Here is a 55,398-nt window from a genome sequence, read left to right on the forward strand (position 1 = left end):
TTCGCACCGTTCAGGAACGCTTCACCATCGACGGGCTGTACGACTTTCACCCGCAAAACGATTTTGAGGTGCGGCTAATGTTTGGGGCCCGGCTGACGCCTGAGCTGATTCCCAAGGTGGCGCGGCGCATCGACGGCGTGATCCGCTTCACGGACCACGCAAGCGCCGAGCCGACCTGGGACCAGCGCTACCGGCTGCCCAGCGTTCGGCTGAGCCCGGCGCTTTTGAAGGACCACGCCGACCCGATTGCGTTGCGCGACGCGGTGATGGCCTTTTTGCTGGCCGCCGACGCGGTGGCGCAAGGCACCAGTGAGGTTCACAGCGCCTTTTTCGAAACCCCACCGCCGCCCAAGCAGGTGAAGTCCTTTCTGGGGTTGTTCACCTACAAGGTTTAAAAAAACGACCGCCGGCTGGCGATCGTTTTTTGAGTGGCCTCACTGCACCTGTTGGACGGTGATTGGAACGCTGGCCGGCACCCGCGGCCGCAGCGTGTTGACCAGGGACTGCAGGTCGGTTTTGAAGGTGACCCGCACGGCGCGGTGAGCGGAGATGCCAAAGGCGGCGACCACCAGCTCGCGGCCATCCGGCAGGCTGACCGGGGTCAGCGAGATGCCGGTCAGCTTGGCGTAGGGGAACATGCGGTTGACGATGCCGGCGGCGACCACCCGGGTCTGGGTCAGGCCGGTGGTGCCGGCCATGACGGTCAGGGTGATGAACGCGGCGTAGAAAATGATTACGGACAGGCTGGCGGCCCCGGAGGTCAAAAACCAGACGATGAAGAACCCGGCCAAGATCAGCTGGAAGGTGGCGTAACCGCCGCGCAGGTCGATTTGGCCCTGCCAGTACAGGTTGTAGACGCCAAGGCTCAGCAAGGCGACGTCGAGTAAGACGATGAACAGACTCATTTTTTCACACTTTCTTGGTTGGGTTGCGGGGCCGGCCAGGGAACCGATTCCCCCGGCTCGGCGTACAGGCCGGAGACCTGCTGGTACCACTTGAACAGGCGAACCGCGATGATGCGCAGCACCGCAAAGCCGGGAATCCCCAGGATGACGCCGGCCAGGCCGAACATGTTGCCGGCGGTCAACAGCACTACCACGATGGTGATCGGGTGCATCTCGAGCTTGGAGCCCATGACGAACGGCGAGATCAGTTGGGTCTCAAGCAGCCACTCGCACAGGAACACGACGATCACCAGCAGGAACATTTTGGGGCTGGCCATCAGCCCGACAATCAGGGCCGGCACCATGGCCAATGCGGAGCCGAAGTACGGAATCAGGTTGAGCGGCCCGGCAATCAGGCCCAGCACCAAGGCGAAGCGCAGGCCGATCACCGAGTAGCCGATCATGAAAATGATCGCGACGGCCATGGCGACGGTCAGCTGGCCCTGCACGTAGGAGCCGACCTTCTCGTTCATCTCGTGGAGCATCTCGCCGACGCTTTTGCGCAGCTTGACCGGCACCACCGTCAGCAGGAGCTTTGGAAACTTGCGGCCGTCCTTGAGCATGAAAAACAGGATGATCGGCGCGGTGCCGACGGTGATCACGACGTTGCCGACCACCCCGACCAGGTTTTGAATCTGGGTGACGGTGCCGGTGACAATCAGCCCCTCGCGGCCGGAGACGGCGGCCTTGATTTCCTCGCCCAGCTGGTTCAGGTCGGCCTGAGAGATCAGGTCCTGCCGCTCGTTGAGCTCGGTCACCCACTGGTTGAAGGCGTTCCAGTAGGTCGGCCAGTCGTTGACCATGCTGGTGACCTGCCGCTCGATCGGCGGCACCAGCTTGACGATGGCCAAGACCAGCAGTGCCAACACGCCGAGAAACACTAGCCCGATGGCCAGATTGCGGTTGACCTTGTGGCGGTCCAGCCAGTTGACAATCGGGTTGAGCATGTAATACAGGATGCCGGCGAACACGAAAGGTGGGGCGACGATGCCGATGAAGTGGGTGATCGGCGTGAAGACCCAGCCAATTTTGGTGAAAAGCCACAGCACCAGCAGCACCAAGAGGACGTTGAAGGCCGCGATGGCGAACCTGTTGTCCAGGAAGTGGCGGTAAAACCAGGACGTTTTATTTTTCATAGGCGACCTCCGTAACCGTTTCACTTATAATGATACCGAACTTCAGGGGGGATTGCGAATCGGGCGCTGGACCGAGCTTGCTTTGTAAATTCGCACTGCGGAATCCCAGTTTAAAGGCTTGCTTTGTAAAAATATTGTAAATCCGGTCTTTACAAAAGGCGGCCGCTCGGTATACTAAAAGTAATTATTTGAGACGGAGGTGACCTTATGACGGTCTTGAAAGTTCTGCGCTGGGTGCTGCGAGCCCTGATCGTGCTGACGGTCGGCCTGCTGCTGTTCGACACCGCGGTCGGCATCGGCCTGATGGCGGTCGACATCCTGATCGGCGTGGTTTACGAAATGAAGCAAACCGCCTGCGATCGCCGCGAAATGAAGCACGTGCCGGTTACGCACCGGTTGTAGTGCCTTGCCCCCACCGCCCCGGTGGGGGTTTTGTTTGCGCTGAAAGGGTGGGGCGGCCTAGCATGACCGCCACTCGGTCCAAGCGCCTGCCCAGCGCTAGCCGACCGGCTAAACCCGCGCGACTTCGCCCTGGAACGTCGGGCTCCAGCCGGCAACGCGGGAGCGGCTAGCTACGCCACGCCGCTCGGACCCAAGCCCGGGGCCCAAGCGCCGTGGCTAGGCTACCCGTCCCGCTAACCCCGCTGGCTTCCGCCCTGGAACCAAAAAGGCTTCCCGCATTTTGGGAAGCCCTGTTGGTTAGCCGATGAACTTGAATTTGCTCCACGGCTTGATGAAGTCCAGCAGCATCACCTCATCCGGTGAGATGCTGCCGATCTTGTTTTTGCGCGGCTCAGCATGTGGCTCCAGGACAATCTGGAGCTCATTTTTGTAGATGCCGAAGCCGTCGTTGCCGACCAGCACGTCGCCCTTTTGGAAAATCTCGGTGTTGTCGTGCGGGGTGTTGGGGGCGTCCTTGTAGGTGACGCGCGGCATGGTCGAGCGAATCACCGTGCGGTTGATGTCGCCACGGCGGAAGTGCTGCGGGGTCAAGGCGACCGTTTTTTCAATCTCGTTGACGTCAGCCACGAAGTCCAGGTGGAACTGGATCTGGTAGCGGTCGATGGCCGCAAGCGCCGCGAGCTCTTCCTCGCTGGCGTAGGCGTTGCCGATGATCACGTCATCGATCAGGCCCCCGGCCCAAAGGTGCTTGGCCTGCACCTCGATCGGCAGGCGACGGTCGGCCTCAAGCGTCGGCAGGCCGTCGTTGACGTTCCACGGGCCCATGTTGCCGACCTGGCTAGCGACGAAGGCGGCCGAGTGGATGTTGTACTTGCGGAAGCGCTGTGAGCATTCGACGAAGAAGTCGTAAGGCAGGGCGGTGCCGACCTGCGGGTAGAAGTTGTGGCAGCCGTACAAGAAGCTGGTGTTGGCCTGGTAGCTGACGATATTGTTCAGGTAATCCACGTTGTTGCTCATGTTGAGCTCGATGATTAAGCCGTACGGGTTGTACGACAGCATCGCCTCGGTGGCGCCGTCGAAGCCTTGGTCCAGGCGAATGCCGGCGCAGTGCAGGTCGGCGAAGAACTTGAGGTCGGAGTACGAGACCCCGAGCTGGTCAAAAATGCGCGGTGCGACGTCCAAGATGGTCTGGTACCCGAGAGCGTTGCCGACGTCGATAATTTTTTGGTACTCGGCCTTGGTCTCTTCCACCGTGCCCTTCACTTCCAGCATGCTCATGAAGATGCGGGTGAAGCCGTACTTATGGCCGAGCTCCAAGTAGGCCTTGTTGGCTTCAAAATCGCTGTGATCCGGGTAAATCGATAACCCGAGTTGACGCATTGTCATTGCAGTTCCTCCTAATTAAGTTGTGTTTGCGGTGCAGTGGTCCTGCAAGCTGCCCCCTAGCAGTTGCAGCGCTACCATACTCCCATCATAGCGAACCCGGCAGGCTTGCGCAAACCCGCGGCCCTCGATTGCCCCTGACCGCGTTTTTTGCGGGCCAACGCGCCGCGCATCGAGGTGTTACGACCGCGGCAGCGGCCGGCGCGAGCCCGTCGGCACCGGCGGGTTAAACTTGCGGCTCGGCTTGACACGACCGCTCGGGCTGGGTAAAGTCGGGGGAGACAGACAAGCTGAGGAGGACAACATGACAAGTCAAGACGAACTGAAGAAGCAGGCGGCCACCCAGGCGGCCCAGATGGTTCAGCCCCACACCGTGCTAGGGGTCGGCACCGGCTCCACCGTCGCGTTTTTCATCGATGCGCTGGCCGCCCGGGAGCAGGCGCAGTCGCTCGAGCTGACCGCCATCGTCACCACCTCCAGTCGCAGTCAAAAGCAGCTGGAGCAAAATGGCTTCACCGTGTCTGAGCTGGCCGCAGTCGACCACGTCGACCTGTGCGTCGACGGCGCCGACCGGGTCGACCACCAGCTGGACGGCATCAAGGGCGGCGGCGCGGCGCTGACGCTTGAAAAAAACGTCGCGGTCAACGCGCGGCACAACGTCTGGATCGTCGACGAAAGCAAGGTTGCCGATCCGCTCGGCGGCTTCCCGCTGCCGGTCGAGGTGCTGCCGGTCAGCGCCGAACAAAACCTCCGCCGCTTCGCCAAGGCCGGGCTTGAGCCGCAGTTTCGACTGAACGCAGACGGCGGCCGGCTGAAGACGCATTACGGCAACTTCATCATCGACTTGGCCGTGTCGCCGCTGCCGATTCCGGCCGGCCTGGCCGATTACCTGGACCACACGGTTGGCGTGGTCGAGCATGGGTTGTTCCTGAACATGACCGACGAGGTGTTGATCGCCCAAAGCGACGGCACCATCGCCCATTGGGTGCGTTAGTCGCACTGACGCCCCAAAACGGCGCTGCCTAGCCTGGCAGCGCCGTTTTGGTGTCGATCACGAACATTTTGGAGCGGGTGCCGTCGGCCTCGGTGACCGTGGTCGCGTAACGCCAGCCGTAGCGCTCGTAAAAGCCCTGGAGGTCGGTGATTAGGTAGGCCTTGGGGATGCCGGCCGCGGCCAGGTCGGCCACCGCCATGTGCAGCAGCTTACCGGCCAGGCCGCGGTTGTGATAGGTCGGGGTCACGAACACGGCGCAGACGTTGGGCGTCAGGTCGAGACGGTCGTGGAAGTCGTTGGCGATCACGCCGAGGCCGCCGACGATGTGGTCACCGGCCACGGCCAGGTACCAGCTCGGCACCGGGCCGGCACCGCTCGCAAGACTTGCCGCCATGCTCGTTTGGTAGGCTGCACGTGGTACTCGCCACTGTTGGTGGAACCAGGCGGCCGCCGGTGCGGCCAGGGCCGGCCGCTCCCGCAGCCGGCACAGCTGCACCGCGGCGGGAGCGGTGAAAGAATCTTTCATTGAATGGGTCACCTCCGTCACCATCAGCATACCACGCGGTCACCGGGGCCGGCCAGCCGTCGCTACCGGTGGCCGGTAGCCGCGTCGACGCAGGTGTGGCCCCGAGGCCACTTGCAAGCCTTCTGATGTTCGGCTATGCTGAAAGAACTAAGTTTATATAAGGAGTACATATATGCGCGTATTGATACCATATGTTAAGCGGTACAAGTGGGACGCGATTTGGGCGATGGTCAGCATCGTTTTTCAAGTCTTCGCCACGCTGTGGCAGCCGCGGATGCTACAGACGGTGATGGAAGCCATCATGAAGCAGGACAAGACCACCGTATTCAACTACGGCATCGGCCTGATCTTGCTGGCGGTGGTCGGCATCATCGCCGGCATCATCAACACCGTGTACTCGGCCCGGTTGGCCCTGCACGTTGCCACCGACCTGCGAGCCGACCTGTACGACCACATCCAAAGCTTCGCCTACGCCGACATCGAGGACTTTTCTGCCTCCAACCTGGTGGTGCGGATGACCAACGACGTCAACCAGGTCCAGCAGGTGGTGATGGCCGCCTTCCAGCAGGTTACCCGCATTCCGCTGGTGTTCGCCGGTGCCTTGGCGCTGGCCCTGACCACGATGCCCGAGCAGTGGTGGGTGATCGCCGTGATGATGGTGATCATCGTTGGCGTCGGCCTGGTCACCTTCAAGACCATGAGCAAGTACTTCGCCCAGACTCAGCAGGACATCGAAGACGTCAACACCTTGGCGCGTGAGAACCTGATGGGCATTCGCGTGATCAAGTCCTTCGTTCAGGAGCAGGCGCAGATCACGGGTTTTGCCAAGACTTCCGATCGCCTGCGCGACGTGACGGCCAAAATCGGTGAGCTGTTCGCCGTGTTGATGCCGGCCTTTTTCCTCACCGCCAACATCGCGGTGGTGGTCAGCGTCTACATCGTCGGCCAAAACGTGACGGCGCATCCGACCTACCTGGCCGCCATCTCAAGCTTCACCAGCTACCTGATGCAGATTCTCTTCGCCGTGATCAACGCGTCGTTCATGATGACCTTCGCGTCGCGTGCGTTCATCTCGATGGGGCGGATTCGCGAGGTGCTGGATCACAAGCCGAGCATGCACTTCACCACCACCGGCCCGGCCACGGTGCCGGGGGACATCACCTTCGAGCACGTGACCTTCACCTACCCAGGGGACACGCAGCCGACGCTTCAAGACGTCTCCTTTACCGCCCCGGCCGGGTCGATGATCGGCATCGTCGGCGCCACCGGCTCGGGCAAAACCACGCTGGCCCAGCTAATCGCGCGGCTGTTCGACCCCGACTCCGGCCGCGTCTTGATCGGCGGCGTCGATGTGCGTGAGCTGCCAGAGGCGACGATTCGCAACGCCGTGGCCTACGTGCTGCAACGCGCCACGCTGTTTTCCGGCACCATCGCCCAAAACCTGCTGCAGGTGCAGCCGGCCGCGACGCCGGCGACCATGGCCCGGGCGGCAGAGATCGCCCAGGCCGCCGAGTTCATCGAGCGGCTGCCGGAGACTTACGACGCGCCGGTCGAGGAGCGGTCGGCCAACTTCTCCGGCGGCCAAAAGCAGCGGCTGGCGATCACCCGCGGCGTGATCGCCGACCCGGAGATCCTGATTCTGGACGACGCGACCTCGGCCTTGGATGCGCGGTCTGAGAAGCTGGTGCAAGAGGCGCTTGACCGCGAGCTGACCCGCACCACCACCGTCGTGATCGCCGAGAAAATCGCCTCAATCATTCGCGCCGATCAGATCCTGGTGATGGATGGCGGCCGCCTGGTCGCCACCGGCACCCACCGCCAGCTGGTCCAATCCAGTGCCATTTACCAAGAAATCTACGCCACCCAAAAGGCCAAGGAAGGAGGCGTCGCCCATGTCTGACATCAAAAACGCCGGTAAGTACTACTACCACTACCTGCACCGCTACTGGAAGGGCTTCTTGGTGACGGCCATCCTGATTGGCATCAGCACCTGGTGCGTAGTGGTGGCGCCGACCTACCTGGGCCGGGCGATCACCGAGCTGACGAGCTACCTGCAGGCCTGGGGCAACCCGGCGACCCGCCAGGCCGCCAGCCTCGCGAAGTTCCACCACACCTTGATTGTCTACCTGCTGCTGTACTTCGGCGACGCCTCCACGCTGTTCGTCGCGTCCTGGATTCTGGCGCGAATCACCGCCTTTTCCACCGGTACCATGCGCATCGGGCTGTTTCGCAAGATGCAGCGCATGAAGGTGCAGTACTTCGACGCCCACAGCGACGGCGACATCCTCGCGCGTTACACCAGCGACCTGGACAACATTTTCAACGCGCTGAACCAGGCGCTGATCGACATCTTCCTGGCCGTCGCGCAGCTGATCGGGATTTTGATCATGATGTTCGACCAAAACGCGACGATGGGCTGGGTCACCATCGCCTCGACGCCGGTTGCGCTGGGCGTTGCCGCCTTCGTGATGCAAAAGGCCAGCGTCGCCGTTAACCAGCAGCAGCAGGCAATCGGTGCGATGAACGGCTACATCAACGAGCAGGTGACCGGCCAGAAGGTGATCATCACCAACGGCCTGCAGCAAGACTCCGCCAACGGCTTCCGCCCGTTCAACCAGGCGGTTCAAAAAGCCGCGGTGCGGGGCCAGATTTGGTCCGGGGTGCTGATGCCCCTGATGTCTGGGATGTCGCTTCTCAACACCGCGATCGTCATTTTCTTCGGCTCCTGGCTGGCGCTGAACGGCCAGATGGCCACCGGCGCCGCCTTGGCCCTGGTGGTGGTCTTCGTCAACTACGCTCAGCAGTACTACCAGCCGCTGACCACGCTGACCAGCCTTTACGGCATGATTCAGCTGGCAATTACCGGGGCCCGGCGCGTCGACGAGGTTCGCACCCAGCCGGACGAGCAAGACAGCGGGACCGAGGTGTTGACCGGGCTTGAGTCGGCCGTCAAAATCGATGACGTTCGCTTCTCGTACCAGCCGGGCAAGGAAATCCTGCACGGCGTCACCATCGACGTCGCCAAGGGCGAGATGGTCGCCTTGGTCGGCCCGACCGGCTCGGGCAAAACCACGGTGATGAACTTGCTCAACCGCTTCTACGACGTCGACTCCGGCGCCATCACCGTCGACGGTCAAGACATTCGCCAGTTCACGTTGGCCAGCCTCCGCGACACGGTCGGCATCGTGCTGCAGGAGCCGCAGCTGTTCTCCGGCACCATCGCCGAAAACATCGCGTTCGGCGACCCGACCGCCGCACTTGAGCGCGTCAAGGCCGCGGCCAAGCAGGCCAACCTGGATGACTTCATCGAAGGGCTGCCCGAGGGCTACGACACGCACGTTTCAGACGAGCAAAGCGTCTTTTCCGCCGGGCAAAAGCAGCTGATGTCGATCGCCCGCACCATCTTGACCGACCCGCGGCTTTTGATCCTCGACGAGGCGACCAGCAACGTCGACACGGTGACCGAGGCCAAGATCCAGGCCGCGATGGACAACGTGATCGCCGGTCGCACCAGCTTCGTGATTGCCCACCGCCTGAAGACCATCCTGAACGCCGACAAAATCGTCGTGCTCAAGGACGGGGCAATCATCGAGCAGGGAACCCACGACGAGTTGGTCGCGCAAGGCGGCTTTTACGCCGAGCTGTACCACAACCAGATGGTGTTTGAATAAAAAAAGTTATGCGCGGCGCGTCGCCAGTGGGGACGTACCGCGCATTTTTTGCTAAAATTAGTTAAACAAAGGGAATGGCTCAAATACGGTGTCTCGGAGGTGCCTATGTTCGCGAAGTATCGCAGCGTCAGCTTGATCTGGCGCATTGTCATCGGGCTGGTGGTCGGCGCGGCGTTGGGGGTGCTGGTGCCTGGCCAGACCTGGATTGGGGTGTTCGGCGACCTGTTCATCGGGGCCTTGAAGGGCATCGCGCCGGTCTTGGTCTTCTTCCTGATCGCCACGGCCATTTCCAAGTACGAGCAAGGCGCCGACAACCACTTCGGCTCCGTGATCATCTTGTACCTCGCCGCGACCTTCCTGTCGGCGGTGGTGGCGGTGGTCGCAAGCTTCATGTTCCGGGTGCGGCTGGTCTTTCCCACGGCGGTCAAAACGGCGGCCACCGCCCCCAAGGACCTCGGGACGGTGATCAAGGACCTGCTGGTCAACGCGGTGGCCAACCCCTTGCAGGCGATTGTTGACGGGAATTACCTGGCGATTTTATTTTGGGCACTGACCATCGGCTTCGCGCTGCGGGCGGCCAACGCCCGGACCAAAGACACCCTGCAGGATCTGACCGACGCGATTCAGACGGTGGCGCAGCTGATCATCGAGTTCGCCCCGGTCGGCATCGTCGGGTTGTTGTTCACCACCATCAGCCAGACCGGGTTCGCCGGCATCATCAAGTACGGCCAGTTGGTCGGACTGTTGGTCGGCACCATGGCCTTCGTCTACCTGGTGGTGTACCCCCTGATGGTCTGGGCGATGACGGGCCAAAACCCGTACCCCTTGACGCTTTGGACGCTTAGGGTGTCCGGCATCCCGGCCTTCTTCACTAGAAGCGGTGCCGTCAACATCCCAATCAACCTGCAGGCCGCCGCCGACCTTGGGCTCAACGAGAAGTCCTACGCCGTCTCGATTCCCCTAGGCGGGTCGGCCAACTCCGGCGGGGCCGCCATCACGATTTCGATCATGACGCTTGCGGCCTGCAACACCTTGGGCATCCAGGTCTCGCTGCCGCTGGCCGTGCTGCTGTGCCTGATGAGCGCCCTGGCGTCGACGGGGGTGTCTGGCATCGCCGGGGGCTCGCTTTTGATCATTCCGATGGCCGCCAGCCTCTTTGGCATCGACAATGGCACCGCCATGCAGGTGGTCGGCATCGGCTTCATCATCGGGGTGATCCAGGACTCGGTCGAAACCGCGGTGAACTCGGCCTCGGACCTGCTGTTCACCGCCGCGGCGGAGTACCACGACCTGAAGAAGGCGGGGCGGCCGGTGGATAGCCGCGCCGCGGTGGCCCGGGCCAAGCGCCTGGAATAAGGACGGAGAAGGCGGCGGCTGCCGCCTTTTTGTTTGCAATTCAAGAACTCGTGACTAAGAATTAAAAACTTTATGCTCGCAAATGGTAGACACGTGTTCTAATTTGGCGTACAATCAGACCCATCATCTATTTTCAACGCCCGGGTCAAGCGGCCTGGGCAGGGGGAGGACGCCATGTTTGCCAAGTATCGTCAAGTCTCACTGATTGTTCGCATCCTAATCGGGCTGGCCGTTGGGTCGCTGCTCGCGGTGCTGCTGCCCTCGGCGACGGCCATCGGGCTGTTGGGTCAGCTGTTCGTCGGGGCCCTGAAAGGCGTGGCGCCGGTTATGGTGTTCTTCTTGATCATGTCGGCGGTGTCCGGCTACCAGTCGGGCAAGGAGAACCACTTCGGCTCGGTCATCGTGATGTACCTCAGCGCCACCTTGCTGTCGGCCTTCGCCGCGGTCGGGGCGTCTTGGCTGATGCCGGTGCGATTGGTGTTGCCCAAGGCCGCCAAGGTGGCCGGCGGGGCCCCGCAGAGCCTGGCCAAGGTGCTTGAGGACCTGTTGACCAACGCGGTGGCCAACCCGCTGGCCGCGGTGGTCAACGCCGATTACCTCGCGATTTTGTTCTGGGCCCTGATGATCGGCTTCGCCCTGCGGCTGGCCTCCAAGGAGACGCGCAAGGTGGTCAGCGAGTTGTCCGGGGCCTTGACGCAGGTGGCGCAGCTGATCATTGAGTTCGCGCCGTTTGGCATCGCCGGGTTGATCTACACCACGATTCGCGAAACCGGGTTCGCTGGCGTGGCCAAGTACGGTCAGCTGGTCGCGCTGCTGGTCGGCACCATGGCCTTCGTCTACCTGGTCGTCTACCCGGCCATGGTCTGGGCGATGACGCGTCAAAACCCGTACCCCCTGACGTTTTGGACGCTTAGGGTGTCCGGCATTCCCGCCTTTTTCACCCGCAGCTCCGCGGTCAACATTCCGATCAACCTCAAGGCCTGTGCCGCGCTTGGGCTGAACAAGGCGTCGTATGCCGTCTCGATTCCCCTGGGTGGCTCGGCCAACTCCGGCGGCGCCGCAATCACGGTGTCGGTGATGACGCTGGCCGCCTGCGCGACTTTGGGCATCCACGTCTCCTTCCCGCTGGCCCTGATTCTCTGCGTCCTGACGGCGCTGGCCGCCACCGGGGCATCGGGCATCGCCGGTGGCTCGCTGTTGATTATCCCGATGGCCGCCAGTCTCTTTGGCATCGATAACGATATCGCGATGCAGGTGGTCGGCATCGGCTTCATCATCGGCGTGATTCAGGACTCGGTCGAAACGGCGGTGAACTCGGCCTCCGACCTCCTGTTCACGGCGACGGCCGAGTACCACGACGCGCTGAAAAACGGCCACCCGGTCGACATCAAGGCGGCCGTGGCGCAGGCCGCCGGCAAGCCGGCTCCCGCGCCTCGCGCCGCCAAGGCGGTGCAAGACGCCTGACGCCGGGTGCCTGCAGTCTCAACGCCGGTGCTGCCCTGTGGCGGTGCCGGCGTTTTTGCGTCGTGAAAAGTTCAGGGGGCCAATCAATTGGGCATTTTGCGATTGACATCGCCACTGAGAAAAGCGACACTAAGAGGAAACAATTTTTTCGATGAATGGAGGCCACGAGTTGCGCGGATTATGGAAGCGAATGAGCCTGCGGGAGGACCCGGGGGTGTACTCAGACAAGGATGCCCATCTGCCACGGGTGCTGACGGTGAAGGATTTTCTGGCGCTGGGGGTCGGGACCATCGTGTCGACTACGATCTTCACGCTGCCCGGCGTCGTCGCGGCCGACCACGCCGGCCCGGCGGTGGCGATTTCCTGCCTGCTGGCGGCGGTGGTGGCAGGGCTGGTCGCCTTCGCCTACGCGGAGATGGCCGCGGCCATGCCGTTCGCCGGCTCCGCTTACTCCTGGATCAACGTGGTGTTCGGCGAGGTGTTCGGCTGGATCGCCGGCTGGGCACTTTTGGCCGAGTACTTCATCGCCGTGGCCTTCGTCGCCTCGGGGCTGTCCGCCAACTTCCGGGGGCTGTTGACCTCGTTTGGGCAGACGCTGCCGGCGGCGTTGAGCAATCCCTTCGGCACCGACGGCGGCATCGTCGACCTGGTCGCCGTCGGGGTGATCGTGATTGTCGCGGTGATTTTATCCCGCGGGGTTCACGAGGCCGCCCGGGTTGAAAACGTGCTGGTGGTGCTGAAGGTGATTGCGATTCTGGCCTTCATCGGCATCGGCCTGACGCGCCTGGACCTGCAAAACTTCGTGCCGTTCATTCCCAAGCCCCAAGTTGCCGTGGATGGCACGGCCTTTGGCGGCTGGCGCGGCATTTACGCCGGGGTCTCGATGATTTTTCTCGCCTACATCGGCTTTGACTCCATCGCCGCCAATTCGGCGGAGGCCAAGGACCCGGAACGCACCATGCCGCGGGGCATCATCGGCAGCCTGATCATCGCCGTGACGCTGTTCATGGCGGTGTCGCTGGTGCTGGTGGGGATGTTCAAGTACACCAATTACCATGACGTCGCCGACCCGGTTGGCTGGGCCTTGCGCCACGCCGGCTTCACCGGCGCCGCCACGGTGATCGAGGCCGTGGCGGTGGTGGGGATGTTCACCGCCTTGATCGGCATGATGATGGCCGGGTCGCGGCTGCTTTACAGCTTCGGCCGCGACGGGATGCTGCCGAAGTTTCTGGGCAAGCTGACCCCAAGCGGTCTGCCGAACCACGCGCTGGCGGTGCTGTCCGTGATTGGGGTGTTGATCGGGGCGTTCTTCCCGTTCAAGTTCCTGGCCCAGCTGATCTCGGCCGGCACCCTGATTGCCTTCATGTTCGTGTCGCTTGGCATCTACAAGCTGCGGCCGCGGGAGGGCAAGGACATCGCCAACCCGGCGTTCAAAATGCCGTGGTACCCGGTGATGCCGGCCCTGGCCTTCATCGGGGCGTTGATCGTGTTCATGGGGCTGGACATTCAGGCCAAGCTCTACTCCGGCGTCTGGTTCGTGGTGGGGCTGGTCGTCTACCTGGCCTACGGGATTCGCCACTCGACTTTGAGCCGCCGCGAGTGAGTTGGTAAGCAAATTTACTAGCCGCGAGGCGGCCGGTGTTTTTTTCAGCGCAGCCCCGCCGGCGCGGCGTTTGCGCTGGTGACGCTTCCATTTCGACCGGGCTTGCGTCGATGCTCGCACAAATGATTAGGTTTTTTTTCGCGGACGTGTTATACTTTAGGTACCGTGATAGATGAATTGAGAGCTGTGATGTTTCTGAGCATAATGGATTTCTTTCATTGATTACCGGCTGTTTGTCACTATTAGGTTTAATATGAAGGAGATTCATACAATGCAACAAGGTACAGTTAAATGGTTCAACGCTGACAAGGGTTACGGCTTCATCACTGGTGAAGACGGCAAGGACGTTTTCGTTCACTTCTCCGCTATCCAGGGTGACGGCTACAAGACCCTCGACGAAGGCCAAGCCGTAAGCTTCGACGTTGAACAGTCCGACCGCGGCCCACAGGCGGCTAACGTCAACAAGCTGTAAGACAAAGGAAACCGCCAGTGATGGCGGTTTTTTTGTGTCCAAACGCGGGAATTGCGAGACCGATCCTGGCTTGGCCAACCGCGGCCAGCAGTGGCCACAACGAACCCGGCCCCACCGTAGCGCTTGCGCAGACGCTGCGGTGGGGCCGGGTTTTGAAATTGCTCAGCTCAGCTTCTCGGCGAAGCTCAGGTACTGGCTGAGAATCTGCTTGAAGTAGTCACCGGTGGCCGACACGAATTGATCCGGGCCGCTCATCAGCTTGGTGACGTTGCCGATGTAGGCCTCGGGCTGCTGCAGCGTCGGCATGTCCAGGAAGGTCAGCGACTGGCGCAGGTGGTGGTTGGCGCCGAAGCCGCCGATGGCGCCGGGCGAGACGCTGACGACAAGCGCCGGCTTGTGGGCCCAGACGTTCTCGCCGTACGGGCGCGAGCCGACGTCCAGCGCGTTTTTCAAGGCGGCGGGCACCGAGCGGTTGTACTCGGGGGTGAAAAACATGACGCCGTCGCAGTCGGCCACCGCCCGGCGCAGCACGGTCCAGGCCTCGGGCGGCGGGGTGGTTTCCAGATCCTCGTTGTAAAACGGTAGGTCGGCAATCTGCAGCCACTTCACGGTGACGTGTTCGGGCAGCAGGGCAGCAAAGGCCGTCGCGACCTTGCGGGTGTATGAGTCGCGGCGCAGGCTGCCGACGACGATTCCAACAGTTGTTAGCATGACGCGGTGCTCCTTTCTCTGGGTGAGGGGTCCAATCCTCTTTATTGTACCCGCTTGCTCGCAGTCGGCGCGAGTCAGACGCTCACAGCGGCGATAGGTCGCCGATCACCGCGGCAATCTGCGCCGGCGTTTCCTTGGCACCGCCGCGCAGCCAGCTGGTGATCACTCGCACCGCGCCGCTGAGGCAAAACTCGAAGTAGTAGTTAAGTACCGCCGGGTCGTCCTCGTGAAACAGGTGCTGGTACTCGGCCAGGGTGCGTTGGCGAATCGGGGCCAAGATGGCCTGCAGGAGCGGCGAGTCGTCGAGGTTGCGAATGATGATCTGCGTCGCCGCCTCTTCCTTGGCGATCACCGCCAGCACCTGTGGCAGCCAGCTTTGCAGCGGCTGATCGCTCAGCAGGGGGCGGATGGTGGCGATCAGGTCGGCCTCGATGGCGTGGAACAAGGCGGTGGGGTCTTGGTAATGGGCGTAAAACGTGCCGCGGTTGACATCGGCCACGGCGCAAAGCTGGGTGACGGTGATCTTGGCCAGCGGCTGCGTCGCCAAAAGCGTGACCATGGCGTCGCGCAGCCGCTGCTTGGTGTATTGCGTCCGACGATTGTTTTTGGTCCCGACCATGTGTGGCCTCCTTGGGTAATTGGGTGAGGTGTCACAACCGAATCGAACAAATCGGTCACGGTGTGTTCAATTCATGACACGCCGGCCGGAATTGCTGGTTGTACCCGCCCGGCCATTCTTGCATAATATCATTATACCAACAATGTGTCTGGTTAATGGAGGTTAATCGTGAGCTATATCGAAGTGCGTAACGAATTCAAGCGGTACCAGATGGGTGAAACCGAGATCGTCGCCAACCACGACCTGTCGTTCAACTGCGAGGCGGGGCAGCTGACCGTCATTCTCGGCCCCAGCGGCGCCGGCAAGTCGACCGTCTTGAACATTCTGGGCGGCATGGACACCCCGACGTCCGGCCAGGTTGTGATCGATGGGGTCGACATCGCCCGGTTCAACGACCGGGAGCTGACCACCTACCGCCGCGAGCAGGTCGGGTTCGTCTTTCAGTTCTACAACCTGATTCCCAACCTCACCACCAAGGAAAACGTGGAGATGGCCAACTCGATTGTCAAAGACGCCTTGGACGCCGAGACTACGCTGCGGGAAGTCGGGCTGGGTAACCGGCTGGACAATTTTCCCTCCCAGCTGTCCGGCGGTGAGCAGCAGCGCGTCGCCATCGCCCGGGCCCTGGCCAAAAACCCCAAGCTGCTGTTGTGCGACGAGCCGACCGGGGCCTTGGATTACGAAACCGGCAAGCAGGTGCTGGGGCTGTTGCAGGCGGCCAGCCGCAAAGACGGCAAAACGGTGCTGATCATCACCCACAACGCGGCCCTGGCCAAGATGGCCGACCGGGTGATTCACATCAACGACGCCCGGGTGCGTGAGGTGATTGACAATCCCAACCCGACGCCGGTTGAAGAGATTGCGTGGTGAGTGCCATGCGTCCGATGACTAAAAACATGTGGCGCGAGATTCGCGCCAACCGCGGTCGCTTCATCGCCATCATCTTGATCATTTTGCTCGGGACGCTGATTTTCGTCGGCGTTAAGGCGGCCGGTCCCGGGCTCAACGGCTCGATGAGCGCGACCGTTCAAGACGCCAAGCTGAGCGATGTGCAGTTGATGTCGACCACCGGCTTCACCAAGGCCGATGTGGCCACGGCCAAGCAGGTCAAAGGCGCTACCGCCGAAGCGCTGAAATTCAAGTTCGCGACCGGCGAAGGCGACAACGTGGTCGCCTTGTACGGCTACCGCAAGGGCCTGAGCCAAAACCAGCTGACGTTGCGTGCGGGTCACCTGCCTCAAGCGGCCGACCAAATCGTGCTGGACCAACGCGCCAAGGCCGAGTACGACTTCAAGCTGGGCGACACCTACCGCTTCCCGGCCAGCGCCAAGCTGCGCCGTCGCACCTACAAGGTGGTCGGCTTCGCCGATTCGCCGGCCTACATCGACAACACCAGCCGCGGCGCCGCCAACATCGGCGACGGCACGGTGCGTTACTTCGCCTACCTGCCGGAGGCCCAACTGAAGCTTTCCGTGGCCACCCTGCTGAACGTGCGGTTTGCGGCCCTTCAAGACCACAACACCTACAGCAAGCCCTACAAGGTTCAGGTGGCCGCTAAGCTGCGGCGGCTCAAGGCGGTTTTTGCCAAGCGAGCCCCCAAGCGCGACGCGGCGTTGCTCAAGCAGGCGGCCGCGCCGCTTGAGCAAAAGCAGGCAGACCTGAAGGCGGCGCAGGCCAAGCTTGCGGCCGCCAAGCAGCAGGTGGTGACTCAAAGCCGCGGTACCCTGACCACCACACCTGAGATTACCGCCCAGGAGAAGCAGTTGAAGGCGGCACAGGCCAAACTGGCGGCGGCCCGGACCAAGCTCACCGCCAGCATTCACACCACCTACACCTGGCAGACGCGAGCCGACCTGTCCGGCTTTGCCGCCTTCGCCGATTCCTCGGATCGCATCGCGGCGATTGCCAACGTGTTTCCGGTGTTCTTCTTCCTGATCGCCGCCTTGATCACCTTCACCACCGTCACGCGGATGGTCGAGGAGGCGCGAGGGCAGATCGGCACGTTCAAGGCGCTGGGCTACTCGCGCTGGGCGATTGCCAGGAATTACGTGACCTACGCTCTGATGGCCGGCACCATCGGCGCGGTGCTGGGGGCCGTCATCGGTAACTGGAGCCTGCCGCGGCTGGTGATTTCGCTTTACCACAACAGCATCCCGATGGTGGTCACCGTGCCGGTCCTGTGGGGCAGCGGGGCCTTGGCGCTGGGCTTTTCGCTGCTGGCGACGGTTGGCGCCGCGGTGGTCGTGGTGTCGCGCGAGCTGCAGGAGAAGCCGGCCGCCTTGATGCGGCCCCGGGCCCCAAAATCCGCCAAGCGGATCTGGCTTGAGCGCATTCGGCCGCTGTGGCGGCGCCTGAGCTTCAACCAGAAGGTCAGCTACCGCAACCTGTTTCGCTACAAGAGCCGCATGGTGATGACCATCATCGGCATCGCCGGCGGCACGGCGCTTTTGCTGACCGGCTTCGGGCTCAGCGACTCGATCGGCGGCACCGCTTCCGCCCAATACGGCGGTGTGTTCCACTACGATGCCTTGGTGGCGCTGAAAACCGCCGGCCAACCGGCCAAGGCCCGGCGCGTTTTGGCCCAAAGCACAGCCTTCCAAAGCGCCGCGGCTTTGAACACCCAGGTCGGCAAGGTCAAGGCCCATTCGACGGTGCTGACCGAGGTCAACTTGTTCACGCCGCTTGACCCGGCGGGTTTTGGCCGCTACGTCACGCTGAGCCGCAAGCTGCCGGCCAAGGGCGTGGTGATCAGCCAAAAAATCGCCTCGGGCCTCGGGGTTGAGGCCGGTGACCACCTGACCTTCACCACCGCAGACGGCGACCAGGCCAGACTGAAGGTCGCCGGGGTCACCCAAAACTACATGGGCGTCTTCGCCTACCTCAGCCCCCAGGCCTACCGCGCGGCGTTCGGCAAGGCGCCTGCGACCACGACGCTGGCCGTGCGGCTGGCCGACCCGACCGCCAAGCAGCAAAACCGCCTGGCGCATCAGCTGCTGGCGGCCAACGCGGCGCTTGGCACCAGCTTCTCAAGCGACCAGGTGACAAGCGTTGAGACCATGACCCAGACCATGGGGCCGGTGGTGCTCATTTTCATCCTGCTGTCCGGGGTCTTGTCCTTTGTCGTGCTGTACAACCTCACCAACATCAACGTCTCCGAGCGCATCCGCGAGCTGTCGACCATCAAGGTGCTGGGCTTTTACGACGGCGAGGTGACGATGTACATCATGCGCGAAAACATCGTGCTGACCTTGGTCGGCATCGTGGCCGGCTACGGGGTCGGCTGGGGGCTTTTGGCCTTCATCCTGCACCAAGCGGCGACCGCGCAGATTATTTTCCCGGTGATCATTCACTGGCCGGGGGTCGCAGCTTCGACGGCCTTGATGATTGGCTTTGCCGCGATTGTGATGGCGGTCACGCACCGCAAGCTGCGCCACATCGACATGATCGGGGCCCTCAAGGCCACCGAGTAGCCGGTCTCACCAAAAAGGCGCCGAGCGTCTCGATTCAACAATCGAGACGCTCGGCGCCTTTGCGCTGCGGTCAGTTCGCCAGGGCCGCGGCCGTTCGCAGGCGAGTTTCGGCCTCAAGCGGCACGCGACCGAGGGGATCCAGGCCAACGTTGAGCAGGTAATTGATGCCCAGGCCGTTCAGGTGCTGCAGCGTGGTCGCCAACTGCTGCGGCGTTTTCCAGTGGTGGTCCTGGTAGGAGAAGCCCCAGGAGTCGTTCATCGTGCCGGCGGATTCGTACAGGCCCAGCGGCGACGGCTTGAAGCCCCCGATGTCGTTGTAATCCACTGCCGCCGTGGCGGCCGGGTCGATCGCCTGGGGGATCTCGTTGTCGCCCAGCACCACGTAGTCGTACTGGCCGTTGCCCAGCCGCGAGTTGATCAGGCAGTCGGGCTGCAGGCGCTTGACCGTGTCGTACAGGGCCTGGCTTTGGGCCTTGCTCAGCGTCATCGGCACGTCGAACCAGGCGGTGGCGATGTCGCCGTAATTTTGCATCAGCTCCGTGACCTGTGGCAGGATTTTGGTGGAAAAGCACTGGGCAAAATCCTTGCGCCGGGTGTCCGGAAAGTCCCAGCTGTTGTCCCAGGTGGTGCCGGAGTTGCCCAAGTCGTTGCTCAGGTAACCGCCGCCGTTGGGCTCGTGCCAATCGAGGTCTTGCGAGTAGTACAGGCCAAAGCGCAGCCCGGCGCGGCGGCAGGCCGCGGCGAGCTCACCGATCACGTCGCGGTGAAACGGTGTTTGCGCCACAACGTTGTAGTCGGACACGGCCGAGTCGTACATCGCAAAGCCGTCGTGGTGCTTGGCGGTGACCACGAGGTAAGACATCCCGCAGTCCTGCGCCAGTGCGACGATGCGGTCGGCGTCGAAGCACAGCGGGTTGAAGCCCTTGGCCAGCTGCGCGTAGTTGGCAATCGGAATCTGGCGCTTGGACTGAATCCACTCCGCGTAGGCGCTGGCCGCCTGACCGCGGTAGGCCCCACCCAACAGCGAGTATAGGCCCCAGTGAATCATCATGCCGTACTTCGCTTGCTTGAACCAAGATACATTGTCAGTCATTAGTTTCGCCTCCGCGACCAGTGTACCAGAGAAAACGGTTTCGGACGCGGGACATTTTCGGGCCAAGTGCGGCCCCAAGCACCACGCTGGGCTACCCGTCCCGCTAAAGGCGCCTGGCTTCGCCCTGGTTCGTCGGGCTACGTGCCGCAACGCCAGTACGTCCAGTTGAGGCCAGCCACTGGGCCAAGGTCCGGCCCAATGTCTAGCCTTGCGCTGGCCGACTGGCTAACTGCGCGTCACTTCGCCCTGGTTCGTCGGGCTACGCGGGGCATCGGCAACGCGTCTAGCTCAGGCCGTCACCTGGGCCAAGTGCGGCCCAGCCGCCAGCCTCACGCTAGCCGGTCGCCTAAGCGCCCCGCTTCGCCCTGGTCTTCATATCATCTCCAGCGGCTGTTTGTGGGTGGGACGGCGGAAGGCGCGGTCGATGATGGCCAGCTCGTCTGGGGTGAAGGTGACGTCCCGGGCGGCGAGGTTTTCGGTCATGTGAGCCGGGGTCGCCGCCTTGGGGATGCTCAGCACGTGGTCGCGCATGGTCCAGGCCAGCATCAGCTGGTGGTCGCTCAGGTGCTTGGCCCGAGCGAGGTCTTGGACCTCGCGTGGCAGGCGAATCGAGCGGCCGGCCCCGGAGCCGAAGGGCGAGTAGCCGATCAGGCTGATGTTTTGCTTGGCCTGGTACGGCATCAGGTCGTACTCGATGCCGCGCGACTGCAGGTTGTAAAGAACCTCGTTGGCCTGAATTTGCTCGCCGCCGGGCAGGGCCGCCAGCTCCTTGAGGTCAGAGACGTCGAGATTGGAGACGCCGAACGCTCGGATCAGGCCGGCCTGCTGCAGTGCCTGCATCCCGGCAAGGGTTTCGCGCAAAGGCGTTGAGCCGCGCCAGTGCAGCAGGTACAAGTCGAGGTAGTCGAGGCCGAGGCGGTGCAGGCTGCCGGCCAAGGCGACCTTCATCTTGGCCGCTGTCGCATGCCAAGGGTAAAACTTGGAGACGACGACCAGGTCGTCGCGGTTGTAGCCGCGAATCGCGTCGCCGACCAGGGTTTCCGCGGCGCCGTCACCGTACATCTCGGCGGTGTCGATCACGGTCACGCCGTGGTCGAGGCCGCACCTCAGGCTCGCAATTTCCTGCTCGGTTTGCGCCGGGCTGCCCTCGCCGAGGTACCAGGTGCCGATGCCCATCGCCGGCACCTTCCGGCCGGCTAACTGACTGTTTTTCATCACACACACTCCCTTCGAGCTAATTGTAGCCAAAACGGCCCTCGCGCGGGAGGGCCTGGCGAACATTATTCGGCGTCGTAGGCCGCCTGAAACAGCGCGATCAGCGCTTCCTTGGTGCCCTTGCGCGGATTGGAGAAGGCGTTGCCGTCCTTCAAGGCGTTCTCGGCCATCAGTGGAAAGTCCGCCGGCTTGGCCCCCAAGGCCTTGATGGAGGCCGGAATCCCGACGTCTTGGGCCATCTGTCGCATGTGGCGGATCGCCAGTTCTGCGGCCTGGCGGGTGGTCAACCCCGCCGTGTTTTCACCCATGGCCGCCGCCAACTCGGCGAAGCGGTCCGGGCAGGCCATCAGGTTGTACTGCTCGACGATCGGCAGAAGCAAGGCGCAGCAGACCCCGTGCGGCGCGTCGTACTGACCGCCCAGCTGATGGGCCATCGCATGGACGTAGCCCAAGTCGGCATTGTTGAAGGCCATGCCGGCCAGCATCTCGGCCTCGACCATGCCGGTGCGAGCCGCCAGGTCGTGACCGTTGGCCACGGCCGGCCGCAGGTGCTTTTCGATCAGGCGAATCGCCTGCAGGCACTGCGCGTCGGTGATCGGGTTGCGGTTGAGCGACACGTAAGGCTCGATGGCCTGCACGTAGGCGTCCATGCCGGTAGCGGCGGTCAGCTTGGCCGGCACGTCCAGCTGCAGGGCCGGGTCGTTGAAGGACACCAGCGGGACGTTGCGCCAAGACACCACCACGAACTTCAGGTGGGTGGCCTCGTTGGTGATGACGCAGTGGCGCGTCAGCTCGGAGCCGGTGCCGGCGGTGGTGTTGACCGCCATCAAGGGTGGCAGGGCCGCCGTCAGGGTCTCGATGCCGGCCAACGCGGTGATGTCGTCGCCGTTGGTCAAAATGATGCCGGTACCCTTGCCGGTATCGTGAGCCGAGCCGCCGCCGACCGTGATGATGCTGTCGCAGTGTTCGCTCAGGTACAGCGCCTTGGCCGCCTGAATGTTGCGAACTTTGGGGTTGGGCTCGACTTCGTTGTAGACGGCGTAGGTAATGCCGGCCGCGTCCAGCGAGGCGAGGGTCTGGTCAACCGGGCCGTTGGCAACGCCCTGCAGGAACTTGTCGGTGACAATCAAGGGGTGGTGCATGTCCAGCATCTTGGCTCGCTCACCGATTTTGGCGATGACGCCGGGGCCAAAGAAGTTGACGCTTGGCATCAGAAAATCAAAGTTTGTCTTCATGGGAAACCTCCGGTAATGTGAAGTGATGATCATTAACAGCCCCAGTGTAGCCGTCGCGGCCGGCGCCGCCAACGGACAGATGGCAGGCGGTGTCCGGTCCTGGACGGTGCGGTCTGCCGACGCCGCAATCTACCGTCCGCGGTGCCGAGCTGCGGTCGGCCTCAGCCGCCCAAAGCGAGGCCGATTGCTGGCGTCTGACCCCGCGGTGGCGCGGTGAACCGGGGCTACCGCTCGGCGGTGACGCATGATACACTGAGCTAGTGAAATCATTAACATTGTTTGCGGCGCAGCGACGCCAAGGAGGCGCAACATGGATTATCAATTGCAGGGCAGCGACACGTTTCCCATCGCGGTGATTCACCTGGATCAAGGGCAGGCGGTTCAGATCGAATCCGGCGCGATGATTTACCACAACGGCCGGGTGGCGCTTGAGGGGCGGATGAATAGCAACGGCAAGGGTGGGCTGGGCGGCTTGATGAGTGCGATCGGCCGCAGCATGACCTCCGGTGAGTCCTTTTTCATCACCACGGCGACGGCGACGGCGGCTGCCGGCGAGCTGGCCGTGGCGCCGGGCAACCCCGGGGCGATTCGCGAGCTGACGGTTGATGATGACCACCAGTGGCGGCTGAATACCGGCGCCTTTTTGGCCGCGGATGCGACCACGGGCTACAAGATGGAGCGCCAAAGCGTCGGTCGGGCGCTGTTCGGCGGCACCGGCGGCCTGTTCGTGATGGCGACGCACGGCCGCGGCACGATGCTGGTCAGCGCATACGGTGACCTGCTGGCACTGGACCTGGCGGCGGCCGACGATTACGTGATCGACAACAATCACGTGGTCGCCTGGGCCAGCACCCTCGATTACCGCATCGAGGCGGCCAGCGGCGCCTTTGGCTTCACCACCGGCGAGGGGCTGGTCAACCACTTTTCGGGCTCCGGGCGGGTCTACATTCAGACGCGCAACGTCGAGGCGCTGGCCGGGCTGGTGCAGCCGTTCCTGCCGGACAAGAGCAGCAACTGATTTTGGGCAAAAGCGCCAACCTGTGAAGGCAATACGCCGGGCTTTGGCGTAGGCTGTGCGTATCGCGGCCACGTGGTCGCACCGATCGCGAAAGGAAGTTTACATCATGACGACAATTCTTGGCACCCGCTACCCCTTGATTCAAGGCGCCTTGGCGCAGATCTCGCTACCGCCTTTGGTGGCGGCGGTCAGCAACGCCGGTGGCCTCGGGGTGTTGACCACCGCCAACATGACGGTCGCAGACCTGGCGGCGGCGATCGCGGCGGTTCGCGCGGCGACCGACCAGCCGTTCGGGGTCAACCTGATGCTGCAACAACCCAACATGGCCGAGATCGTGCCTTACCTGATCGCGCATCCGGTGCCGGTGGTCACCACTAGCGCCGGCACCCCCAAGGCCTTTTGCCAGGCAATCCAGGCGGTGGGGACCAAGGTGGTCGCGGTGATTCCAAGCGTGAAGGTCGCGGCCAAAATGGCGGCGCTGGGCGTCGACGCCCTGGTCGCCGAAGGCATGGAGTCCGGCGGCCACATCGGCACCGAAACCACCTTCAGCCTGGTGCAGCAGGTAGCGGCCAAGGTCGACCTGCCGGTATTTGCCGCCGGCGGCATCGCCGATGCGGCCGGTGTCGCGGCGGCCCAGGCGCTGGGCGCAAGCGGGGTTCAGGTCGGCACCGCCTTTCTGGTGGCGAACGAAACGCCGATCGCTGCGGCCTACAAGGACGCGGTGATCGCGGCCACGGACACCGACACGGTGGTCACGGGTCTGGCGCTTCACGATGCGGTGCGAAGCCTCAAGAACCCGCTGACCGCCGCCTACTTGGAGGCCGAGGCCGCCGGGGCCGACGCCGACTCGCTGCAGGCGATGACCACCGGCAGCCTGTCTCGGGCAATCGCCGGTGACGTCGACCACGGCACCTTGATGGCCGGCCAGATTGCCGGCAAGCTGACCCGCGTCGAGCCGGTGGCGGCCATCGTGGCGCGGCTTTTTCCCAATTAACGAGGCGTCGGCGACGCAAAATGGGTCACACCCAGGCAATCGGGTGTGGCCCATTTTCGGTGTCACTTGATGGCCAGCGGCAGCACCAGCAGCGCCAAAACCGTGGCGGCCAGGACGGCGACGGAGACCAGGGGGTGCAAGAACAGGCTGACCAGCAGCAGCAACCCGCCGAGCACCATCGCCCGACCCAGCCAGCGCAGGGTGGGTTTGGGCAGCGGCCGGCGCGGCTGCAACACGCGGCGGCTGTAGTCGGCCGGCACCGTCGGCAGGTAGTTGCCCATCGCCAGAAACATCACGGCGATCAGAAGTGTCGCGATGCGCCAGACATCCAGCCGCTGGCCCAGGCCGATCTGGATGGTGGTGATGTACAAAATCACGGTGAGAAGCGGCATCAGCCAGTCGACCACCCGCTCGAAGCGCGGGGCGGCCTGCTTGCCGCGCGGCACCAGCAGCACGACGGCCTGGAACACGGCCATCATCACCGGCAGCCCGAAGACCACCAAGGGGCGCGGGGCCCAGCCGTTGGGTTGGCTGTCGATGCCCCAGTGAATGGCCATCGTCGCCGGCAGCCGGTTGTACACCGCCAGGCCGTACAAAATCGGGGCGAGAATGACGGGAACGGTGACGGCAAGCATGCGTTTAGGATTCATCGTGGTGGCCTCCCAGGTCGTAGATCCAGCCCAGAAGCTCCTCGAACACGCTGAGATTCAGGCTGTAGTAGATGAAATTCTTGTCTTTGTTCAGATCGACCAACCCGGCCTGGCGCAGCAGCTTCAGGTGGTAGGACACCGTGGCCTGCGACAGGTCGAACTGCGCGGCGATGTCGCCGGCGGATTGGTCGCCTTTTTTGAGCAGCTCCAGAATCTGGCGCCGCACCGGGTCGTTGATGGCCTTGAGGGTATCAGTGAGTGCCATGTGACCTCCTTGTGAGCGTGGGTGCGTTGCGGCGGCCAACTCGCCGCCTCACAGCCGGCGCCGGTTCAGCGCGACGATGGCCAGGGCCAGGCAGCCGCCGGTGATCAGCACCGTCAGGGCGAAGGCCGGGGCGACGCTGGCCAGCGTCTTGGTGCCGCGAACCCAGGGCAGCGCGTTTGGTGGTCAGGCTCAACGGGTTGAACCGCCGCAGGGGCCGCCACATGTCGCCCAGGCCCATCACCACGACGCTGGCCGCCACGGCGATGAAGCCGGCAAAGCTGCTTTGGGTGGCGGCCGAGCCCAGCAGGGTGATGGCGATGACCATCAGGCCGTACAGCGCCAGCGGCCACAGCCCCTGCCAGACGTGTGGCGTCAGCGTGTCCTTGAAGTAGTAAGCGGTGTAGGCCCAGGTGACGAGAAAACTGCCGAGCAGGGCCAAAAGCCAGGTCGCCGCGGCCAGCGCGAACTTGGCCAGCACCACCGCGTAACGCGGCAGGCCCTTGGTCACGAGGTTCACCAAGGTGCCGCTTTTGACCTCGGCGGCGATGCTGCCGGACCAGACGATGGCGAAGAGGAAGACGCCGAGCTGGTCGATGTTTTTGTAAAACTGGGTCCAGGAATCGACGCTGGTCGGCGCCGGCAGCGTAATCTGAATACCGTTGCCCATGCTCTTGAGCAGCTGCGGGGTCAGCCGGGCCACCAAGGGACTCTCAAGGGCAAACAGCAAAAACACCAGCCCAATCAGCAGGAAGCGGCCGCGGCGCCAATGCACCAGCCCCTCCTTGCGCAGGAAAAACCAGGTCGCCTTCATCGTGTCACCTCCATGAACAGATCCTCCAGACTCGGCTGCACCGGGCTGACGCGAACCGGCACCAGCCCTTGGGCCAGCAAGGCGGCCAGCGCCGGCTGTAGCGCCTGGGTTGGCCCCTGGGCGGCCGGCAGCAGCAGGGTGGTCGCAGCCGCTGCGGTGGCATCCGGTTGCGCGGCCGTGCCGGACTCGCCCGGCTTAGCGGCCGCGCCGGACCCGGCCGCCGCGACGTGAAGCACGGCGGCCGCCCGTTGCGTGGTTGCCGCGTCCTCAAAACCCAGTGCCACCTTGGCCTGGGCGTGAGCGGCGAGCAGTGCTTTCAGCGGCCCCTGGGCCTGGAGGCGGCCGCCGTGCAGGATGCCGACGTGGTCGCAGATGCGCTCGACGTCGCCGAGGATGTGGCTGGACAACAAGATGGTGGTTGCCCCGCGCAGGCTGGCCAGCAGGTCCAAGAACTCGCGGCGACCGGTGGGGTCAAGCGCCGAGGTCGGCTCGTCTGCAATCAGCAGCCTTGGTCTCGCCAGCAGCGCCTGGGCCACCCCGAGGCGCTGCTTCATGCCGCGGGAGAAGCCGCGGATGCGCCGGCGGTTTTGCGGCAAGCCGACCGTCTTGAGCATCGCGGTGATGCGCTGCGGCAGCTCGCGGCGGTCGATGCCGGTCAGCCGGCCGCACAGGCTCAGGTACTCGCTGGGGGTCAGCTCGTCGTAAAACTCCGGGACATCCGGCAGGTAGCCGATGCCGGCCGCCACGGCGGCGCCGCCGTAGACCACGGGGCGACCGGCGACGGTGATGGTGCCGGCGTCGCGCTGCAGCAGTCCCAAGATCAGCTTCATCGTCGTGGTTTTGCCGGCGCCGTTCTCGCCGACGAAGCCGTAGATGCTGCCCTCCGGGACGGCCAGGGACAGGTCGGTCAACACCGGCTGGTCCTTGAAGGCCTTGCTCACGTGCTGCAGCTCAACCAGGGCCATCACTGCACCTCCCGGCCGAACAGCAGGTAGGCGATGGCGCCGAAGGGGTGGATGGCAAAAATCGCGATCAGCCAGATCACCTTGTTGCCGTAGCGGAAGTGGTGGTGGCGCAGAATCGACACCAGCGCCGTGATCAACAGGCCCAAGTCGATGGCGACCAGCGGCAGCAGGAGGGGCAGGTTGTCTTTCAAAGCGGTCATGAGTTGACCTCCTATTTCGAATTTTGTCTAAATTATACGGCCGCCGCGTTCGAAAGGCAATCACAATTTCGAATTTCGTCTAAATAGTCGCCGCCAAAAAGGCGCTGCCGCATCGTGGCGACGGCGCCTGGACCGATTAATCGGCCAGCACCTTGAGAATGTCCGCGGTGATCAGATCCGGGGTCAGGTGGTCGCGCTGCAGCAGTTCGGCCGTGCTTTCGCGGTCGTTGAACTGGCGCTTGGCGCCGACGGTCAACACCCGCGTGGCGGTCGGGCCGAAGTGGGCCGCGACTTTTTGACCGAAGCCGCCGTCCAGGCTGCCTTCCTCGATCGTGACCACCAGCTGGTGGTCGGCCAGCTGGTCGAGGTCTGCGGCGGTCACGGCGTTGGTGCTGCGCGGATCGGCCAGCGTGGCGTCGATGTTGTGTGCGGCCAGCTGCTTGGCCACCGCCTGGGCGGTCGGCATGGCCGATCCCAGCCCCAAGAGCGCCACTTGGCTGCCGCGGTGCTGGATGTGCAACCGCGTCGGCGCGAAGTCCGGGTCAAGCGGGGCGTTGTGGACGCCATGGGCTGGCACCCGGATCGCGACGGGGCCAGCGGTTTGGCTCAGCGCCCAGTCCAGCTGGGCCAAGAGCTCCTCTGCGGTGGTCGGGGCCAGGTAGGTCAGGTTGGGGATGTTGGCCAGCATCGCGATGTCGAAGGTGCCTTGGTGCGTTGGGTCGCCGCCGGAGACCGCCCCGCCGTTAAGAATCAAGACGGTCGGCAGCGCGTTGATGCCAAGATCATGGGAGAGCTGGTCGTAGGCGCGTTGCAAGAAGGTGCCGGAGTGGAACACCACCGGCCGCATGCCCTGCTGCGCCAGGCCGGCCGCCAGGGTGATGGACACCTGCTCGGCGATGCCGACGTCGATGTAGCGCTTGGGGTAGTCGGCGGCGAAGCGCTTGAGGCCAAACGAACCGGGGATGGCGGCGTTCAGCGCGTAGATTGGCGCGGCGTCTTCTTGGATGTGCTTTTCCAGCCGGTCCAGAATCAGGCTGTTGTAGGACACGCCCGCACCTTGGTGCAAGGCGACGCCGGTGGTCAGGTCGAAGGGAACGTGCCAGTGCCAGTGTTCCTTGTCGATTTCGGCCGGGGCGTAACCCAGCCCCTTGTCGGTGTGGACGTGCAGCACGATCGGGTGGTCGAGGTCAGCGACCGCCTGGAAGGCGGCGATCATCGCGGCGACGTCATTGCCGTTGGGCTCGTAGCGGTACTCCAACCCGATTGCCTTGAAGAGGTTGCGCTCGGCCTTGCCATCGGTCTCCCGCAGCAACTTCAGGTTTTGGTAGATGCCGCCGTGGTTCTCGGCGATGCTCATCTCGTTGTCGTTGACCACGATGATCAGCTGGCCGGCCAGCACCGCGGCGTTGTTCAGCGCCTCGTAGGCCAGACCACCGGACAGCGAGCCGTCGCCGATCACCGCGACGATGTTGCCGGGCTCGTGCTTGTGGTCCCGCGCAATCGCCATGCCGGTCGCCAGGCCGATGGACGTCGACGTGTGGCCGATGGTGAAGAAGTCGTGGAGGCTTTCCTCAGGGGCGGTGAAGCCGGAGACGTCGTCGTAGTGGGCCGGGTCCAGCCAAGCCTGCTTGCGGCCGGTCAGAATCTTGTGGGTGTAGCTTTGGTGTGAGACGTCCCAGACCACCTTGTCGGTCGGGGAGTCGAAGACGTAGTGAAAAGCGATGGTCAGCTCCACGTCGCCGAGGTTGGGCCCGACGTGGCCGCCGGTTTGGGAGACCTTGTTCAACAGGGCGTGGCGAATTTCCTGGGCGAGTTGGGGCAGCTGGGCCACGCTCAGCTTTTTCAGGTCCTTGGGTGAATCGATTTGTTCAAGTAGCATGTTAGACCTCACTTTTAACGTAATACTTATATTTTGATAGTGTGATCGGCATAAGTCAAGGCGCCGCGGCCGTTAAAAAAGGCGCCTTTCCAAGGGAAAGACGCGGGATTGCGGTTATTTGCGCTTGCCGAACAGTGGTTTTTCAAAGAGGCTGCCGACAATCAGGATGAAGATGGCCAGCGACCAGGTCTCGGCGATGAAGCCGAAGAACAGGAAGGCCGTGGTCAACACCGGCCAGTAAAAGGGCTGCAGGCCGGCCAGGTCTTGGGGCAACACGCCGCCGTGGCGCGGTGGGGTGTTGGTTTGCGTCTGCCAGTCACGCGCGGTTGCGGCCGCCGCTTCACTGGCGTCGTCCCAGTCGTCTGCGGTGGCTTCGGTTGCGGCGGCGACTTTGGCGCGAGTCAGGCGACTGAAGCCGCCGGCCACGATGCTGGTGTAAACCAGGAAGTAGACGCCGACCGCGACGAACAGGAAGAAGGCGGCGCCGGCCTCGTCACCGGTGAAGCTGCCGTAGTTGCTGAGAATCGGCGGAATCAGCGAGCCGATGCACATCAGAATGCCGCCGACCAGGCCGATGCTGTGCGGCCGGCTGTAGTCGGTGGCGCGGCTTTGCGCCAGCGCCTGCGTGGCCGCGGTTACTTGCGCGTGTCGCACCGGGCGGCTGATGTCGCGGTAGCCCATGCTGGCGGCGATGATTAGGCCGACGCCCAGGCCCGTGCAGACCAGAAAGGCCACGGCGGCGAGGGGGCCGCCTTGGGTCGACAGCAGCGCCGTGAAGCCGAGCCCGGCGATGATCAGCGCGATGCCGAGGCTCAAAAGCTTGGCAAAGCGGTCCGTGCCGGCCCAAAAACCGGCCGCCGCGTCTTCGTCAAGCACCGCCGAAACGCCGTGCGAGGCTTGTGCGGCGGTTGGGTCGCCGGTCAGCGGTTGGTCGACCTCCAGCGCGTCCATCACCTCGTCCACATCGCCGAACTCGCTGATCACAAGGCCCAGCGCCTCGGCCGGCGTCTTGCCCGAGGCGAGCTCCGCGTGGTAGTGGTCGGTCATCAGGTCCAAGAGGTCTTGCTTGGCCTTTCTGGTTTTGGGCGTGTCCGGCACCGCCTTGAACAACCCGTCTAGGTATGTCTGTAAAGTCTCCATGTCACTGCTCCTCCGCTAAAAACTGATTGACAACCCGCTGCACCTGGACCCACTCGGTTTTTTTGCCGGCCAAAAAGGCGGCGCCCTCGGCGGTCAGGTGGTAGTACGTCCGGGGCCGGCCGTACGAGATCTCGCCTGGATACGCCGTGATGTAGCCGGCCTTGGTCAGTCGCGTGAAGGCCGAATACAGCGTGGTCTCGCGAATCTCGTAGGCGCCAGCGGTGCGTTGCGTGATGCGTTGGGCAATCCGGTAGCCGTATGAATCGCCGTCTTGCAGGACGGCCAGAATAATGGCGTCGTTGTAGCCGCGAATGCCGTCGCTTGAAATCATGCGCTCACCTCACTACTTCGTCTGTCGGAGTAATCATAGCACGATTACCCCGACAGGTGAAGTAGTCCCTGAGACTGATTTTTGAACCAGAGCGGCGGCCGGCGAACCACGCGGGACGGGTAGCGTCGGGGTGACGCGTGGGGTCCGAACCTGGCCGCGAGTGCCGCTCCGAGCTCACCGTTGCCGCGATGCCGGCTGGCGCTGGCCCCACCAGAGCGAAGAAGCGCAGCGCGGCCTCAAGCGGCGCCTCTGATCGCGCCTTGCCCGCCACAGACCGCAAGCGTAAACTGTGAGCAACGAGGAGATGACACTATGTTTATGTATCCAATCGACGACGAGCTGGCGCTGGCCCTGCCGCGACCGGCGGTTGACGCGCCGGCGCTGTTTGCGCTGATCGACGCCGACCGCGCGGCGATCGGGCGGTTTTTGCCCTGGGCGCTTGACACCAAGGACGCGGCCGGGGAGCAGGCCTTTTTGACCATGACGCTGGCGCATTTTGGCACTGGGCAGTCGGTCAACTTAGTGATTTACTACCAAGGGCAGCCGGCCGGGACCATCAGCTTCAACGGCTTCGACGACGCCGGCGCCAGCACCGATCTCGGCTACTGGCTGGGGGCCGCCTTTCGCGGCAAGGGCATCATGCACCGGGCGGTGGCCGCGATGTGCGACCTGGCCTTCACCGAGTACGGGCGCAACCGCGTGGTGATTCGCGCGGCGGTGGACAACCCGGCCAGCAACGCCGTGGCGGCCAAGGCCGGCTTTCACCTGGATGGCACCCTGCGGCAGGGCGAGCGGCTGGCGGATGGCTTCCACGACGTCCACGAATGGTCGCTGCTTCAAAGCGAGTGGGCGGCGCAGCGGTGACCGCGCTGAAACCCGCGCGGCGGCACGAAAGTTCTTCCTATATATTGCCCGCCGGCGTTTTTTTTGATACGATGGGGCCAATATGCGTACCCAATCAAGGAGGAAAAATCACCTTTGCTTACTGTGAATAACGTGTCGATGACCTTCACCGACCGCACGCTGTACTCGGATGTCAACCTGAAGTTCACGCCGGGCAACTGCTACGGCATCATCGGGGCGAACGGCGCCGGCAAGTCCACGTTCCTGAAGATTCTGGAGGGGAAGCTTGCGCCGACCACCGGCTCCGTCTCGCTCGATCCGCACGAGCGGATGAGCAGCCTCAAGCAGGATCACTTCGCCTACGACGATCAGACCGTCCTGAACACCGTGCTGCAGGGCTTCGCTCGCCTGTATGAGGTGATGACGGAAAAAGACGCGCTGTACGCGGATCCGGACTTCGACGAGGCCAAGGGGATGCGAGCCGCCGAGCTTGAAGGCGAGTTCGCCGAGATGGACGGCTGGAACGCCGAATCCGATGCCAGCCAGCTGCTGCAGTCCTTGGGCATCGGTGAAAGCCAGCACCAAACCTTGATGGGCGAGCTGTCCGAAGGTGAGAAGGTCAAGGTGCTCTTGGCCCAGGCGCTGTTCGGCAAGCCCGACGTGCTGCTGCTTGACGAGCCGACCAACGGGCTTGACCCGCAGACCATCGACTGGCTCGAGGACTTCTTGGCCGACTACGAGAACACCGTGTTGGTGGTGTCACATGACCGTCACTTCCTGAACGCCGTCTGCACGATGATGTGCGACGTCGACTTCGGCAAGATTCAGCTGTTCGTCGGCAACTACGACTTTTGGATGGAATCCTCCAAGCTCGCCCAGCAGCTTCGCGCCAACGCTAACGCGAAGAAGGAAGAGCAGATTAAGCAGCTGCAGGAATTCGTCGCGCGGTTTTCGGCCAACGCCTCTAAGTCCAAGCAGGCGACCTCCCGCAAGAAGCAGCTGGAGAAAATCACGCTGGACGACATCAAGCCTAGCTCGCGCAAGTACCCGTTCATCAAGTTCGTGCCGGAGCGTGAGATCGGCAACGACCTGCTGCGGGTCGAGAACGTCTCGTTGACCGTCGAAGGCGAAAAGGTCTTGGACAACGTGTCGTTCATCCTGCGTCCCGGCGACAAAACCGCGTTCATCTCGCGCTCGGATGTCACCACCAGCTACCTGATGCAGATCGTCGCCGGCGCGATTGAGCCGGACACCGGCACCGTCACCTGGGGCGTCACCACGTCTCGGGCCTACATGCCCAAGGATCTGAACCCCGAGTTTGCGGACGAGCGGTTCGACATTCTGGAGTGGCTGCGCCAGTTCGCCAGCAAGGAGGAGTCCGACAACACCTTCCTGCGGGGCTTCTTGGGCCAGATGCTGTTTCGCGGTGACGAACCGCTCAAGAAGGTCACCGTGCTGTCCGGGGGCGAGAAGGTGCGGTCCTTCCTGGCCAAAATGATGCTGAGCAAGGCCAACGTCCTGCTGTTGGACGACCCGACCAACCACCTGGACCTTGAGTCGATCACCAGTCTGAACGACGCCTTGATCGACTTCCCAGGGGCCGTGGTCTTCACCAGCCACGATCACCAGTTCATCCAGACCATCGCCAACCACGTGATTGAAGTCGGACCCAAGGGCGTGGTCGACCGCGCCGACACCACTTACGACGAGTTCATGCGCCACGAGGTCGCCCAGGCCCAAGTCGCCAAGATCTACTGATTCGCCGCTGCCCGGACATCATGTGTCCCGGCCGAATGGTAGAATAGGCCAGTACTTGCCTCAGCGCAAGTGCTGTGCCGGCCGCGATTCGGGGGAGTAGCACCCGGCACAGGTCATCACCAGCCACACCACGAAAGGCACTGCCACAACGGGCAGGGCCTTTTTTCGTTGCGCGAAAACACGAAAAACCCCACCGCAAAACGGTGGGGTCGCCGAAGCCACCAGGCGGCGTACCGCCCGGTGGCCTTGGCCTGATGCTTGCTGGTTGCAATTCTTCGGGGGTCGCGAATCGACACGAGGCCGAGTCGCGGCCGCTTGGAACAAGCCACGCGCCGAGCCCCTCCGCAGCTACCTCGCAAGCGAGTAGGAGAGACAGTCGAACTGCGCGTGGGTGGTGGCGTTCACCCTGGTATTCGGTCCCATCGAGGGGAGCCGTAACGCGAAAACACGTGTGTTGAAAGCCAGAATCGGCTTGGTATGGGCGGGGGTACTGGGAATGCTTATCTCCCGGCCATTCCCCCTGGGGCAGTGGCATTGCAACGGCCCTGTCCGGGAGCCGCTTCCCTGTCCTAGAATAATCATCCAAAGTCAGTGTAAGCCCTGCCAATTTTGTCGTCAAATTTTAAGCTCGCACTTTTCGAGCCGGCGCGAACGGCCGCCTCAGGCCAGCGTCAGTAGGTCGGCCGGCGCCTTCAGGTAATGGGCGACCGGCTCGGCGAGCTCGGGCGTGGTCCAGGTACACAAGGCGAAGGGGACGCCGGCCGCTTGGGCCGCCTGGGCATCGGTGGCGGTGTCGCCGATGTACACCGCGTCTGCGGGGGTCGCGTTCAGGCGGGTCATCGCCAGCTCGATCGGGTCGCCGAAGGGCTTGCTGCGCGGCGCGTCGTGGGCCCGCACCACGGTTTGAAAGAAGCGCGAGAAGCCGAAGCGCTCGGCGTCGACGTCGTACTGCGCGGTGTTTTTGGAGGTGACCAGGCCCATGGCGACGTTGCGGTGGGTTAGCTCGGCCAAGACGGCCTCAAGTCCGGGGAACCAGGCGACGGTGTCGGCGAAGGCCTGAGAGTCCTGGGTCCATTGGGCGACCATCGCCGTGGCGGCCGCACCGGTGAAGCCCAGCCGCTCGGCGGTCGCGCTGGACGGAATGCCGTTGGAAAAGCGCAGGTCGGCGATGCTGTAAGCGCGGTTGTAGCGGCGCATGGTCTGCTGCAGGCCGCGCAGGTACATCGCGACCGAGTCGATCAAGGTGCCATCGATGTCAAAAATCAGAGTAGTCATGCTCAATTCCTTTCGCAAATCGGATACCTTCAGTGTAGCAGAAGCGGGAGTTGACAGGAACCTGAACGTGTGTTTGGATAGGTGCAGGAACGGATTCCGCAACACGCGCTCGGGCAGGGCGGCGTAAGTCCAAGCGCCGCCCGTGGGGCGGGCAAACCGGCATCACGCCACTGGCTTGGCGCGGCGCCGAACGCAATCACGCACAATGGAGGCATTAGGATGCGCATTTTACACACGGCCGACTGGCACATCGGCAAGAAGCTTGCAGGCTTTGACCTGCAGGCCGACCAGGACTTTGTGTTCGAGCAGCTGATCGCCTGCGCCAAGCGCGAGCAGGTCGACGCGATTGCAATCGCCGGCGACCTTTACGACCGGGCGCTGGCCAACGAGGACGCGGTCGCTCAGGTCAACCGGATGCTGTACCGGCTGAACCGCGAGCTGCACTACCCGGTGTTGGCCATCGCCGGCAACCACGACTCGGCGGTGCGGCTGGGCACCGGGCGGCAGTGGTTCGACGCCACCGGGCTGCACCTGAACACCGAGCTGGCCGAGGCCTTCACCCCGGTGACCATGGGCGACGTGCAGTTTTTCCTGCTGCCGTACTTCGAGCCGGTCGCGGCCCGGCAATACTTTGAAGACGACAGCCTGATCACCATCAACCAGGCGATGCACCGAGTCAGCACGGCGCTTGAGGTGGCCTTTGACCCGACCAAGAAGCACGTGCTGTTCGCCCACTTTTTTGCGGCCAACAGCACCCGCTCGGATTCGGAGACCCAAGTCGCGGTCGGGGGGCTGGACGCCGTCGACGTGGCGGATCTCGCCGCGTTCGATTACGTGGGGCTCGGCCACCTGCACAACCGCAACGCGCTACAGGATCCGCGGGTTCAGTACGCCGGCTCGCTTTTGAAGTTTTCGACCTCCGAAGTCGCGCAGGAAAAAGGGGTCTACATCTTGGACACCGACACGATGACGCGGCGCTTCGTCGCGCTGAAGCCGCTGCACGAGTTTCAGCACCTGACGGCCAGCTTCGCCGACCTGACTGCGCCAACCGCCGGTGACGCCTACGACCGCGACGCCTACACGGCCGTCACGCTGACGGACATGGCGGTGATTCCCAACGTGATGACGGCGCTTCGGCAGGTGTTTCCGCGGGTGACCGGGCTCGATCGCCAGCAGGCCGTGGCGCTTGACCGGGCGACGGCGGCGGATCCGAGCCTCGGACCCTTGCCTTTGCTTGGCGATTTTTACCAGCAGGTGACCGGCGACACGCTCGCTGACGCGCAGTTGGCGGTCGCCAAGGCGGCGCTTGACGCGGCCAAACAGGAGGGTAACTGATGCAGCTTGAGCAGCTTCACATCCAAAACTTCGGCCCGTACCGCGACGAGCGGGTCGACTTCACCCATTTCGCCCAGACCCCGGTGTTTTTGATCAGCGGCAAAACCGGCAGCGGCAAGACCACGATTTTCGACGCGCTGGTTTACGCCTTGTACGGCACCACGGCCGGCGACGACCGCAGCGGCGCGGAGATGCGGTCGGCCTTTGCCGCCACCGACGCGGTCACCCGCGTCACGCTGAGCTTCAGCCACGGCGGCCGGCGCTATCAGATCTGGCGCGAGCCCGAGCAGGTGCTGGCCAAAAAGCGGGGCAGCGGCACCACCACCAGCAAGGGCAACCAGAGCCTGACCGAGTACGACGGCGAAAGCGAGCGCAACCAGTGGACCAAGCTGCGCGACATTCGACCGCGCCTTGAGGCCATGCTGCACCTGGATGCCGACCAGTTCCGCCAGATGGTGCTGTTACCGCAGGGCAAGTTCCGCCAGTTCCTGGACGCCAAAAGCGACGACAAGGAGGCCTTGCTGCGCCGCCTGTTTGGCACTGGGCTGTACGACCGCTGGCAACAGGCGCTGCGCCAGGCCGCCAAAACCACCGGCGCTGCGGTGGCCAAGGAGGCCGATCGCCTGGACACCCTGGCCTCGCGCTTCGCCTACCCAGAGGCGACGCCGGATGCAACGGCCCCGATGGCCGACAAGCTGGCGGCGATGACCGCCGGGGTGGCGACGCTTGCCGCCGCCAACGACCAGGCCCAGGCGGCCCTTGAGGCGGCCAAGCAAGCGGCCGGCGCCAGCACAGAGGCCCTGAGTCTCGGCCAGCGCCTCGCCGCGGCCTTTGCGACCAAGGCGGCGGCGACCGCGGCCTTGGCCGAGCTGCAGGCGGCGGCGCCAGAACGCGCCGCCGCAAGTTCGCGGCTGGCGCTTTTGCAATGGGCCCAGGCCCAGCTGCCGCAGCAGGCTCAGCTGAAGCGGATGGCCCAGGCGCAAGCCTTGCAGCAGGCGGCGCTGGCCAAGGATCAGGCCAGGCGGCCGGCCGCCGCGGCGACGCAGGCCGAAGCGACGGCGCAACTCGCGACTTTGACCCAAGCTGCACCCGCAGACGCCGAACGCGTTGAGCGGGTTCAGACACTGAAGCGGCTGCAGCCGCTTTTGGAGCAGGCGGCCGCGGCGGCCACCCAGGCCGCAACCGCCCAGCGCAAGCTGACCGCGGCCCGGCAAGACGCGGCGGTCGCGACTCAGCGCCTGGCACAAAGCCAGGACACTGCGGCCGAGACTCAGACCGCGCTTGCCGCGGTGGCCGACCACCAACCGGCGCTTGCGGCCGCACAGACGACTTGGGCCGGCCTGCAGCCGCAGCTGGCGCGGTGGCAGGAGCAGGCGACGGAGCTTTCGGCGCTGCAACAGCAGCTGACCGCACAGCAGGCGGAACAAAGCACGGCCGTTGCGGCGGCCGCGGCCGCGGCTGCGGCCTACGTGACGCTGCGCGACGCGCGGCTGACCCAGCAGATTGCGGTGCTTGCGGCCCAGCTAAGCCCCGGTGTACCCTGCCCGGTTTGCGGCAGTCTGGACCATCCGCAGCCTGCGGTCGCTGACACGGCCCCGGTCAGCGACGCGGCGCTGGCCGAGGCCGAGGGCAAGCGGCTGGCCACAAGCCAGGCGCTGGCTGCCTTGAACACAACCGTGGCGGCGCAGGTGACCAGGACCGAAGCGTTGACGCTGGCGCAGGCCCGGCTGGCCGCGGCGCTGACCGGCATTGCCGCCGAAACCGCACCGGACGCGGCTGAGACGGCGGTCCAGCGGCTGAAGGCCGCCACCCAGCGCGACGTGACCACGCTTGAGGCGGCGGTGGCGAGCGAGGCGGCCGAACGCACGCGCCTGGGCCAGACCCTTGCGACCCAAACGGCGGCAGCGAACGCGGCTGAAGCAGCGGTGACGGCCGGGCAAGCGGCGGTGGCCGCCGCCGAAACGGCCGCCGCCCGGGCCCAAGGTGCGGCCGACACCGCCGCCGCCCAGCTGCCCGAGGCGGCGCCGACCCCGGCGGCGTTGCGCGAGCAGATCGCCGGCTTGCAGGCCGAACACCAGCAACACTTCGCGGCGACCACCGCCGCGACGACTGACCGCCAGCAGGCACAAGACGCCTTGACGCGACTTGATGCGGCGATTGCCGCCCAAACGGCACAGCTGACCCACCAACAGGCCGACCTGGAGCAGGCCAGGCAGGCCTTCGACGCGGTGTTGAACGCCAAGCTCGGCGCCGCCGCGCCCCAGTTTGCGGTTTTGGCCGCCGCGACTGCGGAGGCGGCGTCACTTGAGGCGCAGCTGAGCGAAGCCGCCCAGGCTCAGGCCGCCCAAAAGGCGCTGCTCGCCCAAGCGCTGCAGCAGATCGGCGACCGCGCCGCACCCGACCTCGCGGCGCTGACCGCGCGGCGCGATGAGGACGCGGCGGTTTTGGCCCAAGCCCAGGCGCATCAAGCGCAGACGGCGCAGGTGCTGACGCAAAACCGCGCGTTGCGCGACGAAATCGCCAAGGCCTACGCCAAAAATCGCCGGGCCTTGGACGACGCCGCCGTGGTCGCCAACCTCGCCGCGGTGGTCAACGGCAACAATCCGCAAAAGCTCGGGCTGGAACGCTATGTGCTCCGCGCCTACCTCGACCGGGTGCTGCAGGTTGCCAACGGCCGCCTGACGCAGCTGACCGCCGGGCGGTACCAGTTCGCCTTGCACACCGACCCGGGCAGCTACCGCAACGACTCGGGGCTTGAAATCGACATTTACGACGATCAGATCGGCCAGCTCCGCTCGGTTCACACGCTGTCGGGCGGTGAGAGCTTCATCGCCGCCTTGAGCCTGGCGCTGGCCTTGGGCGAGGTGATCGGGCAAGTCGCCGGTGGCGTGGCCATCGATGCGCTGTTCATCGACGAGGGCTTCGGGTCGCTGGACGCCGCCAGTCTCAGCACGGCGATGCAGGCGCTTGAAAGCCTGGAAGGCCAGTCGCGCATGATCGGCATCATCAGCCACGTCGAGACGCTGCGCGAGGGCATTCCGGATCAGTTGCAGGTTATTCCGACTGGCAGCGGTGAGAGTCACATTCGCGAACGCCACGGCGCCTAATGCGACCGAATTAGCAATTAAATGTGCCAACTGCCAAAAAAAGTGGTATAACAGAACTGTCGAGAGCGCGATCTTACACTCAACTCTAATTCAAGGAATAAGAGGCGAGAATGATGGCAGGAAAACTCAGTAAGCAAGAACGCAAGGCGCTGATTCAGGAAGTTGAGAAGAAGCGTGCTGAGCACCCAGTTAAGAAGACCGAGTCAGGGTTTGCCACAATCGACAAGGACGCCGAGAAGCTGGAAAGTGAAAACTAACCTGACTGTCTGTTGCGACCACCGCTAAGGGTGGCCGTTTTTTTTGCGCCAGGCGACCGTGAGTTGGCGAATCGCAAGGCTAGACGCCGCTTGCCGCGAGTGGGTGTTCGCCAGCCAAGGGTCGGGCCAGGCAGATTCTTTTACATTCGGTGGGGTAACCCGGTACAGTAAAGGTATGCCGCAGCCGCAACCAAAAGGAGGGCCTATGAGTAACCTGATCACGCAGATCGAACGCGACCTGAGCATTTTGAATGCCGTTGCGCTAGCCGAACAGACCCGCGCCGAGCATCACATCCAGGCGGCCCGGGGCCATGTTCGCGCGATGCGCGACTGCGCCTTGAAACGCGCGATGACCAGCCGCCTGGCCGCGGTCGGTCAAGATTGAGCCAACCGTCGGGAAGCCCCGGCGGTTTTTTGCTGCCGGCGTGGCGAGCTCGCCGCTTATGTGACCTCGTCGGCTTGCGGCAACGCGGGTGGTAAAGGGCGGCCCCTTTTCGTATAATGAGGCTTTGGAGGTGGCACAACATTGAATTGGTCACAAGCTAAGATTCACGACTTTCGCCAGACGCTTCTGGCCTGGTACGACCGTGAGGGGCGCGACCTGCCGTGGCGGCAAGACCACGAGCCTTACCATGTGCTGTTGTCTGAGACCATGCTGCAGCAGACGCAGGTGCAGACCGTGATTCCTTACTACCTGAACTTCATCGCGCAGTTCCCGACGGTGGCGGCGCTGGCCCAGGCGCCGGAGGCCGCGGTGCTGAAGGCCTGGGAGGGGCTGGGCTACTACTCACGGGCTCGCAACCTGCAAAAAGCGGCGCAGCAAGTGGCCATCGACCGCAACGGCGCGTGGCCGACCACCGCCGCCGAGCTGCGGCAGCTTCAGGGCGTTGGGCCCTACACCGCCGGCGCGGTGGCCAGCATCGCCTTTGGGGAGGTGACCCCAGCGGTCGACGGCAACGCCTTTCGCGTGTTCGCCCGGCTGTTTTGCGTTCCCGACGACATCACCAAGCCCAAGACGCGGCAGGTGTTCGAGACGTTGATTCAGCAGGTGATCGACCCCGAGCGCCCCGGCGACTTCAACCAGGCGATTATGGACCTCGGCGCAAGCTACATGACCGCCAAGGACTCGGATCCGGCGCATTCGCCGGTGGCCCGCTTCGACGAGAGCCTGAAAACCAACCGGGTGCAGGATTTTCCGGTTCGCACCCCCAAGGCCCGACCGCGGCCGATCGATTACTACGCCCTGGCGGTTCGCAGCCCGGCCGGCTGGCTGATGCAGCAGCGGCCGGCCAAGGGGATGCTGGCGCGGCTGTGGCTGTTTCCGCTGGTTGAGGTCGCGGCGCTACCGGAGGCGACCCCAGAGGCGGCGGCCGCGTGGTTTGCCGCTCAAACCGGCCAATCGGTGCGGCTCGCACCGGCGCCTTGTCCGGTGGTGACCCACACCTTCACGCACCAGAAGTGGCAGATGACGCTGCTTGCGGCCGACACCGCGGCGTTTGATCCGGCCGGCGCGGCCTGGGTCGCGGATTTTGACAGCAAGGCGCTGCCGACGGTGCAAAAAAAGCTGCTGAGTGCCTTGAGCAAAGCGGGGTGGCTGGCATGAAGACGCTGATCATTGTCGGTCACCCCGCCGTGGCCGAATCCACCACCCAGCAGTTTCTGAAGGCCGCGGCCGCACCGGTTTCAGGCGCCAGTTGGCACGAGCTGCCGGCCGCCACGCCGGTTGCCCAGCTTGCCGGCTGCGAGCGACTGGTGCTGCAGTTTCCGCTGTACTGGTACCAGGCCCCGGCGCTTGTCGGCAACTGGCTGACGCAGACGCTGGCCCAACCCGGGGCCACCGCGGCGCTTGCGGGCAAAACGCTGGGCCTGGTGGTCGCCTGTGGTCAACCTGAGGCCGCCTTTCAGGCCGGCGGCCGTGTCGGCGTGACGCTCGACGCGCTGCTTGCGCCGTACGTCGCCTTGACCAACAAGCTCGGCATGCACCTGCTGCCAAAGCTTGTCGTCGCCCAGTTCGCTTACCAAAGCCCGGCCGCGCATCAGGCGCTGTTGGTTCGCTACCAGCAGTATTTGAGCCTTCAGGACCCAACCAGCTTCGCCCAGGTGGCGGCGTGGTGGCAGACCCAGTTGCGGCAGCGAGCCGACCAGCAGGCGGCCGAACCGGCGCTTGCGGCGCGGTTGCACTTGGTGGCCGACACGCTGGCGACGCGCCAGGACGCCTTGGCCAACCTGCAAGACGCGCTGGCCGAACTGGAAGGAGGGACAACCCTTGGATGAAGCCGAAACCGCGTGGTTGATTGGACAGGCCCAAGCACTTGAGCATCAGGCGGTGAGCTACCCAGACCAGGCCTTTTACGCCGAGCTGGCCGCCTTTGCAAAGGCCCAGGCAAGGCGCCTCGAGCAGGCCCAAGGCGAGCTCGACGGCCGGCTTTGGGACCATCGGGGGTGGTGAGTTCAGCCCAGCGGCGGATGCGCCGCCCTTGCCGCGATGGTAAGCTAAGGGCATTGAATTAATGGAAGGTGACACTATGCAAAATGTAATCACAAACCTGCGCCGCACCACCGCGCTTCGCGCCGTCGTGTTCATCGCGTTGGGCGTGTGGCTGGTGCTTGCGCCGGCCGCGGCCTTTGCCGTCGTGAAGTACCTGATCACGCTGGGACTGCTGGCGATGGCCGGGGCGGCCGCCATCGGCGCTTTGCGCCGGCGCAGCCGGGGCGAGGCCACCGGTCTGGCCTGGGGCCGCGCGGCGGGTTACGCCATCGCCGCCTTACTGGTGCTGGTGCTTTTGCAAACGGCCGTCAGCCTCTTGCCGGCGCTAGTCGGGCTGATGCTGGTCCTGTACGGGGTGCAGCGCATCGCCGGGGCCAAGCAGCGCCAGCAGTATGTCAACACCGCGACGTGGCCGAGCATCGTCTACGGCATCATTGTCGTGGCGGCCGGGGTGTTCTTGTTGTTCAACCCGTTTCACACCATCTTACTGATGCTGCGGGTGCTGGGCATCACCCTGATTGTGATGGCGGTGGCCGAGTGCGTCACGGCCTGGCGAGCCAAGTGAATCAAGACATCAAAACGGCAGTTCCCACAACATTGCGGGGACTGCCGTTTTTGCGTTTGCTTCAAGTCTGCGCCGTCGGGCTGCTCGCCGCAACGCGGGAGCGTTTAGCTACGCCGCGTCACTCGGGCCAAGGTCGGGCCACGCGCCACGGCTAGGCTAACCGTCCCGCTAAATGCGCGGCGCTGCGCCCTGGGTCGTCGGGCTTTTCGCCGCAACGCGGGTTACCCTGCTTGCGCTGTCACTCGGCGCAAGGACCGCGCCAAGCGCCAGTGCTGCGCTAGGTACCCCGCTAAATGCGCGGCGCTACGCCCTGGGTCGTCGGGCTGCTCGCCGCAACGCGGGAGCGTTTAGCTACGCCGCGTCACTCGGGCCAAGGTCGGGCCCAAGCGCCCCGGCTAGGCTAACCGTCCCGCTAAATGCGCGGCGCTACGCCCTGGGATTGACCAGCGGATTGGCCCAGTGGTTGATTGGGCCGAACTGGTGGCCGACGGCGATTTCGTTTTGGATCGCGGTGTCGACGAAGCGCTTGGCGATGCGGATCGCGTCCTCAACGCTGTTGCCCTTGCCAAGCTCCGCGGTGATGACCGCCGACAGCGAATCGCCGGTGCCGTTCTTGCGGTCGGTGGCGAAGTAGGGGCCGGTCAGCCAAAAGGCGCGGCCGCTTTCAAGCAGCACGTAATCGCGAACCTCGGTCTGCTGGTCGCTGTCGTGGCGCCCCTTGAGCACCACGTTCTTGGCCCCCATCGCGCGAATGGCCTGGGCGGCGTCGACAATCTGCTCAGGGGTGTCCAGCGTCATGCCGGTCAGGTGTTCCGCCTCGTAGAAGTTCGGGGTGATCACCGTCGCCAGCGGGATCAGCTCCTTTTTGAGCGTCTCGAAGGCGTCGCTTTCCATCAGCAGGTTGCCGTGCTTGGTCGAGATCACCGGGTCGAGCACCAGCGGTCCGAAGTCGTACTTCGTCAGGTTCCGCGCGACGTCCGAGATCATCGCGGCGTTGGCCAGCATACCGGTTTTGCAGGCGCGAATCTTGAGATCGGCCGCCAAGGCGTCGAATTGGTGATCGATGAAGGTGTTGGTCATCAAGGCGGCATCGTGAATGCCGTAGGAGTTGCCGGCGACCGCGGCGGTCAGAATCAGGGTGCCGTAAGTGCCGCGCATGAAGAAGCTGTGCAGGTCGGCCTGGGCGCCGGCCGAGCCGTCGCTGTCAACCCCCGCGATAGTCAGGACTTGTGGAAATTCATTGGCCATGTTGTATCCCCCTTTGTGTTGCGACCATCGTAACGTTTTTTCACGCAAAAAACAATCATTTACAGAAAAGCTCGGTTGAATCTTCGTCACACCAGGGTGAATCAGCGGCAGGGGTGTCGCGAACGTATGGAAACACGCCGCACCGTCAATCAAAAACGCCGCCCCCTGCAAGGAGGCGGCGTGATCCGCTCAGTTGAACGCGCGGCGCGACGGCAGAATTGCCTTGAGCCACTCGCCGATGAACGGGTAGGTGTGGTTGAGCTCGATCAGCTGGCGCGTCGGCTCCGGGTACTGCAGGGTCAAGGCGTCGGAGTCCGGGTCGACCTGGATGCTCAGTTGCGCGTGGTTCGGCAGATCAAGGCTGTAGTTGCCCGGCTGCCCTTGCCGCATCAAAATCGCGTTGGCGCTGGCAATGACGAACAGCTCGTCCAAGGCAGGGGAGTTCTCGCCGGTGCGAACCTGCGCCACCAGCTTGAGGTTTTGCCCCTCAAGCTCCTCTGGCAGGTCGGCACCGGTCCAGGCGAAGGCCTGGGCGTCTTGGTTGGCCGCGCCGGCGTCGGCCCAGTCGTGCTTGTGATCGTCCAACACGCTGAAGGCGGTGACCGACGCGTTGGTCAAAGGCACCGTCAGCGTGGCGGTGTGGTTGGCGACCGTCTTGGTCACATTGAGGGTTCGCACGTTGGTGTAGCGCGTCTTGAAGCTCAGGCCGGCGACCGGCTGCAGCACGGTTTCGTCGATGGTGGTGAAGGCAAAGTCGGCGGTGTACAGGCACTTGATCAAGGCGATCAGCGCGGTGACCTCGGCGTCTGTGTAATCGAGCGTCGGGTCTTCGGCCGTGACCTGCAAAAGCGTCGGCAGGTTCTTGGCCTTGAGCTTGGCGTCTTGGGTGAAGGGCCCATCGATGGCGAGCAGCTCTTGGTTGCTGTCGGGACCCGCGAGGTACAGCGTGATTGTGCTGTGATCGGCATCGCCGACCGTCGCGTCGAACCACAGCCGGGCGGCGAAGGTCTTGTCGAGGTGTGAATCGGCCCGAAGCGCGGCCAGCAGCTTCTCGGCCAACAGCGTGGTGTAGCTGCGGGTCACCGCCTCCATCGCCGGCAGGTTGGCCTGCCACAGCGAATCGTTACGCATGGCGTGAATCCGCGCCTTGTAGGCCTTGGTCACGGCCTGCCGCGCCGCCTTGGCGTCCATGGTGGTGGTGACGAGTTTTTGAAGCGATTGGTCTTCCAAGTTAAGCATCTGGCTGCTCCTCCTTCAGTTCCAGTGCCCGCATGAAGTCTGCCTGCAGGTTGGTCAAAATGTTCTCGAACTGCTCGACCGAGCTGTAGGTGGCCATGACCGCCTGGTACTCATAGCGGGTGATGGCCGCGGCGACCTGCAGCTCGCGCTTGTGGGCGTCGAAGGCTTGGTCGGCCTCGGCCTTGGCCGCGTCGAAGCGCAGGCGCAGCTTATCGGCGTTGCCGGTGGCGGGGCTGCGGCGCTGCGGGGTGCTGGTCGAAGGGGCCTCATCGGGATCGATGAAGTTCTTCAGCAGGCCGCGGAAGCCGCTGTTACCGCTACGGGTCGGCTCGGCGACGCTTTCGGCCGTGGCGGCTTCGAGCTGGTTGTGCAGCGTGTCGACCTCTTGGTAAGTGGCGCGGCGCATGTCTTCGAGCTGGTGGTCCAAGAAGTGGTCGGGATCTGCGGCGAAGGCGTGAAGCTGTGGCAAAATGGCCTGCTCTTCGGCGGTCGCCTGGGTGATGGTCCGAGCAATCACGTCGATGTGGCCGAACTGGCGACGGTGGTACCAGTCGCCAAAGAAGACGGCCCCGTCATCAGCGACGACGAAAAACGGCACGTGCTGGCGCAAAAAGGCAATCAGGTCGCGCTGCAAAAAATCGTGCAGCTCGTCTTGGGCGGCTTTGTCGTAGGCCAGAATGTAGCCGGGGGTTTCGGACAACGCCAGGCGCAGGTTGTCCGCGGTGGCGTCGATGCCCTTGTACAGGCGGTACGTCGACTTGGCGTCCCACGCCTCTGCGAACGCGCCGAAGAATTTTTGCTGGTAGTTCAGGCTTGATTGAATTGTCATGGATTGACCTCTCAGTAGTGGTTAATGATAATACCTTCAGTTTACCCCAACGCCGCGCTTTGCGACACCGTGAACCCGGCGGAAAAACTGAAAATTTACCTAACTCTAATAAGCGTTCGGTGAAAACCGGCCGCCGCTCGATGAGAAAGTGCCCATTTTCACGCACATGGGCGGAGCCGTCCGCTAGAATGGAAAAAGACTTTGTTTCGGGAGGACGCAATGGGACGCAAAACACTGACACTCAAATGGCTGTTTCTGGGCTCTTTGATCACCAACACTGGGATCAGCTTCATCTGGCCTTTGACCACCATCTACATGCACGAGTACCTCGGCGAGACCTTGACGGTGTCCGGCATCGTCTTGTTCTTCAACTCCGTGGCGATGATGCTGGGCAATTACGTCGGCGGTCGGCTCTTCGACGGCTGGAAGCCGTACCACACGATTCTGTCGGGCATCGCGCTGGACGTCATCGCGTCCGGGTGCCTGATCGTCTGGCACGGCTGGCCGGCCTACCCGCTGTTTTTGATCGTCATGGGCTTTGGCAACGGGGTGGTCGGCACGGCGGTCAACTCCTACGCGACTTTGGCCACCAGCCACCGGGCCAGCTACGTCTTCAACGTGCTGTACTTCATGTCTAACCTCGGGCTGGTGATTGGGACCCTGATTGTCGGCTACGTGCTGCCGCTGGGCATCCAGTACATCTTCGCCTTGGCCTTTGCACTGTTCAGCCTGTTTTTCGTCGTCGCCTTGCTGCACTTCAACGTCGCGCGACCGCACCACGCCGGTAAGGCCGCAGCCGCTGGGGCCCGACGCGCGACGCCGTACCAGCTGCCGATTGTGCTGCTGTTGATTACGCTGTTTTTGACCTGGGTCGCCTACGAACAGTGGCAAAGCAACATCTCGACCTTCATGCTCAGCCTGGGGATGACCGTGCGGGATTACAGCTTCCTGTGGACCTTCAACGCCGTGTTGATTGTCCTGGGGCAGCCGATCCTGACGCATTTTGACGACTGGCTGACCCGCCACCTGCGGCTGCGCCTGGGCGTCGGCTTTACGCTGTTTGGCACCGCCTTTTTGATTCTGATTGCGGCGCGGCAGTACTGGGTCTTCATGCTGGCGATGGGGGTCTTGACCCTCGGCGAGATTCTGGCGCTGCCCAGCGTCTCGACGTACGTGGACATGCACACTGAGCTCGCCGAGAAGGGGCGCTTCCAGGGCTACGTGCAGATGTTCGCGTCGGCCGGCCGCGCGGTGGGACCGCTGGTCGGGGCCCTCTTGATCGAGTCCTTGTCCTACCACATCCTGTTTGCCATGCTGGCCGTCATCTTGTTCATCGCCATCGCGATCTTCAGCTGGCGAGCCAAACTTGTGAAATAAATAACTGATGAACTTCATAATATTTCTGTTCAAAATTCACAATTTCTTCACAATTAGGCGTTATGATGTACCCATCAAGATGAGTTGCCCGCTCGCTTGATACCCATATCAACTTTTTCATTTTTACTCCTCCAAAGTAGAAATCGCCATGGCAATGCCCGTTGCCAGGCAACCCCTTACTCCTCAGGCCGCTATGCCCGTAGCGGTCTTTTTGTTTGCCCTTTTCCGGTTCCGCGGTGCGAATTAGTTCACGCGTGAAACCTTATGTTGGCCGAGACACAAAAAAACACCGCGAACGCGTCGTGGTGTCACTTGGGACAAGGAATGGAGACTAACGGGTTCGAACCGTCGACCTCTTGCATGCCATGCAAGCGCTCTCCCAGCTGAGCTAAGCCCCCAAAAGTTGTTGCCTATATGGTGGTGCAAATGGATCCGAAGAGATTCGAACTCTCGACCTCTGCCATGCGAAGGCAGCGCTCTCCCAGCTGAGCTACGGACCCAAAACACAAATATAATCTTACCATATTCCCGTAACCTGTAAAGCCTTTTTTTACTCGCCCGGGGACACGAAAGGCCAGCCCGGGTACGTGGCCGGGCTGGCCTCATTGCGTCTCGCCTTATTTCTTTAGGTAGGTCTGGTAAACCCAGTACAGGCCAAAGACGATTGCGGCGAACAGCACGAGCTTGATCAGTAAGCTGATCAGGCCGGTGATGAAGGGTAGCAGGATGGCGGCGATGACGATGATTGCGATGATGATGCCGAGTTGTTTGAGCTGTTGTGTGTTCATATTGAACCTCCTTGCAGGGTGGTGGCCCTTTTAACCTCATTGTAGCAGGTCGGCCGCGGTCGGCAAATCCGCCGTTGGGCTGAGAAACACCCGCGAGCCGGGCGCTTGCGCGTGAAACACCGATCCGATCGGACCCACCAGATATAGAAAAAAACAAGTCACAGACAAAAAGATACGCAATATCTTGGGGGTGTGCTAGACTGTACTTACGGCCGAAAAATCATTCGGCCGTGTTCAATGAGGGGGAGACAACATGATCGACATCAAGGTTCACATCAACGTCAAGAAGCGTGACGGCCGCAAAGTTGCGTTCGACCAGGCCAAGATTACACGGGCAATCGAGAAGGCGGCCAAGGCCGTCGACGGTGAGCTGTCACCGACCGACTACGCGCAGATCGAGGCGATTGCCGACGACGCCGTAGCGACGATTACCGAGCGCTTCGACAAGGACGTCCGCATTCCGGAGGTTCAAAGCATCGTCGAAGAAGCGCTGCTCAACGCCCACCAGTACGATTGGGGCAAGGCCTACACCGACTACCGGGTGCAGCGTGACATCGAACGCGCCAAGAAGGCGGATGTGAACTACAACGTCGAGAAGCTGTTGAACCGCGACTCCACCGTTGTTCACGAGAACGCGAACAAGGACTCGCGGGTGTTCTCCACCCAGCGCGACCTGACCGCCGGCGCCGTGGCTAAGGCTATCGGGCTCAAAATGCTCCCGCCGGCCGTGGCCAACGCGAACCTGCGCGGCGACATTCACTGGCACGACCTGGACTACACCCCTTACATGGCCGAGACCAACTGCTGCTTGATCGACTTCAAGGAGATGCTGACGCACGGTTTTTGCATCGGCAACGCCGAGGTTGAGCCGGCCCACTCCATTCAAGTCGCGGTCACCCAGATGACCCAGATTATCGCCAACGTCGCCAGCTCCCAGTACGGCGGCTGCTCCAGCGACCGGACCGACGAAGTGCTGGCGCCGTTCGCCCAGAAGAACTACGAAAAGCACCTGGAAGAGGCCAAGGAGCTGACCCAAGACGCCGACACCGCCGACGCCTACGCCAAGCGTCGCACCCGCAAGGACATCTACGACGCGCTGCAGACGCTGGAGTACCAGGTCAACACGCTGTACTCCACGCAAGGGCAGACCCCGTTTGTGACCGTCGGCTTCGGCCTTGGTACCAGCTGGATTGAGCGCGAGATTCAGCAAGACATTCTGAAGATTCGCATCAAGGGTCTGGGCAAGGAACGTCGCACCGCGATTTTCCCAAAGCTCGTCTTCACGTTGCGCCGCGGCCTGAACCTGGCGCCGACCGACCCGAACTACGACATCAAGCAGCTGGCCATTGAGTGTGCGACCAAGCGGATGTACCCGGATGTTTTGTCGTACGACAAAATCATCGACCTGACCGGCAGCTTCAAGGCGCCGATGGGCTGCCGCAGCTTCCTGCAGGGCTGGAAGGATCCGGAAACCGGCAAGGAGGACAACGCCGGCCGCATGAACTTGGGTGTGATCACGCTGAACCTGCCGCGCATCGCCATGGAATCCAAGGGCGACAAGAAGAAGTTCTGGGACATCCTAGAGCAGCGCCTGGCCATCTGCAAGCAGGGGCTGGTCTACAAGGTTGAACGCACCAAGGAGGCGACGCCGGAATCCGCGCCAATCCTCTACAAGTACGGGGCGTTCGGCAAGCGCCTGGCCGACGATCAGAAGGTCGACGAGCTGTTCAAGAACGGCCGCGCGACCGTCAGCCTGGGCTACATCGGCCTGTACGAAGTCGGCACCGTCTTTTACGGCCACGCCTGGGAGACCAACCCGGAGGCCAAGCAGTTCAGCCTGGACGTCGTCAAGGACCTGTACGACCACTGTGTCGCCTGGGAAAAGGAGTACGGTTACCACTTCTCCGTCTACTCCACGCCTTCCGAGTCCTTAACCGACACCTTCGCCCGGCTGGACAAGAAGCGCTTCGGCGTCGTCAAGGACATCACCGACAAGGATTACTACACCAACTCCTTCCACTACGACGTTCGCAAGGCGCCGACGCCGTTCGAGAAGCTGGACTTCGAAAAGGATTACCCGCAGTACTGCTCCGGCGGCTTCATCCACTACTGTGAGTACCCGAACCTGAAGCAAAACCCGAAGGCCCTCGAGGCCGTCTGGGATTACGCCTACGACCGCATCGGGTACCTCGGCACCAACACGCCGATCGACCAGTGCTTCGCCTGCGGCTTCAAGGGTGAGTTCAAGGCCACGGAGAAGGGCTACGAATGCCCCGAATGCGGCAACCACGACCCGGCGCAGTGCGACGTGGTCAAGCGGCTGTGCGGATACCTCGGCAACCCGAACAAGCGGCCGATGGTTCACGGTCGCCAGGAGGAAATCATTCACCGCAAGAAGCACCTGGTGCTGGGCAACGACGACCTGGCCGGCCAGGCCTAGGCAGCCAAAATAAATACGACCCGAGACGGGTCGTATTTATTTTGGCCTGGTGCTAGACTGAGGGGGCAATGCGGGAGGAGCGGTCAAATGGCGATTGTGAAGTGGTTCTTGACGGTTTTAGGGCTAGCCGCCTACTGGTTCTTTCTGATGGTGCTGACCTCAAGCTATAACCTGGGTCCCTGGGCGCCGTCGCTAATCTGGGTGGTGACCGTCGGCGCTTGGGTGTTCGAGTGGTGGTTGGGACGGCGGCGTCGCCAAGCCATCGCCTACCTGTGGCAGCTGGCCGCCCGGCTGAATCTCGACGATGCGGCGCTGGCACGGGTGCTGGGCTGCGGTCGGCTGGACGTCGTCGCCGCTCGAAGCGACAAGCGGGTTGCGACACTCGCACCGCGGCGGGTCCGGCAGGCGATTGCGACGCTCGAGTTGCAGCTGGGAGGCAAGCCGCTGTGAGCGGACACCCAAAGAGAACCGGTTCCGCGTTGGCGGGCCGGTTCTCTTTTGGCATCGGGCGTTATTGTTCCGCCTGGAAGGTGCCGGCCGCCAGGAACTTGGCGATGCGGTCGGTCGGGTGGTTGAAGAACTGGTCAGGGTCGCCGTCGTAGGCAATCTCACCGTCCTCCACGAAGACGATTTTGTCGGCGACGCCTTGAGCGAAGGCCATGTTGTGGGTGACGATGATTAGCGAATTCTTGGCCGCCGCGAGCTGCTGAATCACCTTGAGCACCTCGACTTCAAGCTCTGGGTCAAGCGCCGAGGTCGGTTCGTCGAACAGCATGTACTGCGGCTGCATCGCAATCATTCGGGCAATCGCCACGCGCTGCTGCTGCCCCCCCGACAGCTGGGCGGGAAAGGCCTGGGCTTTGTCGGCCAGGCCGACCTGGGCCAGCAGTCGCTCGGCGGTCGCCGTGGCCGCCGCCTTGGTCTGCCCCAGCACATGCACCGGTGCCTCGATGATGTTGGCCAACACGCTGAGGTGGGGGAACAGGTTGTAGCTTTGGAACACGATGCCGAGCTTGCGTCGGGCGGCCAGAACGTCCTGGCGGGTCACCGGTTTGCTCAGGTCCAAGTCTTGGTCACCGAAGCGGTAGCGTCCGGAATCGGCGGTTTCCAGAAAATCTAGGTGCCGCAACAGCGTGGTTTTGCCCGAGCCGCTGGGGCCGACGATGACGGTGGTCTGATGCTCCGGGAAGGCGACGCTGACGTTTTTCAGGCCGTGGCCCTGGCCGAAGTCCTTGTTGAGATTCTCAATGGTAAGCATGGCGTCCTCCTAGAATTGCTGACCGACCTGGACGTAGCGGCTGGTGCGACGCTCAAGCCAACTCTGAAGTCCCGACAGCAGCGTGGTCAAGGCCAGGTACAGCACCGCGACCAGCGAGTAAGAGACCAGCGGATTGTAGTACAGCGCGGCGAACTGCTGGCTGACCTGAAACATCTCGATGATGGTGATGCCCGAGGCCAGGCTGGTGTCTTTGATCAAGCTGATGAAGCTGTTGGACAGCGGCGGCAGCGCGATGCGCGTCGCCTGTGGCAGGATGATGCGACGCAGCATCAAAGGCTTTTTCATGCCCAGCGCGTAGGCTGCCTCCCACTGCGCCTGGGGAATCGAGGCGATGGCCGCGCGGATGGTCTCCGAAGCGTAGGCCCCGGTGTTCAGCGAGAAGGTCAGGATGCCGGCGGTCCAGGCGTTGAGCTCGATTAAGGCGTGGCCGTTGACCTTCAGGTAGGGCAGACCGAAGAACACGATGAATAGCTGGACTAGAAGCGGGGTGCCGCGGAAAATCCAGACGTAGAACCAGGCCAGCCCCTTCAGCAGGCGCATGCCCCAGTTCTTGGCGGTCGAAATTCGCACCAAGGCGACCAAGACGGCCAGAATCAGGCCGAGGGCAAAGGACACCAGGGTGATTGGAATCGTGTATTTGAGCATCGCCGCCAAAAGAGACGGCAGCGACTTGATGACAATGTGCCAAGCAGACATGAGGCACCTCCAATGTTTAGTGTACCCAATTCACGCGCAACCGCAGATGGGGTTACGCGCGGCGGTGAGGCGACCGTCGCGGTGTCGCCGGAAGGTCCGGCGTATGTAGCCGGCCGAAGCCGGTGGGGATTATTCGGTGATGTCACCGCCGAAGTACTTGGTGGCGAGCTTCTTTAACGTGCCATTGGCCCGCAACTTCTCAATGGCCTGGGTGACCTTCTTTTGAAGCGGCTTCTCGTCCTTGCGCAGGAGGCCTCGCGCCGGTACCGGGGTGATCGCGTCACCGACGGACAGCAGCTTGATGTCTGCGTTGGGCTTTTGCTTCAGGTAGGCGGCGAAGGACGCGGCATCGTTGACGGTGCCGTCGACCCTGCCCTGCTCGATCAGCGTGACGGACTGAGCGAAGCCGTCGACCGGCACGATGACGCCACCGAGCTTCTTGACGTTGGCGGCGTTGTTGGACGTCACGCTTTGTGCCATTTTCTTGCCTTTGATGTCTTGAATCGAGGTGATGGTCTTGTTGTCCTTCTTGACGGCCAGCTGCGACTTGCCGGAGGTGTAGGCGCTGGTGAAAATGTACTTTTGCGCCCGTTCCGGGGTCTTGGCCACGTTGTTCAAAATCAGGTCGTACTTGTTGACGTCCAGCCCCGCAATCAGCGAGTCCCACTTGGTTTCGACGAACTTGGGCTTGAGCTTGAGCTGCTTGGCAATCTGCTGGCCAAGCTCCACCTCAAAGCCTTTGAGCTTGCCGTCTTCGTGGTAGCTGTACGGTTGGTAGGTGCCTTCCAGGCCGATGGTCAGGGTGTTGGGCGTGACCAGCTTGAGGTCGGACTTGCTGGTGCTGGTCTTGCTGCTGCAGGCGGCCAGGCCCACGGCAAGCGCAGCGGTGAGTAATGTGAGTGCGAATTTCTTCATGTCAATCGTCTCCCTTGCGTGAAAAAGCGTCCATTAAATTATACCCGACTTACTTTTTGTTCGCGAGCTTTTTAACGCGATTCTCATTGGAAGTTATTTGCCCTTTTCATCACCACCGACAACCATTAGAATTATAGTTATACCGAATGCTTCAAAAAATCGGAGGTTATAACTTGGAAATTGATAACAACCACCTGATGACGCGCTACTACGACCTGCAGGCCAAGAACGGCAAGGTCTTCAAGGCCGTCGAAGCCTACGTCAACACGCAGGTCGAGGCGACCTACGAACAGCTGAAGACGCACTTTGTCGACACCATCACGATCGACCTGGAGCAGGCGATGGCCATCGCCAAGGAAGCAGGGTTTGACATCGACCCGGCAGAGGCCGAAATCGCCGTGAAGAACTTTATCCTCAAGGACCTAGATTCCATCGGCCTGTGGATCCTGCCGGCCGCCCAGTGCGACCCGAATACGATTGTCGCGCATCTGAACTTCTTCAACCGCTCGCGCTACTACTAAGCGGTTGGTCTGGCGAACATGCCCGCTTCGGCGGCACGACGCCACAACAGCACGCCGCGCGAAACGAAAGGGCGCCTACCGTTGAGGGGGCGCCTTTTTGGTGTGGCGCCGGTTAAATAAAAAATTCACAAAGCGCTTTCAATTGGTACCGTTTTCGGTAATAATGGAGCCAGATTGTTCCACCGAACATTTTGGAGGAAACCAACATGGAACTTGACCCAAAAATTGCCGAGGAAATCGTCACCAGCCTCAAGAGCATTATCAACTACGAAATCAACCTGTTCGACACGCACGGCGAGATTGTGGCCTCCACCGATAAGAAGCGCATCGGCACCAGCCACCAGGCGGCGCTGATTGCGGCCCGAGAGAACCGCAGCGTCAACGTCGATGCGACCCACCCGTTCCCAGGATCCAAAACCGGGACCAACATGCCGATCGTCTTCGACGACCTGGTGGTGGCCGTGATCGGGATCACCGGGGAGCTGCAGGCGGTGCTGCCGTTCGGGAACGTCATTCGGCGCATGACCGAGGTGCTACTGCGGGAGAACTGGGAGCAGACTTACCGCTTCAACCGCCAGAAAAACTACCAGGAGTTCTTCGAGCTCTTCTTGTCGCGCCATCCCGACCTATCCTACGTTCATTACCTGGCGGCGGTTTTGAACGTCGATCTAGGCATTCAACGCCGGGCCGTCGTCGGGCGCTTCGACCTCAGCGGCCCAAGCCCGGTGCGGCCCGACGAGCTGGACCACGTGCTGACGATGCGCCTGGCCGTCACGCCCAACACCGTTTATGCGCTGACCAACCAGGAGCTGCGGCTGCTGGTGGCCGACAGCGAGTGCCCGGACCTGGCGTTGCTTTTGCATCAGATTGGCACCGATCTCGCCGGCTGCGGTCGGCCGATCCAAAGCTTCGGCATCGGTGACACCGCGGTTGAAGGCGGCCTGTCCGATAGCGTCCAGCAGGCGATGCTGGCGGCCAAGTGGGGTCAGTTCGAACGGGTGCCGGTCCAGCACTTCTGCGACCTCGACACGGCCCTGGTCTACACCGCGATTTCGGATGATGAGGCGCAGCAGGTGGTCAACAAGGTGCTGGGTAAGCTGACCGCTGGTGAGCTCATCAAGTATCACGAGGTATTCAACGAGTATACTGCGACGAATGGTAGTCTTGAGAAGGGGGCGGCCCGGTTGTTTATGCACAAGAATACATTTCAGAATCGACTGAACCAGCTGGGTAACAAGACCGGCTACAATCCACGCAACTTGCGTGACTTTGCCGCCTTGCAAATGGCGTTCACACTACTGGATTACCAAGCCTTCCTCACGCACAAGGCGTAATGGTCGCCAGACCACCTTCACACGGCTTTGAGGGGACTGCACATGTTCCAGAAACCCTTTCCTCTGCCTTGTGAAATTACGTACAATGAGTGACGAAACTAACGGAACACAAGTGGAGGCAATCATGGGACCAAAAGTCACTGAAATGCAGGTTTATCCGATCGCGGGGTTCGACAGCATGCTGCTGTCTTTGTCCGGGGCACATGCGCCGTACTTCACGCGCAACATCGTCGTGCTCAAGGATTCGCTGGGCCACGTCGGCATCGGCGAGATTCATGGCGGGGAGTACACCTGTCACCAGCTGGAAGGCTACATTCCCGGCGTGGTGGGGCAGGAGGTCACGCACTACCGCGATATCTTGCGGCAGCTGCGCCAGGGCAATCGCCAGGCGGCCGACGACAACGGCGAGGGCATTCAGTCGCTGGATATCGATCAGCTCAAGTACGTGGTGCAATCCGAAACCGCGGTGGAATGCGCCTTGCTTGACCTGCTGGGGCAGTACCTCGACCTGCCGCTGGCCGCGCTTTTGGGAGACGGCCAACAGCGCGACCGAGTTG

54 protein-coding genes and 2 tRNA genes (2 of these 56 only partly in view) are annotated in these 55,398 nt (G+C 62.9%); 29 read left to right on the plus strand and 27 right to left on the minus strand.

What is annotated here, in order from left to right; all coding sequences use genetic code 11:
- Positions 1-395: the final stretch of a hypothetical protein gene (locus ACYVRZ_RS04170; RefSeq protein ID WP_461225088.1), read on the plus strand. Its footprint begins 526 nt before the window's first position; 395 of the gene's 921 nt are visible here — the last part of the coding sequence; the start codon falls outside the window, past its left edge; it ends in the stop codon at positions 393-395.
- 39 nt (positions 396-434) lie between these two features.
- Here the strand turns inward: ACYVRZ_RS04170 and ACYVRZ_RS04175 are convergent, their stop codons facing one another.
- Positions 435-905 (minus strand): hypothetical protein, encoded by a 471-nt coding sequence (locus ACYVRZ_RS04175; RefSeq protein ID WP_461225089.1) that lies wholly within the window; start codon positions 903-905, stop codon positions 435-437.
- Entirely contained in the window at positions 902-2,080 is a 1,179-nt protein-coding gene (locus ACYVRZ_RS04180) for an AI-2E family transporter (protein ID WP_461225090.1), read from the minus strand. Before ACYVRZ_RS04180 ends, ACYVRZ_RS04175 begins: the two co-directional genes overlap by 4 nt.
- Positions 2,081-2,287: 207 nt before the next feature.
- On the opposite strand from ACYVRZ_RS04180, the gene ACYVRZ_RS04185 reads away from it, so the two are divergent.
- Positions 2,288-2,482: a hypothetical protein gene (locus ACYVRZ_RS04185; RefSeq protein ID WP_461225091.1), complete on the plus strand. Its 195-nt coding sequence runs from the start codon at positions 2,288-2,290 to the stop codon at positions 2,480-2,482.
- A gap of 297 nt (positions 2,483-2,779) precedes the next feature.
- On the opposite strand, the gene ACYVRZ_RS04190 is transcribed toward ACYVRZ_RS04185, so the two are convergent.
- Positions 2,780-3,868: a DUF871 domain-containing protein gene (locus ACYVRZ_RS04190; protein WP_461225093.1), complete on the minus strand. Its 1,089-nt coding sequence runs from the start codon at positions 3,866-3,868 to the stop codon at positions 2,780-2,782.
- Positions 3,869-4,169: 301 nt separating this feature from the next.
- Between ACYVRZ_RS04190 and rpiA the strand changes: the two genes are divergently transcribed.
- The gene (gene rpiA, locus ACYVRZ_RS04195) at positions 4,170-4,859 is read left to right on the plus strand and encodes a ribose-5-phosphate isomerase RpiA (protein ID WP_461225095.1); all 690 of its coding nucleotides are present in this window, start codon (positions 4,170-4,172) and stop codon (positions 4,857-4,859) included.
- A 28-nt stretch (positions 4,860-4,887) separates the two neighbouring features.
- Here the strand turns inward: rpiA and ACYVRZ_RS04200 are convergent, their stop codons facing one another.
- Complete coding sequence (locus tag ACYVRZ_RS04200; RefSeq protein WP_461225097.1) at positions 4,888-5,385, minus strand: GNAT family N-acetyltransferase; 498 nt, start codon at positions 5,383-5,385, stop codon at positions 4,888-4,890.
- Positions 5,386-5,557: 172 nt separating this feature from the next.
- Between ACYVRZ_RS04200 and ACYVRZ_RS04205 the strand changes: the two genes are divergently transcribed.
- From ACYVRZ_RS04205 to ACYVRZ_RS04230, 6 genes are all read left to right on the plus strand, one after another.
- On the plus strand, positions 5,558-7,285 hold the full coding sequence (locus ACYVRZ_RS04205) for an ABC transporter ATP-binding protein (RefSeq protein ID WP_461225099.1): 1,728 nt from the start codon (positions 5,558-5,560) through the stop codon (positions 7,283-7,285).
- Positions 7,278-9,056, plus strand: coding sequence for an ABC transporter ATP-binding protein (locus ACYVRZ_RS04210; RefSeq protein WP_461225100.1), 1,779 nt, complete (start codon positions 7,278-7,280; stop codon positions 9,054-9,056). Before ACYVRZ_RS04205 ends, ACYVRZ_RS04210 begins: the two co-directional genes overlap by 8 nt.
- 105 nt (positions 9,057-9,161) lie before the next feature.
- Complete coding sequence (gene sstT / locus ACYVRZ_RS04215; RefSeq protein WP_461225101.1) at positions 9,162-10,412, plus strand: serine/threonine transporter SstT; 1,251 nt, start codon at positions 9,162-9,164, stop codon at positions 10,410-10,412.
- A gap of 174 nt (positions 10,413-10,586) precedes the next feature.
- A complete protein-coding gene (gene sstT, locus ACYVRZ_RS04220) occupies positions 10,587-11,876 on the plus strand; it encodes a serine/threonine transporter SstT (RefSeq protein WP_461225103.1) in 1,290 nt (429 codons plus the stop codon).
- Positions 11,877-12,066: 190 nt separating this feature from the next.
- Positions 12,067-13,479 (plus strand): APC family permease, encoded by a 1,413-nt coding sequence (locus tag ACYVRZ_RS04225; RefSeq protein WP_461225276.1) that lies wholly within the window; start codon positions 12,067-12,069, stop codon positions 13,477-13,479.
- Between the two features lie 271 nt (positions 13,480-13,750).
- The gene (locus ACYVRZ_RS04230) at positions 13,751-13,951 is read left to right on the plus strand and encodes a cold-shock protein (protein WP_125704133.1); all 201 of its coding nucleotides are present in this window, start codon (positions 13,751-13,753) and stop codon (positions 13,949-13,951) included.
- A gap of 162 nt (positions 13,952-14,113) precedes the next feature.
- Here ACYVRZ_RS04230 and ACYVRZ_RS04235 read toward each other — a convergent pair whose 3' ends face one another.
- Both ACYVRZ_RS04235 and ACYVRZ_RS04240 read right to left on the minus strand, forming a co-directional pair.
- A complete protein-coding gene (locus tag ACYVRZ_RS04235) occupies positions 14,114-14,662 on the minus strand; it encodes an NADPH-dependent FMN reductase (protein WP_461225106.1) in 549 nt (182 codons plus the stop codon).
- A gap of 82 nt (positions 14,663-14,744) precedes the next feature.
- Positions 14,745-15,281: a TetR/AcrR family transcriptional regulator gene (locus ACYVRZ_RS04240; RefSeq protein ID WP_461225108.1), complete on the minus strand. Its 537-nt coding sequence runs from the start codon at positions 15,279-15,281 to the stop codon at positions 14,745-14,747.
- A gap of 168 nt (positions 15,282-15,449) precedes the next feature.
- Here ACYVRZ_RS04240 and ACYVRZ_RS04245 point away from each other — a divergent pair, with 168 nt between their 5' ends.
- Together ACYVRZ_RS04245 and ACYVRZ_RS04250 are read left to right on the plus strand one after the other, a co-directional pair.
- Complete coding sequence (locus ACYVRZ_RS04245) at positions 15,450-16,151, plus strand: ABC transporter ATP-binding protein (protein WP_461225109.1); 702 nt, start codon at positions 15,450-15,452, stop codon at positions 16,149-16,151.
- A gap of 5 nt (positions 16,152-16,156) precedes the next feature.
- Positions 16,157-18,751, plus strand: a complete 2,595-nt coding sequence (locus ACYVRZ_RS04250; RefSeq protein ID WP_461225111.1) for an ABC transporter permease — start codon at positions 16,157-16,159, stop codon at positions 18,749-18,751.
- A 70-nt stretch (positions 18,752-18,821) separates the two neighbouring features.
- Here the strand turns inward: ACYVRZ_RS04250 and ACYVRZ_RS04255 are convergent, their stop codons facing one another.
- The 3 genes from ACYVRZ_RS04255 to ACYVRZ_RS04265 form a co-directional block, all read right to left on the minus strand.
- Positions 18,822-19,844 (minus strand): alpha-L-fucosidase, encoded by a 1,023-nt coding sequence (locus ACYVRZ_RS04255; RefSeq protein ID WP_461225113.1) that lies wholly within the window; start codon positions 19,842-19,844, stop codon positions 18,822-18,824.
- Positions 19,845-20,216: 372 nt separating this feature from the next.
- Complete coding sequence (locus tag ACYVRZ_RS04260) at positions 20,217-21,059, minus strand: aldo/keto reductase (RefSeq protein WP_461225115.1); 843 nt, start codon at positions 21,057-21,059, stop codon at positions 20,217-20,219.
- A gap of 65 nt (positions 21,060-21,124) precedes the next feature.
- Entirely contained in the window at positions 21,125-22,294 is a 1,170-nt protein-coding gene (locus ACYVRZ_RS04265) for an iron-containing alcohol dehydrogenase (RefSeq protein WP_461225116.1), read from the minus strand.
- Between the two features lie 310 nt (positions 22,295-22,604).
- Here ACYVRZ_RS04265 and ACYVRZ_RS04270 point away from each other — a divergent pair, with 310 nt between their 5' ends.
- On the plus strand, positions 22,605-23,312 hold the full coding sequence (locus tag ACYVRZ_RS04270) for a TIGR00266 family protein (protein WP_461225117.1): 708 nt from the start codon (positions 22,605-22,607) through the stop codon (positions 23,310-23,312).
- A 106-nt stretch (positions 23,313-23,418) separates the two neighbouring features.
- The gene (locus ACYVRZ_RS04275; protein ID WP_461225119.1) at positions 23,419-24,306 is read left to right on the plus strand and encodes an NAD(P)H-dependent flavin oxidoreductase; all 888 of its coding nucleotides are present in this window, start codon (positions 23,419-23,421) and stop codon (positions 24,304-24,306) included.
- A gap of 62 nt (positions 24,307-24,368) precedes the next feature.
- Here the strand turns inward: ACYVRZ_RS04275 and ACYVRZ_RS04280 are convergent, their stop codons facing one another.
- The 8 genes from ACYVRZ_RS04280 to ACYVRZ_RS04315 form a co-directional block, all read right to left on the minus strand.
- Positions 24,369-24,956: a DUF1648 domain-containing protein gene (locus tag ACYVRZ_RS04280; RefSeq protein WP_461225121.1), complete on the minus strand. Its 588-nt coding sequence runs from the start codon at positions 24,954-24,956 to the stop codon at positions 24,369-24,371.
- The gene (locus ACYVRZ_RS04285; RefSeq protein WP_262316533.1) at positions 24,946-25,221 is read right to left on the minus strand and encodes an autorepressor SdpR family transcription factor; all 276 of its coding nucleotides are present in this window, start codon (positions 25,219-25,221) and stop codon (positions 24,946-24,948) included. The genes ACYVRZ_RS04280 and ACYVRZ_RS04285 overlap by 11 nt, the downstream gene beginning before the upstream one ends.
- Complete coding sequence (locus ACYVRZ_RS04290) at positions 25,208-26,032, minus strand: ABC transporter permease (protein ID WP_461225123.1); 825 nt, start codon at positions 26,030-26,032, stop codon at positions 25,208-25,210. The genes ACYVRZ_RS04285 and ACYVRZ_RS04290 overlap by 14 nt, the downstream gene beginning before the upstream one ends.
- Entirely contained in the window at positions 26,029-26,997 is a 969-nt protein-coding gene (locus ACYVRZ_RS04295; protein WP_461225125.1) for an ABC transporter ATP-binding protein, read from the minus strand. Before ACYVRZ_RS04295 ends, ACYVRZ_RS04290 begins: the two co-directional genes overlap by 4 nt.
- Entirely contained in the window at positions 26,997-27,197 is a 201-nt protein-coding gene (locus ACYVRZ_RS04300) for a PLD nuclease N-terminal domain-containing protein (protein WP_262316530.1), read from the minus strand. The genes ACYVRZ_RS04295 and ACYVRZ_RS04300 overlap by 1 nt, the downstream gene beginning before the upstream one ends.
- A gap of 136 nt (positions 27,198-27,333) precedes the next feature.
- Complete coding sequence (locus ACYVRZ_RS04305) at positions 27,334-29,076, minus strand: 1-deoxy-D-xylulose-5-phosphate synthase (protein WP_461225128.1); 1,743 nt, start codon at positions 29,074-29,076, stop codon at positions 27,334-27,336.
- A gap of 114 nt (positions 29,077-29,190) precedes the next feature.
- Entirely contained in the window at positions 29,191-30,216 is a 1,026-nt protein-coding gene (locus ACYVRZ_RS04310; RefSeq protein WP_461225129.1) for a permease prefix domain 1-containing protein, read from the minus strand.
- 1 nt (position 30,217) lies between these two features.
- Positions 30,218-30,547 (minus strand): PadR family transcriptional regulator, encoded by a 330-nt coding sequence (locus ACYVRZ_RS04315; RefSeq protein WP_461225131.1) that lies wholly within the window; start codon positions 30,545-30,547, stop codon positions 30,218-30,220.
- Positions 30,548-30,859: 312 nt separating this feature from the next.
- Between ACYVRZ_RS04315 and ACYVRZ_RS04320 the strand changes: the two genes are divergently transcribed.
- Both ACYVRZ_RS04320 and ACYVRZ_RS04325 read left to right on the plus strand, forming a co-directional pair.
- On the plus strand, positions 30,860-31,411 hold the full coding sequence (locus ACYVRZ_RS04320; protein ID WP_461225133.1) for a GNAT family N-acetyltransferase: 552 nt from the start codon (positions 30,860-30,862) through the stop codon (positions 31,409-31,411).
- A 114-nt stretch (positions 31,412-31,525) separates the two neighbouring features.
- Entirely contained in the window at positions 31,526-33,148 is a 1,623-nt protein-coding gene (locus ACYVRZ_RS04325) for an ABC-F family ATP-binding cassette domain-containing protein (RefSeq protein ID WP_461225135.1), read from the plus strand.
- A 660-nt stretch (positions 33,149-33,808) separates the two neighbouring features.
- On the opposite strand, the gene ACYVRZ_RS04330 is transcribed toward ACYVRZ_RS04325, so the two are convergent.
- Positions 33,809-34,423, minus strand: a complete 615-nt coding sequence (locus tag ACYVRZ_RS04330; protein WP_461225137.1) for an HAD family hydrolase — start codon at positions 34,421-34,423, stop codon at positions 33,809-33,811.
- A gap of 219 nt (positions 34,424-34,642) precedes the next feature.
- Here ACYVRZ_RS04330 and ACYVRZ_RS04335 point away from each other — a divergent pair, with 219 nt between their 5' ends.
- From ACYVRZ_RS04335 to ACYVRZ_RS04370, 8 genes are all read left to right on the plus strand, one after another.
- Positions 34,643-35,758 (plus strand): exonuclease SbcCD subunit D, encoded by a 1,116-nt coding sequence (locus ACYVRZ_RS04335; RefSeq protein WP_461225139.1) that lies wholly within the window; start codon positions 34,643-34,645, stop codon positions 35,756-35,758.
- Positions 35,758-38,865, plus strand: a complete 3,108-nt coding sequence (locus tag ACYVRZ_RS04340; RefSeq protein ID WP_461225140.1) for an AAA family ATPase — start codon at positions 35,758-35,760, stop codon at positions 38,863-38,865. Before ACYVRZ_RS04335 ends, ACYVRZ_RS04340 begins: the two co-directional genes overlap by 1 nt.
- A 110-nt stretch (positions 38,866-38,975) precedes the next feature.
- On the plus strand, positions 38,976-39,122 hold the full coding sequence (locus ACYVRZ_RS04345; protein ID WP_262316563.1) for a hypothetical protein: 147 nt from the start codon (positions 38,976-38,978) through the stop codon (positions 39,120-39,122).
- Positions 39,123-39,327: 205 nt separating this feature from the next.
- Positions 39,328-39,507, plus strand: a complete 180-nt coding sequence (locus tag ACYVRZ_RS04350; RefSeq protein WP_461225142.1) for a hypothetical protein — start codon at positions 39,328-39,330, stop codon at positions 39,505-39,507.
- Positions 39,508-39,648: 141 nt separating this feature from the next.
- Positions 39,649-40,725, plus strand: coding sequence for an A/G-specific adenine glycosylase (gene mutY, locus ACYVRZ_RS04355; RefSeq protein ID WP_461225144.1), 1,077 nt, complete (start codon positions 39,649-39,651; stop codon positions 40,723-40,725).
- The gene (locus ACYVRZ_RS04360) at positions 40,722-41,396 is read left to right on the plus strand and encodes an NAD(P)H-dependent oxidoreductase (protein ID WP_461225146.1); all 675 of its coding nucleotides are present in this window, start codon (positions 40,722-40,724) and stop codon (positions 41,394-41,396) included. The genes mutY and ACYVRZ_RS04360 overlap by 4 nt, the downstream gene beginning before the upstream one ends.
- The gene (locus ACYVRZ_RS04365) at positions 41,389-41,571 is read left to right on the plus strand and encodes a hypothetical protein (RefSeq protein WP_461225148.1); all 183 of its coding nucleotides are present in this window, start codon (positions 41,389-41,391) and stop codon (positions 41,569-41,571) included. The genes ACYVRZ_RS04360 and ACYVRZ_RS04365 overlap by 8 nt, the downstream gene beginning before the upstream one ends.
- 76 nt (positions 41,572-41,647) lie before the next feature.
- Positions 41,648-42,175: a DUF308 domain-containing protein gene (locus ACYVRZ_RS04370; protein WP_461225150.1), complete on the plus strand. Its 528-nt coding sequence runs from the start codon at positions 41,648-41,650 to the stop codon at positions 42,173-42,175.
- A gap of 426 nt (positions 42,176-42,601) precedes the next feature.
- On the opposite strand, the gene thiD is transcribed toward ACYVRZ_RS04370, so the two are convergent.
- The 3 genes from thiD to ACYVRZ_RS04385 all read right to left on the minus strand — a co-directional run bounded on the left by thiD (position 42,602) and on the right by ACYVRZ_RS04385 (position 45,491).
- A complete protein-coding gene (gene thiD / locus ACYVRZ_RS04375) occupies positions 42,602-43,423 on the minus strand; it encodes a bifunctional hydroxymethylpyrimidine kinase/phosphomethylpyrimidine kinase (RefSeq protein WP_461225151.1) in 822 nt (273 codons plus the stop codon).
- Positions 43,424-43,612: 189 nt separating this feature from the next.
- Complete coding sequence (locus ACYVRZ_RS04380; protein ID WP_461225153.1) at positions 43,613-44,662, minus strand: hypothetical protein; 1,050 nt, start codon at positions 44,660-44,662, stop codon at positions 43,613-43,615.
- Positions 44,655-45,491, minus strand: coding sequence for an SbcC family exonuclease (locus ACYVRZ_RS04385; RefSeq protein WP_461225155.1), 837 nt, complete (start codon positions 45,489-45,491; stop codon positions 44,655-44,657). The genes ACYVRZ_RS04380 and ACYVRZ_RS04385 overlap by 8 nt, the downstream gene beginning before the upstream one ends.
- Positions 45,492-45,710: 219 nt before the next feature.
- Between ACYVRZ_RS04385 and ACYVRZ_RS04390 the strand changes: the two genes are divergently transcribed.
- A complete protein-coding gene (locus ACYVRZ_RS04390) occupies positions 45,711-46,868 on the plus strand; it encodes an MDR family MFS transporter (RefSeq protein WP_461225156.1) in 1,158 nt (385 codons plus the stop codon).
- 325 nt (positions 46,869-47,193) lie between these two features.
- Here ACYVRZ_RS04390 and ACYVRZ_RS04395 read toward each other — a convergent pair.
- The 3 genes from ACYVRZ_RS04395 to ACYVRZ_RS04405 form a co-directional block, all read right to left on the minus strand.
- A tRNA-Ala gene (locus tag ACYVRZ_RS04395) sits at positions 47,194-47,266 on the minus strand.
- Between the two features lie 29 nt (positions 47,267-47,295).
- Positions 47,296-47,368, minus strand: a tRNA-Ala gene (locus ACYVRZ_RS04400).
- A gap of 117 nt (positions 47,369-47,485) precedes the next feature.
- Positions 47,486-47,656, minus strand: coding sequence for a hypothetical protein (locus ACYVRZ_RS04405; protein WP_262316512.1), 171 nt, complete (start codon positions 47,654-47,656; stop codon positions 47,486-47,488).
- A gap of 253 nt (positions 47,657-47,909) precedes the next feature.
- Here ACYVRZ_RS04405 and nrdD point away from each other — a divergent pair, with 253 nt between their 5' ends.
- Together nrdD and ACYVRZ_RS04415 are read left to right on the plus strand one after the other, a co-directional pair.
- Positions 47,910-50,096 (plus strand): anaerobic ribonucleoside-triphosphate reductase, encoded by a 2,187-nt coding sequence (nrdD, locus tag ACYVRZ_RS04410; RefSeq protein ID WP_461225158.1) that lies wholly within the window; start codon positions 47,910-47,912, stop codon positions 50,094-50,096.
- Between the two features lie 87 nt (positions 50,097-50,183).
- Positions 50,184-50,546, plus strand: coding sequence for a hypothetical protein (locus tag ACYVRZ_RS04415; RefSeq protein WP_461225160.1), 363 nt, complete (start codon positions 50,184-50,186; stop codon positions 50,544-50,546).
- Positions 50,547-50,607: 61 nt separating this feature from the next.
- Here ACYVRZ_RS04415 and ACYVRZ_RS04420 read toward each other — a convergent pair whose 3' ends face one another.
- From ACYVRZ_RS04420 to ACYVRZ_RS04430, 3 genes are all read right to left on the minus strand, one after another.
- On the minus strand, positions 50,608-51,354 hold the full coding sequence (locus ACYVRZ_RS04420) for an amino acid ABC transporter ATP-binding protein (protein WP_461225161.1): 747 nt from the start codon (positions 51,352-51,354) through the stop codon (positions 50,608-50,610).
- Positions 51,355-51,363: 9 nt separating this feature from the next.
- Positions 51,364-52,071, minus strand: a complete 708-nt coding sequence (locus tag ACYVRZ_RS04425; RefSeq protein WP_461225163.1) for an amino acid ABC transporter permease — start codon at positions 52,069-52,071, stop codon at positions 51,364-51,366.
- 129 nt (positions 52,072-52,200) lie between these two features.
- Positions 52,201-52,986: a transporter substrate-binding domain-containing protein gene (locus ACYVRZ_RS04430; protein WP_461225165.1), complete on the minus strand. Its 786-nt coding sequence runs from the start codon at positions 52,984-52,986 to the stop codon at positions 52,201-52,203.
- A 173-nt stretch (positions 52,987-53,159) separates the two neighbouring features.
- On the opposite strand from ACYVRZ_RS04430, the gene ACYVRZ_RS04435 reads away from it, so the two are divergent.
- The 3 genes from ACYVRZ_RS04435 to ACYVRZ_RS04445 form a co-directional block, all read left to right on the plus strand.
- On the plus strand, positions 53,160-53,507 hold the full coding sequence (locus ACYVRZ_RS04435; protein WP_461225167.1) for a hypothetical protein: 348 nt from the start codon (positions 53,160-53,162) through the stop codon (positions 53,505-53,507).
- Positions 53,508-53,713: 206 nt separating this feature from the next.
- The gene (locus ACYVRZ_RS04440) at positions 53,714-54,841 is read left to right on the plus strand and encodes a CdaR family transcriptional regulator (protein ID WP_461225169.1); all 1,128 of its coding nucleotides are present in this window, start codon (positions 53,714-53,716) and stop codon (positions 54,839-54,841) included.
- 124 nt (positions 54,842-54,965) lie between these two features.
- Positions 54,966-55,398 carry the start of an enolase C-terminal domain-like protein gene (locus tag ACYVRZ_RS04445; RefSeq protein ID WP_461225171.1) on the plus strand. It continues 908 nt past the right edge of the window, so 433 of the gene's 1,341 nt are visible here — the first part of the coding sequence; it begins with the start codon at positions 54,966-54,968; its stop codon lies off the right edge, out of view.

This window comes from Lacticaseibacillus suihuaensis (assembly GCF_054785075.1).

Bases quoted from the DNA above. Each gene is read 5' to 3' on its own strand.
- ACYVRZ_RS04425 (WP_461225163.1), bottom strand. From the start codon at position 52,071: ATGTCTGCTTGGCACATTGTCATCAAGTCGCTGCCGTCTCTTTTGGCG.
- ACYVRZ_RS04190 (WP_461225093.1), bottom strand. From the start codon at position 3,868: ATGACAATGCGTCAACTCGGGTTATCGATTTACCCGGATCACAGCGAT.
- nrdD (WP_461225158.1), top strand. From the start codon at position 47,910: ATGATCGACATCAAGGTTCACATCAACGTCAAGAAGCGTGACGGCCGC.
- ACYVRZ_RS04300 (WP_262316530.1), bottom strand. From the start codon at position 27,197: ATGACCGCTTTGAAAGACAACCTGCCCCTCCTGCTGCCGCTGGTCGCC.
- ACYVRZ_RS04360 (WP_461225146.1), top strand. From the start codon at position 40,722: ATGAAGACGCTGATCATTGTCGGTCACCCCGCCGTGGCCGAATCCACC.
- sstT (WP_461225103.1), top strand. From the start codon at position 10,587: ATGTTTGCCAAGTATCGTCAAGTCTCACTGATTGTTCGCATCCTAATC.
- ACYVRZ_RS04285 (WP_262316533.1), bottom strand. From the start codon at position 25,221: ATGGCACTCACTGATACCCTCAAGGCCATCAACGACCCGGTGCGGCGC.
- ACYVRZ_RS04295 (WP_461225125.1), bottom strand. From the start codon at position 26,997: ATGGCCCTGGTTGAGCTGCAGCACGTGAGCAAGGCCTTCAAGGACCAG.
- ACYVRZ_RS04275 (WP_461225119.1), top strand. From the start codon at position 23,419: ATGACGACAATTCTTGGCACCCGCTACCCCTTGATTCAAGGCGCCTTG.
- ACYVRZ_RS04270 (WP_461225117.1), top strand. From the start codon at position 22,605: ATGGATTATCAATTGCAGGGCAGCGACACGTTTCCCATCGCGGTGATT.
- sstT (WP_461225101.1), top strand. From the start codon at position 9,162: ATGTTCGCGAAGTATCGCAGCGTCAGCTTGATCTGGCGCATTGTCATC.
- ACYVRZ_RS04340 (WP_461225140.1), top strand. From the start codon at position 35,758: ATGCAGCTTGAGCAGCTTCACATCCAAAACTTCGGCCCGTACCGCGAC.
- ACYVRZ_RS04380 (WP_461225153.1), bottom strand. From the start codon at position 44,662: ATGCTTAACTTGGAAGACCAATCGCTTCAAAAACTCGTCACCACCACC.
- ACYVRZ_RS04350 (WP_461225142.1), top strand. From the start codon at position 39,328: ATGAGTAACCTGATCACGCAGATCGAACGCGACCTGAGCATTTTGAAT.
- ACYVRZ_RS04200 (WP_461225097.1), bottom strand. From the start codon at position 5,385: ATGAAAGATTCTTTCACCGCTCCCGCCGCGGTGCAGCTGTGCCGGCTG.
- ACYVRZ_RS04310 (WP_461225129.1), bottom strand. From the start codon at position 30,216: ATGGAGACTTTACAGACATACCTAGACGGGTTGTTCAAGGCGGTGCCG.
- ACYVRZ_RS04405 (WP_262316512.1), bottom strand. From the start codon at position 47,656: ATGAACACACAACAGCTCAAACAACTCGGCATCATCATCGCAATCATC.
- ACYVRZ_RS04180 (WP_461225090.1), bottom strand. From the start codon at position 2,080: ATGAAAAATAAAACGTCCTGGTTTTACCGCCACTTCCTGGACAACAGG.
- ACYVRZ_RS04230 (WP_125704133.1), top strand. From the start codon at position 13,751: ATGCAACAAGGTACAGTTAAATGGTTCAACGCTGACAAGGGTTACGGC.
- ACYVRZ_RS04305 (WP_461225128.1), bottom strand. From the start codon at position 29,076: ATGCTACTTGAACAAATCGATTCACCCAAGGACCTGAAAAAGCTGAGC.
- ACYVRZ_RS04415 (WP_461225160.1), top strand. From the start codon at position 50,184: ATGGCGATTGTGAAGTGGTTCTTGACGGTTTTAGGGCTAGCCGCCTAC.
- ACYVRZ_RS04335 (WP_461225139.1), top strand. From the start codon at position 34,643: ATGCGCATTTTACACACGGCCGACTGGCACATCGGCAAGAAGCTTGCA.
- ACYVRZ_RS04330 (WP_461225137.1), bottom strand. From the start codon at position 34,423: ATGACTACTCTGATTTTTGACATCGATGGCACCTTGATCGACTCGGTC.
- thiD (WP_461225151.1), bottom strand. From the start codon at position 43,423: ATGGCCAATGAATTTCCACAAGTCCTGACTATCGCGGGGGTTGACAGC.
- ACYVRZ_RS04210 (WP_461225100.1), top strand. From the start codon at position 7,278: ATGTCTGACATCAAAAACGCCGGTAAGTACTACTACCACTACCTGCAC.
- ACYVRZ_RS04185 (WP_461225091.1), top strand. From the start codon at position 2,288: ATGACGGTCTTGAAAGTTCTGCGCTGGGTGCTGCGAGCCCTGATCGTG.
- ACYVRZ_RS04255 (WP_461225113.1), bottom strand. From the start codon at position 19,844: ATGACTGACAATGTATCTTGGTTCAAGCAAGCGAAGTACGGCATGATG.
- ACYVRZ_RS04175 (WP_461225089.1), bottom strand. From the start codon at position 905: ATGAGTCTGTTCATCGTCTTACTCGACGTCGCCTTGCTGAGCCTTGGC.
- ACYVRZ_RS04390 (WP_461225156.1), top strand. From the start codon at position 45,711: ATGGGACGCAAAACACTGACACTCAAATGGCTGTTTCTGGGCTCTTTG.
- rpiA (WP_461225095.1), top strand. From the start codon at position 4,170: ATGACAAGTCAAGACGAACTGAAGAAGCAGGCGGCCACCCAGGCGGCC.
- ACYVRZ_RS04260 (WP_461225115.1), bottom strand. From the start codon at position 21,059: ATGAAAAACAGTCAGTTAGCCGGCCGGAAGGTGCCGGCGATGGGCATC.
- ACYVRZ_RS04235 (WP_461225106.1), bottom strand. From the start codon at position 14,662: ATGCTAACAACTGTTGGAATCGTCGTCGGCAGCCTGCGCCGCGACTCA.
- ACYVRZ_RS04225 (WP_461225276.1), top strand. From the start codon at position 12,067: ATGAGCCTGCGGGAGGACCCGGGGGTGTACTCAGACAAGGATGCCCAT.
- ACYVRZ_RS04320 (WP_461225133.1), top strand. From the start codon at position 30,860: ATGTTTATGTATCCAATCGACGACGAGCTGGCGCTGGCCCTGCCGCGA.
- ACYVRZ_RS04280 (WP_461225121.1), bottom strand. From the start codon at position 24,956: ATGAATCCTAAACGCATGCTTGCCGTCACCGTTCCCGTCATTCTCGCC.
- ACYVRZ_RS04290 (WP_461225123.1), bottom strand. From the start codon at position 26,032: ATGAAGGCGACCTGGTTTTTCCTGCGCAAGGAGGGGCTGGTGCATTGG.
- ACYVRZ_RS04345 (WP_262316563.1), top strand. From the start codon at position 38,976: ATGATGGCAGGAAAACTCAGTAAGCAAGAACGCAAGGCGCTGATTCAG.
- ACYVRZ_RS04420 (WP_461225161.1), bottom strand. From the start codon at position 51,354: ATGCTTACCATTGAGAATCTCAACAAGGACTTCGGCCAGGGCCACGGC.
- ACYVRZ_RS04385 (WP_461225155.1), bottom strand. From the start codon at position 45,491: ATGACAATTCAATCAAGCCTGAACTACCAGCAAAAATTCTTCGGCGCG.
- ACYVRZ_RS04250 (WP_461225111.1), top strand. From the start codon at position 16,157: ATGCGTCCGATGACTAAAAACATGTGGCGCGAGATTCGCGCCAACCGC.
- ACYVRZ_RS04370 (WP_461225150.1), top strand. From the start codon at position 41,648: ATGCAAAATGTAATCACAAACCTGCGCCGCACCACCGCGCTTCGCGCC.
- ACYVRZ_RS04205 (WP_461225099.1), top strand. From the start codon at position 5,558: ATGCGCGTATTGATACCATATGTTAAGCGGTACAAGTGGGACGCGATT.
- ACYVRZ_RS04440 (WP_461225169.1), top strand. From the start codon at position 53,714: ATGGAACTTGACCCAAAAATTGCCGAGGAAATCGTCACCAGCCTCAAG.
- ACYVRZ_RS04240 (WP_461225108.1), bottom strand. From the start codon at position 15,281: ATGGTCGGGACCAAAAACAATCGTCGGACGCAATACACCAAGCAGCGG.
- ACYVRZ_RS04265 (WP_461225116.1), bottom strand. From the start codon at position 22,294: ATGAAGACAAACTTTGATTTTCTGATGCCAAGCGTCAACTTCTTTGGC.
- ACYVRZ_RS04315 (WP_461225131.1), bottom strand. From the start codon at position 30,547: ATGATTTCAAGCGACGGCATTCGCGGCTACAACGACGCCATTATTCTG.
- ACYVRZ_RS04430 (WP_461225165.1), bottom strand. From the start codon at position 52,986: ATGAAGAAATTCGCACTCACATTACTCACCGCTGCGCTTGCCGTGGGC.